General features: G+C 63.8%; 56 protein-coding genes, 1 tRNA gene and 2 pseudogenes. 27 read left to right on the top strand and 32 right to left on the bottom strand.

Annotation, left to right across the window (positions count from 1 at the left end):
• Nucleotides 1-810: 810 nt before the first annotated feature.
• The gene (locus GR328_RS22515; RefSeq protein WP_160887850.1) at nt 811-1,224 is read right to left on the bottom strand and encodes a DUF1236 domain-containing protein; all 414 of its coding nucleotides are present in this window, start codon (nt 1,222-1,224) and stop codon (nt 811-813) included.
• Nucleotides 1,225-1,293: 69 nt separating this feature from the next.
• On the opposite strand from GR328_RS22515, the gene GR328_RS22510 reads away from it, so the two are divergent.
• The 7 genes from GR328_RS22510 to GR328_RS22480 all read left to right on the top strand — a co-directional run bounded on the left by GR328_RS22510 (nt 1,294) and on the right by GR328_RS22480 (nt 7,829).
• On the top strand, nt 1,294-2,043 hold the full coding sequence (locus GR328_RS22510; RefSeq protein WP_160887848.1) for an SDR family oxidoreductase: 750 nt from the start codon (nt 1,294-1,296) through the stop codon (nt 2,041-2,043).
• A gap of 199 nt (nt 2,044-2,242) precedes the next feature.
• Nucleotides 2,243-5,134, top strand: a complete 2,892-nt coding sequence (locus GR328_RS22505) for a penicillin-binding protein 1A (protein ID WP_160887846.1) — start codon at nt 2,243-2,245, stop codon at nt 5,132-5,134.
• On the top strand, nt 5,134-6,174 hold the full coding sequence (locus tag GR328_RS22500; protein WP_160887844.1) for a hypothetical protein: 1,041 nt from the start codon (nt 5,134-5,136) through the stop codon (nt 6,172-6,174). Before GR328_RS22505 ends, GR328_RS22500 begins: the two co-directional genes overlap by 1 nt.
• Before the next feature lie 252 nt (nt 6,175-6,426).
• The gene (locus GR328_RS22495; RefSeq protein ID WP_160887842.1) at nt 6,427-6,822 is read left to right on the top strand and encodes a VOC family protein; all 396 of its coding nucleotides are present in this window, start codon (nt 6,427-6,429) and stop codon (nt 6,820-6,822) included.
• Between the two features lie 26 nt (nt 6,823-6,848).
• Nucleotides 6,849-7,352: a peptide deformylase gene (locus GR328_RS22490; RefSeq protein ID WP_160887840.1), complete on the top strand. Its 504-nt coding sequence runs from the start codon at nt 6,849-6,851 to the stop codon at nt 7,350-7,352.
• A 31-nt stretch (nt 7,353-7,383) separates the two neighbouring features.
• Entirely contained in the window at nt 7,384-7,608 is a 225-nt protein-coding gene (locus GR328_RS22485) for a hypothetical protein (RefSeq protein WP_160887838.1), read from the top strand.
• Nucleotides 7,609-7,752: 144 nt separating this feature from the next.
• Nucleotides 7,753-7,829 (top strand) — tRNA-Asp (locus tag GR328_RS22480).
• A gap of 136 nt (nt 7,830-7,965) precedes the next feature.
• Here GR328_RS22480 and GR328_RS22475 read toward each other — a convergent pair.
• Nucleotides 7,966-9,933, bottom strand: a complete 1,968-nt coding sequence (locus GR328_RS22475) for a PhoX family protein (protein ID WP_160887836.1) — start codon at nt 9,931-9,933, stop codon at nt 7,966-7,968.
• Nucleotides 9,934-10,056: 123 nt separating this feature from the next.
• Between GR328_RS22475 and GR328_RS22470 the strand changes: the two genes are divergently transcribed.
• Together GR328_RS22470 and GR328_RS22465 are read left to right on the top strand one after the other, a co-directional pair.
• Nucleotides 10,057-10,314 carry a hypothetical protein gene (locus GR328_RS22470; protein ID WP_160887834.1) on the top strand — a complete coding sequence of 86 codons (258 nt, stop codon included), beginning with the start codon at nt 10,057-10,059 and terminating at the stop codon, nt 10,312-10,314.
• Nucleotides 10,315-10,433: 119 nt separating this feature from the next.
• The gene (locus GR328_RS22465; protein WP_160887832.1) at nt 10,434-10,862 is read left to right on the top strand and encodes an RNA polymerase sigma factor region1.1 domain-containing protein; all 429 of its coding nucleotides are present in this window, start codon (nt 10,434-10,436) and stop codon (nt 10,860-10,862) included.
• Nucleotides 10,863-10,868: 6 nt separating this feature from the next.
• Here GR328_RS22465 and GR328_RS22460 read toward each other — a convergent pair whose 3' ends face one another.
• Both GR328_RS22460 and GR328_RS22455 read right to left on the bottom strand, forming a co-directional pair.
• A complete protein-coding gene (locus GR328_RS22460) occupies nt 10,869-12,071 on the bottom strand; it encodes a peptidoglycan L,D-endopeptidase MepK (protein ID WP_160887830.1) in 1,203 nt (400 codons plus the stop codon).
• A 92-nt stretch (nt 12,072-12,163) separates the two neighbouring features.
• The gene (locus tag GR328_RS22455) at nt 12,164-12,868 is read right to left on the bottom strand and encodes a L,D-transpeptidase (RefSeq protein ID WP_160887828.1); all 705 of its coding nucleotides are present in this window, start codon (nt 12,866-12,868) and stop codon (nt 12,164-12,166) included.
• A gap of 146 nt (nt 12,869-13,014) precedes the next feature.
• On the opposite strand from GR328_RS22455, the gene GR328_RS22450 reads away from it, so the two are divergent.
• Nucleotides 13,015-13,476: a DUF2726 domain-containing protein gene (locus tag GR328_RS22450; RefSeq protein ID WP_160887826.1), complete on the top strand. Its 462-nt coding sequence runs from the start codon at nt 13,015-13,017 to the stop codon at nt 13,474-13,476.
• Here GR328_RS22450 and GR328_RS22445 read toward each other — a convergent pair.
• The 5 genes from GR328_RS22445 to GR328_RS28655 form a co-directional block, all read right to left on the bottom strand.
• Nucleotides 13,449-14,492 (bottom strand): ribonuclease Z, encoded by a 1,044-nt coding sequence (locus tag GR328_RS22445; RefSeq protein WP_160887824.1) that lies wholly within the window; start codon nt 14,490-14,492, stop codon nt 13,449-13,451. The genes GR328_RS22450 and GR328_RS22445 overlap by 28 nt on opposite strands.
• A gap of 43 nt (nt 14,493-14,535) precedes the next feature.
• The gene (locus GR328_RS22440; protein ID WP_160887822.1) at nt 14,536-15,015 is read right to left on the bottom strand and encodes a DUF411 domain-containing protein; all 480 of its coding nucleotides are present in this window, start codon (nt 15,013-15,015) and stop codon (nt 14,536-14,538) included.
• A 211-nt stretch (nt 15,016-15,226) separates the two neighbouring features.
• Nucleotides 15,227-15,526 carry a hypothetical protein gene (locus GR328_RS22435; RefSeq protein WP_160887820.1) on the bottom strand — a complete coding sequence of 100 codons (300 nt, stop codon included), beginning with the start codon at nt 15,524-15,526 and terminating at the stop codon, nt 15,227-15,229.
• A 192-nt stretch (nt 15,527-15,718) separates the two neighbouring features.
• Complete coding sequence (copM, locus tag GR328_RS22430; protein ID WP_160887818.1) at nt 15,719-16,093, bottom strand: CopM family metallochaperone; 375 nt, start codon at nt 16,091-16,093, stop codon at nt 15,719-15,721.
• Between the two features lie 160 nt (nt 16,094-16,253).
• Nucleotides 16,254-16,370, bottom strand: coding sequence for a cation transporter (locus tag GR328_RS28655; RefSeq protein WP_160887816.1), 117 nt, complete (start codon nt 16,368-16,370; stop codon nt 16,254-16,256).
• A gap of 252 nt (nt 16,371-16,622) precedes the next feature.
• On the opposite strand from GR328_RS28655, the gene GR328_RS22420 reads away from it, so the two are divergent.
• Nucleotides 16,623-17,540, top strand: coding sequence for an MYG1 family protein (locus GR328_RS22420; RefSeq protein WP_160887814.1), 918 nt, complete (start codon nt 16,623-16,625; stop codon nt 17,538-17,540).
• A gap of 45 nt (nt 17,541-17,585) precedes the next feature.
• The gene (locus tag GR328_RS22415) at nt 17,586-18,734 is read left to right on the top strand and encodes an amidohydrolase (RefSeq protein ID WP_160887812.1); all 1,149 of its coding nucleotides are present in this window, start codon (nt 17,586-17,588) and stop codon (nt 18,732-18,734) included.
• Between the two features lie 26 nt (nt 18,735-18,760).
• Here GR328_RS22415 and GR328_RS22410 read toward each other — a convergent pair whose 3' ends face one another.
• Nucleotides 18,761-19,465 (bottom strand): glutathione S-transferase N-terminal domain-containing protein, encoded by a 705-nt coding sequence (locus tag GR328_RS22410; protein ID WP_160887810.1) that lies wholly within the window; start codon nt 19,463-19,465, stop codon nt 18,761-18,763.
• Between the two features lie 165 nt (nt 19,466-19,630).
• On the opposite strand from GR328_RS22410, the gene GR328_RS22405 reads away from it, so the two are divergent.
• Nucleotides 19,631-20,530: an SDR family oxidoreductase gene (locus GR328_RS22405; protein WP_246216038.1), complete on the top strand. Its 900-nt coding sequence runs from the start codon at nt 19,631-19,633 to the stop codon at nt 20,528-20,530.
• Between the two features lie 25 nt (nt 20,531-20,555).
• On the opposite strand, the gene GR328_RS22400 is transcribed toward GR328_RS22405, so the two are convergent.
• A complete protein-coding gene (locus GR328_RS22400; protein ID WP_160887808.1) occupies nt 20,556-21,692 on the bottom strand; it encodes an alginate lyase family protein in 1,137 nt (378 codons plus the stop codon).
• Between the two features lie 225 nt (nt 21,693-21,917).
• On the opposite strand from GR328_RS22400, the gene GR328_RS22395 reads away from it, so the two are divergent.
• Complete coding sequence (locus GR328_RS22395; RefSeq protein WP_160887806.1) at nt 21,918-23,087, top strand: alpha/beta hydrolase; 1,170 nt, start codon at nt 21,918-21,920, stop codon at nt 23,085-23,087.
• A gap of 123 nt (nt 23,088-23,210) precedes the next feature.
• Nucleotides 23,211-23,825, top strand: coding sequence for a DUF938 domain-containing protein (locus GR328_RS22390; protein WP_160887804.1), 615 nt, complete (start codon nt 23,211-23,213; stop codon nt 23,823-23,825).
• Nucleotides 23,826-23,863: 38 nt separating this feature from the next.
• Here GR328_RS22390 and GR328_RS22385 read toward each other — a convergent pair whose 3' ends face one another.
• Nucleotides 23,864-24,322: a hypothetical protein gene (locus GR328_RS22385; RefSeq protein WP_160887802.1), complete on the bottom strand. Its 459-nt coding sequence runs from the start codon at nt 24,320-24,322 to the stop codon at nt 23,864-23,866.
• Nucleotides 24,323-24,669: 347 nt separating this feature from the next.
• On the opposite strand from GR328_RS22385, the gene GR328_RS22380 reads away from it, so the two are divergent.
• Nucleotides 24,670-25,581, top strand: coding sequence for an MBL fold metallo-hydrolase (locus tag GR328_RS22380; RefSeq protein ID WP_160887800.1), 912 nt, complete (start codon nt 24,670-24,672; stop codon nt 25,579-25,581).
• A 128-nt stretch (nt 25,582-25,709) separates the two neighbouring features.
• Here GR328_RS22380 and GR328_RS22375 read toward each other — a convergent pair whose 3' ends face one another.
• Entirely contained in the window at nt 25,710-26,405 is a 696-nt protein-coding gene (locus GR328_RS22375; protein WP_160887798.1) for a gamma-glutamylcyclotransferase, read from the bottom strand.
• Nucleotides 26,406-26,587: 182 nt separating this feature from the next.
• Nucleotides 26,588-27,025, bottom strand: coding sequence for a redoxin domain-containing protein (locus tag GR328_RS28380; RefSeq protein ID WP_160887796.1), 438 nt, complete (start codon nt 27,023-27,025; stop codon nt 26,588-26,590).
• Nucleotides 27,026-27,616: 591 nt separating this feature from the next.
• Here GR328_RS28380 and GR328_RS22365 point away from each other — a divergent pair.
• Complete coding sequence (locus GR328_RS22365) at nt 27,617-28,066, top strand: PACE efflux transporter (protein ID WP_160887794.1); 450 nt, start codon at nt 27,617-27,619, stop codon at nt 28,064-28,066.
• Between the two features lie 67 nt (nt 28,067-28,133).
• Here the strand turns inward: GR328_RS22365 and tyrS are convergent, their stop codons facing one another.
• The 3 genes from tyrS to GR328_RS22350 all read right to left on the bottom strand — a co-directional run bounded on the left by tyrS (nt 28,134) and on the right by GR328_RS22350 (nt 31,084).
• A complete protein-coding gene (gene tyrS / locus GR328_RS22360) occupies nt 28,134-29,384 on the bottom strand; it encodes a tyrosine--tRNA ligase (RefSeq protein ID WP_160887792.1) in 1,251 nt (416 codons plus the stop codon).
• A 599-nt stretch (nt 29,385-29,983) separates the two neighbouring features.
• The gene (locus GR328_RS27690) at nt 29,984-30,391 is read right to left on the bottom strand and encodes a hypothetical protein (protein WP_246216037.1); all 408 of its coding nucleotides are present in this window, start codon (nt 30,389-30,391) and stop codon (nt 29,984-29,986) included.
• Between the two features lie 90 nt (nt 30,392-30,481).
• The gene (locus GR328_RS22350) at nt 30,482-31,084 is read right to left on the bottom strand and encodes a PAS domain-containing protein (RefSeq protein ID WP_160887790.1); all 603 of its coding nucleotides are present in this window, start codon (nt 31,082-31,084) and stop codon (nt 30,482-30,484) included.
• 649 nt (nt 31,085-31,733) lie between these two features.
• On the opposite strand from GR328_RS22350, the gene GR328_RS22345 reads away from it, so the two are divergent.
• Nucleotides 31,734-34,307, top strand: coding sequence for an EAL domain-containing protein (locus GR328_RS22345; RefSeq protein WP_160887788.1), 2,574 nt, complete (start codon nt 31,734-31,736; stop codon nt 34,305-34,307).
• 292 nt (nt 34,308-34,599) lie between these two features.
• Here GR328_RS22345 and GR328_RS22340 read toward each other — a convergent pair whose 3' ends face one another.
• Entirely contained in the window at nt 34,600-35,268 is a 669-nt protein-coding gene (locus GR328_RS22340; protein ID WP_160887786.1) for a DsbA family oxidoreductase, read from the bottom strand.
• Nucleotides 35,269-35,310: 42 nt separating this feature from the next.
• Between GR328_RS22340 and GR328_RS22335 the strand changes: the two genes are divergently transcribed.
• Nucleotides 35,311-35,601, top strand: coding sequence for a hypothetical protein (locus tag GR328_RS22335; protein WP_160887784.1), 291 nt, complete (start codon nt 35,311-35,313; stop codon nt 35,599-35,601).
• A 7-nt stretch (nt 35,602-35,608) separates the two neighbouring features.
• Here GR328_RS22335 and GR328_RS22330 read toward each other — a convergent pair whose 3' ends face one another.
• Together GR328_RS22330 and GR328_RS22325 are read right to left on the bottom strand one after the other, a co-directional pair.
• Complete coding sequence (locus tag GR328_RS22330; RefSeq protein WP_246216035.1) at nt 35,609-36,307, bottom strand: MFS transporter; 699 nt, start codon at nt 36,305-36,307, stop codon at nt 35,609-35,611.
• On the bottom strand, nt 36,274-36,678 hold the full coding sequence (locus GR328_RS22325) for a four-helix bundle copper-binding protein (protein WP_160887858.1): 405 nt from the start codon (nt 36,676-36,678) through the stop codon (nt 36,274-36,276). The genes GR328_RS22330 and GR328_RS22325 overlap by 34 nt, the downstream gene beginning before the upstream one ends.
• A gap of 383 nt (nt 36,679-37,061) precedes the next feature.
• On the opposite strand from GR328_RS22325, the gene GR328_RS22320 reads away from it, so the two are divergent.
• On the top strand, nt 37,062-37,373 hold the full coding sequence (locus GR328_RS22320; protein WP_160887782.1) for a metal-sensitive transcriptional regulator: 312 nt from the start codon (nt 37,062-37,064) through the stop codon (nt 37,371-37,373).
• On the opposite strand, the gene GR328_RS22315 is transcribed toward GR328_RS22320, so the two are convergent.
• The 4 genes from GR328_RS22315 to GR328_RS22300 form a co-directional block, all read right to left on the bottom strand.
• On the bottom strand, nt 37,323-38,606 hold the full coding sequence (locus tag GR328_RS22315) for a cation:proton antiporter domain-containing protein (RefSeq protein ID WP_160887781.1): 1,284 nt from the start codon (nt 38,604-38,606) through the stop codon (nt 37,323-37,325). The genes GR328_RS22320 and GR328_RS22315 overlap by 51 nt on opposite strands.
• A gap of 649 nt (nt 38,607-39,255) precedes the next feature.
• On the bottom strand, nt 39,256-39,951 hold the full coding sequence (locus GR328_RS22310) for a gamma-glutamylcyclotransferase (RefSeq protein ID WP_160887780.1): 696 nt from the start codon (nt 39,949-39,951) through the stop codon (nt 39,256-39,258).
• A 109-nt stretch (nt 39,952-40,060) separates the two neighbouring features.
• Nucleotides 40,061-41,170 carry an LLM class flavin-dependent oxidoreductase gene (locus GR328_RS22305; protein ID WP_343039456.1) on the bottom strand — a complete coding sequence of 370 codons (1,110 nt, stop codon included), beginning with the start codon at nt 41,168-41,170 and terminating at the stop codon, nt 40,061-40,063.
• Between the two features lie 120 nt (nt 41,171-41,290).
• Complete coding sequence (locus GR328_RS22300; RefSeq protein ID WP_160887778.1) at nt 41,291-42,184, bottom strand: MBL fold metallo-hydrolase; 894 nt, start codon at nt 42,182-42,184, stop codon at nt 41,291-41,293.
• A gap of 313 nt (nt 42,185-42,497) precedes the next feature.
• Here GR328_RS22300 and GR328_RS22295 point away from each other — a divergent pair, with 313 nt between their 5' ends.
• Nucleotides 42,498-43,469, top strand: coding sequence for a GlxA family transcriptional regulator (locus GR328_RS22295; RefSeq protein ID WP_160887777.1), 972 nt, complete (start codon nt 42,498-42,500; stop codon nt 43,467-43,469).
• A 9-nt stretch (nt 43,470-43,478) separates the two neighbouring features.
• Here the strand turns inward: GR328_RS22295 and GR328_RS22290 are convergent, their stop codons facing one another.
• The gene (locus tag GR328_RS22290) at nt 43,479-44,474 is read right to left on the bottom strand and encodes a GlxA family transcriptional regulator (protein ID WP_425487068.1); all 996 of its coding nucleotides are present in this window, start codon (nt 44,472-44,474) and stop codon (nt 43,479-43,481) included.
• 100 nt (nt 44,475-44,574) lie between these two features.
• On the opposite strand from GR328_RS22290, the gene GR328_RS22285 reads away from it, so the two are divergent.
• Entirely contained in the window at nt 44,575-45,123 is a 549-nt protein-coding gene (locus tag GR328_RS22285) for a cysteine hydrolase family protein (protein ID WP_160887776.1), read from the top strand.
• A gap of 402 nt (nt 45,124-45,525) precedes the next feature.
• A pseudogene (locus GR328_RS22280) lies at nt 45,526-45,831 on the top strand (isochorismatase family protein); the annotation flags it as partial.
• Between the two features lie 139 nt (nt 45,832-45,970).
• On the opposite strand, the pseudogene GR328_RS28375 reads toward GR328_RS22280, so the two are convergent.
• The 4 genes and pseudogenes from GR328_RS28375 to GR328_RS28095 all read right to left on the bottom strand — a co-directional run.
• Nucleotides 45,971-46,135 (bottom strand): annotated as a pseudogene (locus GR328_RS28375) (arginase family protein); the annotation flags it as partial.
• 93 nt (nt 46,136-46,228) lie between these two features.
• Nucleotides 46,229-46,852 carry a Crp/Fnr family transcriptional regulator gene (locus tag GR328_RS22270; RefSeq protein WP_425487067.1) on the bottom strand — a complete coding sequence of 208 codons (624 nt, stop codon included), beginning with the start codon at nt 46,850-46,852 and terminating at the stop codon, nt 46,229-46,231.
• Between the two features lie 256 nt (nt 46,853-47,108).
• Nucleotides 47,109-48,665 (bottom strand): sensor histidine kinase, encoded by a 1,557-nt coding sequence (locus GR328_RS22265; protein ID WP_160887775.1) that lies wholly within the window; start codon nt 48,663-48,665, stop codon nt 47,109-47,111.
• A gap of 127 nt (nt 48,666-48,792) precedes the next feature.
• On the bottom strand, nt 48,793-48,927 hold the full coding sequence (locus GR328_RS28095; RefSeq protein ID WP_281352065.1) for a hypothetical protein: 135 nt from the start codon (nt 48,925-48,927) through the stop codon (nt 48,793-48,795).
• An 83-nt stretch (nt 48,928-49,010) separates the two neighbouring features.
• On the opposite strand from GR328_RS28095, the gene GR328_RS22260 reads away from it, so the two are divergent.
• The 4 genes from GR328_RS22260 (at nt 49,011) to GR328_RS22245 (ending at nt 51,545) form a co-directional block, all read left to right on the top strand.
• Entirely contained in the window at nt 49,011-49,394 is a 384-nt protein-coding gene (locus GR328_RS22260; RefSeq protein WP_160887774.1) for a response regulator, read from the top strand.
• Between the two features lie 291 nt (nt 49,395-49,685).
• The gene (locus GR328_RS22255; protein ID WP_160887773.1) at nt 49,686-50,300 is read left to right on the top strand and encodes a DUF938 domain-containing protein; all 615 of its coding nucleotides are present in this window, start codon (nt 49,686-49,688) and stop codon (nt 50,298-50,300) included.
• 137 nt (nt 50,301-50,437) lie between these two features.
• A complete protein-coding gene (locus GR328_RS22250; RefSeq protein ID WP_160887772.1) occupies nt 50,438-50,773 on the top strand; it encodes an ArsR/SmtB family transcription factor in 336 nt (111 codons plus the stop codon).
• 151 nt (nt 50,774-50,924) lie between these two features.
• Complete coding sequence (locus GR328_RS22245) at nt 50,925-51,545, top strand: class I SAM-dependent methyltransferase (RefSeq protein ID WP_160887770.1); 621 nt, start codon at nt 50,925-50,927, stop codon at nt 51,543-51,545.
• A 55-nt stretch (nt 51,546-51,600) separates the two neighbouring features.
• On the opposite strand, the gene GR328_RS22240 is transcribed toward GR328_RS22245, so the two are convergent.
• From GR328_RS22240 to GR328_RS22230, 3 genes are all read right to left on the bottom strand, one after another.
• Nucleotides 51,601-52,131 (bottom strand): molybdopterin-dependent oxidoreductase, encoded by a 531-nt coding sequence (locus GR328_RS22240; protein WP_205790218.1) that lies wholly within the window; start codon nt 52,129-52,131, stop codon nt 51,601-51,603.
• Between the two features lie 175 nt (nt 52,132-52,306).
• Nucleotides 52,307-53,107 (bottom strand): TlpA disulfide reductase family protein, encoded by an 801-nt coding sequence (locus GR328_RS22235; protein ID WP_160887766.1) that lies wholly within the window; start codon nt 53,105-53,107, stop codon nt 52,307-52,309.
• Between the two features lie 69 nt (nt 53,108-53,176).
• Nucleotides 53,177-54,511, bottom strand: coding sequence for an ATP-binding protein (locus tag GR328_RS22230; protein WP_160887764.1), 1,335 nt, complete (start codon nt 54,509-54,511; stop codon nt 53,177-53,179).

Below are 54,511 nucleotides of genomic sequence, written 5' to 3'. Positions count from 1 at the left end.
GCCTACGCTTCTTCTTCCTTCTTCACTTGTCAAAGAGCAAAAAACACACCCCACCAGAGGCGCCCGGCCAGCATCCCGCAAAGGACCCCGCCAGAAGCAGCCACCCCGTGGCCGCCGTCGATGAAGGGATGTCTACTCGATCCGGCCCGCCAGGTCAACACTCAATTCGAAGAATTTTCGAACCATTCTCGAGTGCTCGGCAGGCAGCCGAAACAACAGACAAAGCAAATCCCATCCCGGAAAACAGATGTCTTCCAGACCATACCCGCCAATAGAGCCTAAGCCCCGCAGCCAATACTTGGATCTTGCCCCCAGAGGAGCCCAAACTCCGCAGCCAAAACTGCAGATCAAGGCTCTTGGACCACGCCAGAGATAATCATCTTGTCTCTGGTTCCGGCACGAGTGCGACCGTCCCTGCATTGCTGCCTGAACAAATCGCTGCGTTGTCCGGAAAAAGCGCGAGGCCGACAGGCGACGCGCCAGGTCGCGCCGATATAAGCGATTCGAATTATTCCGCAAGAGAAAAAGCAGGGGCTCAGCGCCTTTCCGGCCCTGAGTCCAAGCCTGTCTTCCATGAGACATATAGTGAGCGCATCGCGTGTTTCGAAGGTGGCGGGGAGGGGGCGCCACGCGGTCCCTTTCAGGGTAGAGCTTCTTCCAGCCATCATGTCACGATGAAGCGTGTGAGGCCGGCGACTTCGTCGTCCTGGAAGCTGTGCTGTGAAATGGGGCCGGTAACGGCACGACGATCCGTGCGGCAGAGAAAAAGGCGGCTCTGCGAGCCGCCTTTCCATTCGAAGATTATCCCGATCAGTCGATGACTTGAACGACGGTGCGGGTTTGCGGATCGACAAGCACCGTGCGGTCGTTCACGATGGTATAGCTGTAGGGATTGGTGAGACCGACATTCTCCGGAACGGGATAGAGACGCACGCGCGGGGGAAGCGGCTGGCCGACGACCACTTCGTCGGCGACGCGGATGGACGGGCGGCGCTGGGCGACCACATAACTGCGGACGCGGGTGGATTCTTCCGGAGACAGGGCTGCGCCTACGGCCGCACCGGCAACGCCGCCTACGGCAGCGCCAACAGGGCCGCCCACGATGGCGCCCGTGACGGCACCGCCGGCGGCGCCTGAGGCGGTTCCGCTCTGGCAAGCCGCGAGAGCGAGGGGGAGGGTGACCACGGCCAGCGTAGCGGCCGAGCGTAGGACACGATTGCGCATGACGGACTCCTTTCCGGTTGGCAGAATGCGAACGCGAAAAAGCTTGGCCGGTTCCACAGAGAGGAAAACATGAGCAGTAATTCCAAGATCGCCATCGTCACCGGTGCCGGAACTGGCATCGGAAAGGCGATTTCCGCCGCGCTCCTGAACGAGGGATACAATGTTGTCATGGTTGGGAGGCGACGGGAGGTGCTCGAGGGGGCAGCACGGGAGATCGGCGGAGCGCCGATTCTGGCAACGGCCGACGTGACGGATGCGCAATCCGTCAGGGACCTGTTTTCGATGGTGAAGGACAGGTTCGGGAGGCTCGATCTCCTCGTGAACAATGCCGGCATCGGCGCGCCGCCCGTTCCGTTCGAGGATCTCACCCTGGAGCAATGGCAGAGTGTCGTGGATACCAACCTGACAGGCGCTTTCCTCTGCACGCAGGAGGCGTTCAGGATGATGAAGGCGCAAGATCCGAGAGGCGGGCGGATCATCAATAACGGTTCCGTTTCGGCTTACGCTCCACGCCCCTTCTCGGCCCCCTATACGGCGACGAAGCACGCAGTGCTTGGACTGACGAAATCCACCTCCCTCGACGGTCGCGCCTATGACATCGCATGCGGGCAGATCGATGTCGGCAACGCGGCGACTGACATGACGGCAAGGATGTCGGAAGGAGTTTTGCAGCCGAACGGCACGGTGATGGCGGAGCCGACCATCGATCCCGTTCATGTGGGGCAGGCCGTTGTCTATATGGCGAGCCTGCCCTTGGACGCGAATGTGCTCAACATGACCGTGATGGCGACCAAGATGCCGTTCGTCGGGCGTGGCTAGGGCGCAAAAAATCCAAGTCGGGCTGGGAAGCCTGGCTGTGCTGCTCCATATGGACCCTGATGCCGGTCCTAAAACAGCCGTACTATCCAGCTTTCATTCAGCTTGCTTCCGACAAGGTGAAGCAAGCCGGTATGGGCCGGCTTGCTTCACCGCAGGTTCAGCTTCCGAGTGAGCCCGGTCGTTTCAGGATGACGGCGGAATGAGCGCAATCCTCGTCAAGATCTTCGCAACGGCTCTCACGCTGAGCCAGGTTCTGGTGGATCCGGATTCGGTGAGGACGTCGTTTGATCCGGGACAGGACCGAGAGGAGGTCGGGGAAATCCTCAAGCAGGGCTGCGCACATATGCGGCGCGCCTTCGACATCGAGGACATCAATCTCGACGAGCTGATCTCGACCGCCATGGACGATCCGCAGGCGGTTGCCGGCGACCTAAAGATTCTCCAGGGGCTGAGCTTCAACGATCTGCATGCCAGCTATCGCCTATTCTGCAAGAACGAGACGGTGGCGCCTTCGCCGGTCGATCTCGGCGAAGTCATCACCTACTACAACAATGCCATGGTCGATCTTCCCGATGCCGGAAAGCTGAAAGGACTCAAGTTGCCTGGCGTCAGCGTGGTGCTGGACGGAAGCGGCAGGCGGTTTGCAGAAGTTTACGAACCGGATCAGCGGCGCATGTGGGTGCCGCTGTCGGACATCCCCAAATCCGTGCAGCAGGCTTTCGTCTCGGCGGAGGACAAGCGCTTTCATCAGCACAAGGGGGTCGACGAACGGGGGGTCGTCCGCGCCTTCGTGAGCAATCTCGCCAATCCCGGCCGGCCCGCCGGTGGCTCCACCATTACGCAGCAGGTGACCAAAAACCTGCTCGTCGGCGACGATGTGACCTATGAGCGCAAGATGCGCGAGATGATCGTCGCCTCCCGCGTTGAGCGGCTTCTCAGCAAGCCGGAGATCCTCGAAATCTATCTCAACTCCATTTACCTGGGGCGCTCCTCCTGGGGAATCGAGATGGCGGCCCAGAGCTATTTCGGAAAAAGCGCCAAAGCGCTCTCGGTCTCGGAGGGCGCGCTTCTCGCGGGATTGGCCAAGGGCCCCAACTATTACAACCCCGACACGCACCCGGATCGCGCGCGTGAGCGCATGGCCTATGTGATCAGCCGCATGCAGGAGGATGGTTTCCTGAACGCCGAGCAGGCAGGGCAAGCCATCGCCGCATTGCCACCCCGTATTCTATTTCGGCGCCCCCGCCGCGAGAGTGGCTTCTACTTCGTGGATCATCTGCGACGCGACGCGCGCACCCTAGCGGGGATCGAGAATCTCACGTCGGGCTCCTATACTGTGCGTTCGACGATCAATGCGGACCTGCAGCAGGCAGCGGAGGCGGCGCTGCAGGAGGGGCTCGCCCGCTACGAGATGAGCATCGGCCGCCAACGGTTCGTGGCGCCGGAGCTGAACCTGGCGGATGCCGTCAAAGCACTCGACGGCAACAAGGACGACGTGGCGCGACCATCCTGGCGCCGAGCCTTGGAGAATGCGCGGCTCCCGCTCTACGATGTCCACTGGATGCCTGCCATCGTGATCGAAAACGGACGAGACAGGAAGAAGGGCACACATGTTCTGCGGGTTGGGCTGGCCGATGGCCGGATCCTGCCGCTCAATGCTTGGGAGGCGGCACGCCGCGATTTGAAGCTTTATGACGTCGTGCGCGTTCGCATCATCGAGCGGAAGGGCAAGGGTGCCCTTCGGGCGGATCTGAGGGCGCCGCCGTCGGTGCAGGGCGGGGCTGTCGTTCTGGAGAACAGAACCGGCCGCATCCTCGCGATGGCGGGCGGGTTCTCCTATCCGCTGAGCCAGCTCAATCGTGTGACGCAGGCGCATCGCCAGCCCGGCTCTGCCTTCAAGCCGCTTACCTATCTCGCCGCCCTCGCCAAGGGGCTGCAACCCAACACGCTGGTGTGGGACGCGCCCGTGACGCTTCCGCCCGTGAATGGCGGCGAGAACGCGCGGGCGCGGGATTACTGGACGCCGAAGAACTACGATGGCGGCGGAGGAGGCATCGTCACCCTGCGGCGCGCCCTCGAAAATTCCAAGAACCTCGTGACCGCCCGCCTCCTCGACGGCGGCATCGAGTCGGATCCCGCGAGAAGTCTTCAGGACGTGTGCGAACTCGCCCTGGAGGCGCAACTCTACGTGGAGTGCACGCCCCATTATCCTTTCGTGCTCGGCGCGCAGCCGGTACGGATCATCGATCTCGCCGCCTTCTACGCAGCAATCGCCAACGAGGGCATGATGCCGGTTCCTCATGCGTTCGACAGCATCGAGGAGCGGGGGCGCAACGTCTACCGCCGCAAGGCGCAATCCCTGGTGAGGCTCGGTTCCGCCGATGCCGCCGCCTTCTACCAGTTGAAGACCATGCTCCAGGGTGTGCTGGAACGGGGCACCGCCCGCAACCTGAAGGCACTTGCGCCCTATGCCGCGGGCAAGACCGGCACCTCGAACGATGAGAACGACGCATGGTTCGCAGGATTCACCAACGATGTGACAGTGGTGGTCTGGGTGGGACACGACAATGCGGACGGCAAACGCCGGACTCTCGGGCGCGGGCAGACGGGCGCAAAGGTGGCGGCTCCCATCTTCAAGGACATCGTGGAAGCGGCCTGGAAGCATCACAGGCCGAAATCACCCTTAAGTCCGCCCTCATCTCGGGCTGAAAAGCAGCTCATCGCCTTGCCGATTGATCTCAATACCGGCGACCGGCTGACGAACGGACAGCGCGGTGCGTTTACTGAGTATTTCCGGCTCAACTGGTTCGGTCAGCTGAGCGAGACGCAGTACCGACTCGTGCCTCAGGATGAGGTTTATGCGCTGCGACATCCCGATCCGTGGAGCGATGGCGACGAATACGGCGCGTACAGTCCCTATGAAGAGGCGCCCTACATGCAGGGGCAGGGTTGGCTTGACTCCTTCCGCCGGAACGAACCCGCACCACGCCGTTCGGACCCGGGAGCACCCTGGTGGTGGGAGGATGAGCCCCGCCAGAGACCGCGCCGGGTCGATCCTGATTATCCATGGGGCTACCAACGGGTTTATTGATGAGAACACTTCCTCTTCGGCGCCCGTGCCTGATCGCTCTGGCGGCTCTCCTTCTGTCCGTGATTCCATCGATGGCCGAGGTGTTCCGGATGGAGGAGGTGTCTTCGGTGACCGCCGTGGCGCCTGAACGCATCAAGGCGAAGACAATCCTCGTCAGCGATCACGCGGGCGACAAGATCGCCGATGGCGATACAGGGCTCATGCGGTTCGAGGACTGGGCGCGCGAGCGGCCGCAGCAGAAACGGTTCCTGAGCCTCTTTCCGAGCTATGCGGAGCCGCTGATCAAGGTGTCCGTCCATGGCATTGAGAAGCCCTACACCGAAAAGCTCCATGTGTATGTGGTGGAAGCGCGCTTCCTGATCGGGAAGCCTGCTGATGCCATCGACCTGGACCGCTTCGCGAGCCTGGAGGTGCTGGAGGCGATCGATCCTTCCATCAAGCACCGCCGCATCACCGCCGATCAGGTGCGTCCGCACCGGGACCCGCAAAGTGCTCACAACCGCAATCCTGACCGGCGATGGTGCGGAGCTCCGCAGAGCCTGTGCATCGAATCCCGCTATCCGCTCGAAGGGCGGATCCCGGTGGGGATCCGTCTCGCCAACAAGCTGGAGGAGGGCGGCAGGAAGATCTCGGAATTCATGGAGTTCCAGAGCGAGATCCGGGTGATTCCTCCGTCGGAGATCGACCAGGCGGGGCTGGCAGGTCTTACCAATATCGAGGCTCCTGTGGCCGGTGTTCTCGAGCAGACCCTGTTCGACGTGAACCAGGTGATGCAATTCGGGAAGCTGATGGCAGTTCTTCAGCCGCACCCCTCAGATGGGACGAAGTCGGTAGCAACCGTCTTCATGGTGCTCGGAATCGAAACCGACGTGCTGCAGCAGAAGAAGGAGTTCGCGAGCATTCCCGTGTTGCGCAATCTCATTCCCGTTCAGGTTCTCATGGGCAAGAGCTCGTTCAATACCGGCAATTCCATCAGTGCCGGGTTACCCCGCTATGTCCGCAACCGGATCCGTTCCATTGCGGAGATGTTGGACAAGTAATTCCTGGCATGAAAAGGCCCCGTTCTAAAGCGGGCCGAACGGGGCTGTGAGTTGGCGGAGGCGATAAGGGGTTGCGGGTGTGATGCCTCCGTGCCAAGTCAAGCGGCCAGGGCGAAACGAGGTTCCGGGCTCCTGGCCGGCCATGGAGCTTGGCAGGTTCACGTTTTCTCGACTATGTGCCGTGAACGGAAGCGCCCTCCCATTAGGGCAGCTGGCGCTCTCCACGAGCATCGAATTCAGTGAGGATTTCCTATGGCGAAGGCCATTCATTCCATGATCCGGGTTCTGAACGAGCAGCGCTCGCTCGACTTCTACAAGAAGGCTTTCGGACTCGACGTCGCCGAACGGTTCGGCTTCGATGGGTTCACCCTGGTCTATCTGAGCAACCCGGAAAGCGATTTCGAAGTTGAACTGACAATCAATCACGACCGGACCGAGCCTTACGCCCTGGGAGACGGCTACGGCCACCTTGCCGTCTCAGTCGATGATCTGGAGGCGGACCATGCCCGGATGACGGAGCTGGGCCTCAATCCCCAGCCGATCAAGGACTTCATCCATCAGGGAAGGCTGCTGGCGAGGTTCTTCTTCATTCAGGATCCAGACGGCTACAAGATTGAAGTGCTGCAGCGCGGCGGCCGGTACAAATAAACTTTTCCCGGTGAGGAGCCTCCCCTGTGGCGATCCGTCCCATCGTTCGCTTTCCCGATCCGCGCCTGCGCCGGAGGGCGGAGCCCGTCACCGCGTTTGACGGCAGGCTCCGCGCGCTGGCGCAGGATCTGACGGAAACCATGCGGGCCGCTCCTGGCATCGGCATCACGGCTTCCCATATCGGGGTGCCCGAGCGTCTCGTGGTCATCCAGCTCGAGAAGGATCCCGCTCCACATATCTACGTGAATCCGCAAATCGTCTGGGCCTCGCCCGTGATGATCCGGCATGTGGAGGGAAGCGTCTCGATGCCGGGCGTGACCGAGGAGATCGAACGGCATGCCCGTGTGCGGGTATGCTACAGCGATCTCGACGGGGCGGAGCATGAAGAGGAGGCGGAGGGCCTGATGGCTGTCTGCCATCAGCATGAAATCGATCAGCTCGAGGGGATCTTCTGGATCGACCGTCTGTCGAAGCTCAAGCGGGATCGCCTGATCAGGAAATTTGACAAGCTCCGGCGCCTTGGGGCGTAGCGGAGTCTGTCTCAAGTGGAGTTGCTCCTTCGTGGTTGAAATCTACCGCATCGAAACCGTCGCCTCGGAAGAGACCGGAGGCGGGGTGATCCGCCGGATCATGGTCCGCACCGATTCCCTCGACAAGGCAAAGGAGCGCGCCCTGAAGGTGTTCTCGCTCGCCCGCCGCCCGCAATCCCGCGACCCGGAGGTGGAGGCTGTGCGCGTGCTGAACGGGGCAGGGTACGAGGTGTTCTCCATCAGTGCACGGGATTGACGGGAGAGGATTTTCAGCCGGAGAAGCACGGTGGGCCTGTGGATGGCGAAAACAACATTTGACAGCCCGCTCAATCACCGGTACGAGCGCGCCTCCACCGCGGAAATTCGAGCCTTCGTGCCGGACGCGCTGGAGACGAAATGCGCGGGCGTAGCTCAGTCGGTTAGAGTGCCGGCCTGTCACGCCGGAGGTCGCGGGTTCGAGCCCCGTCGCCCGCGCCACTTTCGCCCTGAATGATCGGATCTCTCATCACGTGCTTGGCGCAGCCGCAGCGAGTGGGCGGCGACGCGACCCCGAGGACGACAAGGGAGGTCGCGGGAACTCCCTTGTCATGTTCCGGATGATCCTGTGGACCGATCAGGCGATCTTGCCGCCACCCTGTCGGGTGATGACGAGCACCGAAGGGCGGGGCGGCACGCCGTCCTTGAAATCCGGCCAGCGGGTGATCGGATTCTCGAAGTCCGCTGCAACGTCGTCCTCCGGCTCGCCGGGATGCTGCACGGCCACGAACAGCGATTCGTCGTTCGGCGTGAAGCAGGGACCGCACAATTCCGCGCCGACCGGAACACGGAAGAAGTGCTTGGACGTCCCCCGCAACTCGCCCTCCGTCTCCAGCGCCCAGAGGCCGTCGGCTCGACCCGTGGCCTTGGCGTTGTTGCCGTCGGTGGCGATCCAGAGGCGGCCCTGGCTGTCGATGGTGCAGTTGTCCGGCATGCCGAACCACCCGTTCCGGGTGGTTTCGGACGAGAAGGTGGCCCCCACGGAAGCCACGGAAGGGTCGCCGCACTTGACTAGAACCTCCCACTTGAAAGCGGCCGAGGCGTGGTCGCCGCCTTCCGGCATCATCTCGACAATGTGGCCGAAGGCGTTGTTCGCGCGGGGATTGGCGGAGTCCACCTGATCGTCCTTGCGGCGGGTATTATTGGTGAGCATGACGTAGACGCGGTTCGTCTGCGGGTTCGCCTCGATGTCCTCGGGCCGGTCCATCTTCGTCGCGCCCAGCAGGTCTGCCGCACGGCGGGTCTCGATCACCACGTCGGCCTGGCTCTTGAAGCCGTTGGCATCGGTGAGCGGTCCCTCGCCGTGAACCAGCGGCAGCCAGGTGCCCGTTCCGTCCGGGTTGTACTTGGCAACAAAGAGAGTGCCTTCGTCGAGCAGGCCGAAATTGGCGGCTCTGTTCTGAGGATCGACCCTTCCGGCGGTCACGAACTTGTAGACATAGTCGAAACGCTCATCGTCGCCGAGATAGATCACGTAGCGGCCGTCGCTGTTGGTGATTCCGGCGGCACCCTCGTGCTTGGTGCGGCCGAGAGCCGTGCGCTTCTTCGGCGTGAAGGTCGGGTCGAAAGGATCGATCTCGACGACCCAGCCGAAGCGGTTCGCCTCGTTGGGCTCCTTAGCCAGATCGAACCGCTCGTGGAACTTGCCCCAGGCATAGGCGGGCCTGCCGATGCCGTAGCGCTTGTAGTTCCTGGCCTCGGGGTGATCCTCGGCGACCTTGCCCCAGAAGTAGCCGTTGAAGTTCTCCTCGCAGCTCAACCAGGTCCCCCAGGGCGTCATACCTCCGGCGCAGTTGTTGATCATGCCCCGGACCTGCCGGCCCGCCGGGTCGGCGGCGGTCTTCATGCGGTCGTGGCCGGCTGCAGGGCCGGTGATCTCCATGGGAGTATCGGCGGTGATGCGGCGATTGTACTTGGAATCCTTGACCACCTGCCATTTTCCGCCGACGCGGCGGATCTCGACGACAGCACCGCCATGGGCAGCGATCTCGATATCCACCAGCTCCTTGGTCATCTTCGAGAAGCCGGCATCCTTTGCATCCTGAGCGCCGACGCCGGGGAACATGAGTTCATCGTTCGTGTACTCGTGGTTGGCGACGAGAAGGCCGTGATCGCTCGAACCGTCAATCGGAATGAAGCCGATGAAGTCGCTGTTGTATCCGAACTGACGGGCTTGGCGTTCCGCTGTCTGGTTCATGGGATCGAATTCAGGAGTGTCCGGGAAGATGGGATCACCCCAGCGCAGCAGCACCTGGGCATCATATCCTTCGGCGACGTGATGGGTCTGATCGACGCCGGCCTCGATTTCCTTGAAGTCGAAAGAGCCTGCCGTGACCTTGTTGGCGGGCTGCTCATTGGCCGCCAGCGCCCTCGTGCCGACGGTCGCGGAAATGGCGGCCACGGCGAGCGAGCCGCGCAGGAGATCGCGCCGGTTGAATCGCGTGGCGATGATCTCGCCCATCGTGAGGTTTTCCGTCGGGTTGATCCCGAGATCACCCGAATCCTCCAGCTCGCTCGCGCGAAGGCGAGCCTTGTGCTCTTCCATTTGGCTTCTCCGTCTTATGGGACGAAACCGCCTTAGAACGGTTCCATGTAAGCTGAGTGACAGATTCCGGTTCCAGGACGATTGCCGGGGACAGGGCGCGCCGTATCGTGTATGGATCGAGTCATGACCGACGATAACTCCGCGCTCCGTCTCCAGCTGGCCGACCAATGGCAGAAGCTCGCCATCGAGCTGATCAAGAAAGGCCTGCCCGCCGACATCATCTTCGAGTCCCTGCTCACGGTGGGGCTGGCAGGCCAAGTCGAGGTGCTCGGCAAGGAGGTGGCGGCCGCCCGCCTTGCCGCCATCGCCGAACAATTGTCCGAGCAGGTCCGCCAGCAGAAGGAGGCCCTGCAGGAGGCTTCCAACGCAACGAAGAACTGAGGCGGCTGGGGCGGGAGCCAACCTCAAAAAAACTGCCGCACCTTCCTTGAGCGTGCAACACCTCGCCAGATTGCGGCGTTAGGCTGATGAGCCTTGTCCAATCCTGAGGTGATGCCCTCATGCAGCCGGCACTCGACAGCAATATTCTGGACCGTTTGATCTCCCTCGGCCGCGAGCGGGGGCATCTCACCACAGAGGATCTGCGGGCCAGACTTCCCATCGAGAGCATGAGCGCGGAAGACATTGCGCTGGTCGTGGTCCACTTGGAGGAGACGGGGGTTCCGGTCGAACTCGAGCCGGGACTGATATCGCCTGAGCGGAAGCCTGCATCGACGCCCCGCCGGAGCGCTGAGATCATTCCTTTTCCAGGCCCTCGCAATAAAACCAAGCCTACCAAGTCGGAGCCTCTGCAACCGGCGAAGCTCCCTCTTTCAGAGCCCCGTCAGGATACGGCTCTGCTCATGCCTCCCGCTCATTGGGTTGTCGCAGGAGCCGGCGTTCTCGCCTTCGCCGTATTTTCGCTCATCATCTTCGCGACAGCCGCATAGGGCCTGTCAGCCGGCCTTTGCCCACAAGGTGCCGGGGCCCTGCTGCTGCTCAAGACGCGGTAGCGGTTTGATCGCGGGACCCGTGAAGCGAGCGGTATTCAGATCATCGGGCGATCCTGGGGAGAATCTCATATCGAGCAGTGCGGTCTTGGGCTCGAAGAGCGATCGGACGGCGGCTTTCACGTTGTAGCCCAGAATGGGCTCGAAAGTGGCCGTTGCCTTGCCCATTACCGGCGAGACGTCCGTGATCCGGGCTGGCGGCATGGGGGGCTGGGCCACGGCGACCTGACGCACGAGATCCTGCGGCCGCTGCGGCGGGAGCGGCGCGGGCGATGCGACATTCTCGGGTACCGCAGAAGCGACCACGATCGGCTGCTGAACGGGCGCTTGCGGCTGCGACTGCGTCTTTCGTCCGAAGACATTTGCCAAAAGGGATCCGATTGATCCGCCTCCGGCGGAGGCCTGCTGGGCGAGCGCCGCATTGCGGGCGGCGATCTGAACTCGGGCCTGTTCATAGCCGGGAAGCGGCCTGCCGTTGGCGGGTAGGTGCGCCGTTCTCCCATCGGGGAAAAGGCGGGCTAGCTGTTGCTGCGACATGCGCGGCCAAGCGCGCACGCTGCCCGTGTCCACATGCACGAAATCAGACGATCCGTAATAGCCGACGCCACCATATTGCAGGCGCATGGCGATTTCCCGGAGCCGTGCCGTGGGAACGTCCGGCAGGCGGATATCCATGGCCTTGCCCAGCATGTGCTGACTATTCTCCGCCACGCCGCTCGAGCGGCGGCGAAGGGCGGAATTGGTTTCGGGGGAGCGATAAGAGGAGATGATATGGATGGGCTGCCGGGACCCGGATTCTTGGTAGACCTCCCACAGCACGTCGAAGAGGCGCGGGTCCATGCGCGCCGGCTTGTCGTTGCGCCAGTCCCGGAGGAACCAGTTGAGCTGCCCGAGAGCCTGCTCGTCGTATCGTCCGTTCCGGCGGAAGGTCACGGTCAGGCTGTCCTGCCGGTGGGTATGGACGAAGCTCAAGGTGCGCGTCTCGCCACTGGCGTGAACGGTCAGATTCCATGGATAGAATGCGAGCAGGCCGACCGCCCCGGCCAGAATATATGCAATATTAAGGCTCTTTTTCCTGTTGCGCCTGCAGTTTTCCGCGAGCACATGCACCGCATGATGCTTGCCGAGCGACCGTTTCGGTCGGGCCATGATGTCCCGCATTTTGGTTTTGTCCCGCTACCCTTGTGGAAGGTTTGGCGGTCAACCATGGCAAAAATAGGCTTAATACTTCGTTCTCGCGTCTACGATGCCCTAGCGGAATGTTGGCCTCGCCGGCCTCCCGAAGAGCCGAGCACCACCACCTTCGTGCCGAGAGGCGTGTGATTGTAGAGGTCGATCGCGTCCTGGTTGATCATGCGGATGCATCCCGACGAGACATTGGTGCCGATGGTCCAGGGTTCGAAGGTACCATGAATTCGATAGAGCGTATCCTTGTTGCCCTGCCAGAGATACAGGGCGCGGGCTCCGAGCGGATTGCCCGGACCGCCGGGCATGCCGGGACCGCCGGGCAACTCGCCCATCTGCTCCATCAGCTCGGGTTGTCGTTCGAACATCTCCTTCGGAGGATACCAGTCGGGCCATTCCTGCTTGTCCTTGATCACGGCACTGCCGGACCAACTGAAGCCGGAGCGTCCCACGCCGACCCCATAGCGGACGGCCATGCCGTCCCTGAGAACGAGGTAGAGATAGCGGCTCCTGGGATCGACCACGATGGTCCCGGGCGCTTCGCTTGTCTCGTAGGAGACGACCCGGCGCAGATAGTTCCTGTTGATTTGCGAAATATCGATGCCGGGGATCGGATAGAGATCGTTCTCGATCGGCGCATACATAGCCTGATAGACAGAACGGGATACCGCCTGCTGTGCGAAGCTCGAGCCGCCCGGAAGGCTGGAGCAAACGGCCGCCGCCGGAAGGCCCAGAACAAAGGCGCGACGATTGAGATCCATCTTTACTCTCCCCAAGACTTCAACCTGGCAATATGAAGACGCGTGACCGGGCGCGCCGGTTTCATGAAGCCTGGCTTGTCCGGCGGACATGGCTAGGTGTCTGAAGATGCGGTTCGATGAACGCACGAGGACTGGGGGAAAGTCCGATGACCGAGAACATATCCTGGACCTGGGCCGCAGGCATTACGCTGCTCGTCCTGGCTTTCATCGTCGCCCTGATCTGGGTTCGCCGGGTGCGCTATCGCCGTACATCGGTGATGACTGCGAACGAGCAGGAGTTCTATCAGCGCCTGCTCCAGGCGCTCCCCGATTGCGAGATCTGGCCCCAGGTGCCGCTCCTGGCTCTCGTCCGGCCGCAGGCGAGGGAAGGGAGCCGCACCTTCTGGGTCGCGTTCAAGCAAATCTCGAATGCACGGGTCGATTGGGTGATCGCCCGGGATATGGAGGTGGTCGCCCTGATCGAACTGGACGACCGCTCTCACGATGCAAGGCGCGATGCCAAGCGCGACCAGATCCTCAAATCCTGCGGTTACCGGGTGTTGCGGTTCCCATCCAACAGGCGCCCGAGCCCGGACCAGATCTATGATGCCGTTTTCTCCGCTCCATGACAGATCACATGTCCTGAGGGATCGAGCTCGCCGGCGCTGAAGCTCTCGATGAGTTCCTGGCGCAGCACATCGGGCTCGGCGAGATAGCGCGCCGAGTGGTGGAACGGGGTTACGTGCCGGACGCCGGCCTCACGGGCGATCGCACCCGCCTCCCAGGCCGTGAGGTGACGCGAGGCCTCGGCGAGGTGCCGGTCGCGTTCGAGAAAGACCGCCTCGATGAACAGCTGGTCCGCCCTGTCGATCAGTCTAAGAATTCTGTCGCGGTTCTCCGCATGCGGCGCAGCGTCGGTGACATAAGCGACGACCTGGCCCGGAGCCAAGCGCAGGGCGCGGAGCTTCAGTTCCCCCAGACTGATGGATTCATTGTTCGAGACCGTGATCGGATGGTCATCTGGCCTGCCTCGGCGGACGGCACCTTTGGCCTCGTTCAGCCAAGGGCCGGGCGACAGCCCCATTTGCGCGAGCGCTCCACGCCAGACATTGACCTGCATCACCTCCTTCAGAGCGAAGGCGAGGGAGGGAATGCCATGGTCGAGCGCCACGGAATCGATGGTGAAATCCGCCTCAGCCCATGCGACGCCTTCGGGGAATTCAGGCGGTCGCGCGGCGCGTCGGGCAAAGGCCTCGCGGGCGTGGAATTCAGCGGCAGTCACGAGGCGATGGCCGTCGAAATCCATGGCACGAAGGCAGAAATCAATCGAGTTTTCGTCCAGCAGGTTCCAGGTGAAGCTGCGGATTCGGTGCTCAATCCGGTCGGCGAAGCCGGGTGGCCCGATCAGGACGAGCGGCGAGGGACGGTGAAGACACAGCCTGAACAGGCGGTCGAACCCGGCGATGTGGTCCACATGAGTATGCGAGACGAAAACATGGCTGACCCGCAGCAACTCGCGCGAGGAGAGTGGGCTTACATCTCCCAGATCGAAAAGGATCGCCCGGCGACCAAAGCGGAAATCCAGATACACGCATGGGTCGCCGAAGGGTTCGTTGACGAGGCGGGGTTGAACAAGCCAGGACATGACGGGCCAACGGCCCGTCTCGTTTCCATGTTCCCAGTCCGTGTCAGGCCGGATTGCGCCCCTTGTAGCGGGCGAAGGCCTGCTGACCGTCCGGGCCGAAGAGCACCACGTCATAGGTTTCCGGCTCCGTGCCTGCGACCTCCATTCCTGGCGATCCCACCGGCATTCCAGGCACGGCGAGTCCCCTGGCGTCGGGCTTCTCGGCGAGAAGGCGCTTGATGGCATCCGCAGGGACGTGACCCTCGATCACATAGCCGCCGATCTGGGCCGTATGGCAGGAGGCCAGGTTCTGCGGCACGCCGAGACGGGCCTTCACGCGGTTGAGATCGGGGGACTCGATGACTTCGACGAGAAACCCCGACGAGCGGGCATGCTCCACCCAAGCACCGCAGCAGCCGCAGCTGGGATCCTTGGTCACCACCATCCTAGGCAGGGTTTCCGCCAAAACGGTGCGCACGGCGACCGGTGAGGCCACGAGCGCGGTCAGAAGTGCCCTTCGGCTGATCGTCGGTTTGGGGCGCATGTTCGAATCTCCATGGAGCCACTTTGCTCGTGTTCTGGACCTTCCAAGGATAGCAAAGCCGATAGCAGAGGCTGGCGACGGCAAGATATTGGGTGCGGAGCGATCCGTCATGCCTCCAGCCGATCGTACCGACGGATTGATCCCGTAAAGAGGCCCGCCCGCGAGTCGGAGCGGGCCTCCAGTCCTGAAACGGTGCTTTTCAGGCGAGATCCTAGTCCTCGTCCGCCTCGTCTGGGTCGGTCACGTCGACCAGGAACATGATGTAGGGGCCGTCCTCCTCCTCATCACCGTCTTCCTCGTCGTCGAAATCCGCACCCTCGAACTCGGCCTTTTCCTCTTCGGTTGCAGGCCGCACGTTGAGCGTGGCGAAGCCGTCCCAGATCGGAGCGCCTTCGCTCTCCAGGTATTTGAGGTCTTCCTTGAAGTCCTCGCTCATGAGGAGCTCGCGGGCTTCCTCCTCATCGGCATTGGTAATGGCAATCGGCTTGTCGCTGATTGTAAGCGTGAACATGGTTTTTCCTTTCCTGTCGCCCGCAAGGGATACCCGTTAACGCACGAGCCCTCTCGTTCGAAGCAGGGAACTCCTCACGAGTGCGCAGCCTCGCCTCTGTACACGCTCCAGAGGTGGAATGACATCGCCAAGGTTGAGGCGCAGCCATGGCCGAAACAGCAACCTCCACCAGCATCCGAATGGGGTCCGGCCTTAATGGACGCCCTTCTTCTTCAGCCAGGCCTGCATTTCCGCGATCTCGCGCTCCTGCTCCCGGATGACGTCCGTAGCCCACTTGCGAATCTGCTCGTCCTTCGCGTGCCGCAGGGCGACCTTGGCCATGTCGATGGCCCCCTGATGGTGGGGGATCATGCCTCTGACGAAATCGATGTCCGAGTCGCCGGTATAGGCAATGTCCATGTCGCGATGCATTTTCGCGTTGGCATCGCGGTACGCCTTGGTGGCTGGACTGCCGGCGGTTTGCTGTGTCTGCATCGGCATCGAATGGCCGCTATGGGTGCCTTGCGCCGCTGCGAGGCCGGGCAGGGCCGCGAAGCCTGCCGCAATGATCAGAGAGCGTACAATCATCTTCAATGTCCTTGTTGGTGGCTGGAACGAATAGCGCGCGTCTGGTTCAGAACGGAGCCAGGGACAGCTCCAGCGGTTGCTGGAGACAGGCTTGGCCGGGTATCCGGCGTTTTCGAGCGCCCTAAGCAGCGATGCGTCGGACTTCTCCGAGTCGTTGAAATCATACTCTTTCGAGTTCACTCTCGATAAGTGCCTGCTGGTCGAGCTTTTGGATCGCTCTCGTGAGGGCCCCTGGGCAGCCGCCGCAGGTCATCCCGGGAACACGGACGTGATGCATGACATTATTCCTCACGAATCGGATCCTGACCTTCTAGGCCTTCCCATCGGGGCAAGGTCAAGCGAGGGGCGGCAAAGCCCCGGTGGGACCTTCGCGAGGATCAGCGTCGCGGCCACAACCGGAAAATGCCCGTTCTGCTCCATCGTCGCTATTCCACGCTTTGTTGATAAGTTTATATGGCTCAGGCAGCTTTGCTGCGGAGAATCGCAAACCGTGAGACTTGCAGGTCTTTGAACTGAGGTTGGAAAGGCAATGAGGATCGTAACCCATAGCGGGACATTCCATGCGGATGACGTGTTCGCATCTGTCATTCTGCGTGCCGCCCTTGGGGATTTCGATTTCATCCGCACCCGCGATGCGGCTCTGATCGCCACTGCCGATTTGGTATTCGACGTGGGCGGGGTGTATGCCCCTGCCAGGAAGCGGTACGATCACCACATGCGCGACCTGCCGCGCCGGGAGGACGGTACGCCTTATAGTTCCGTTGGCCTGATCTGGCGTGATTACGGCCGGGCTGCCCTGCCTCGTTTTGTACCCGGCATCGAGGAGAGCATGCTGGATTCCGTCTGGCACGATGTGGATGCGGGCATCGTACTCCCGATCGACCAGGCGGATAACGGCATCGCGACGGCAAGCCCCAGCCATCTCGCCTTGCTGATCGAGGCCTTCAACCCGACCTGGGACAGCATCCAAACCTATGATGAGGCTTTCTCGGAGGCGGCGGGTCTGGCCCACGGCGTTCTGCAGCGGGCCTGCCGCCAAGCCTACGCGGAGGCCAAGGCCGCCTCATTCGTGCTGACGGCGGCCGGGGCGGCGAAGACCCCCCAGAAGAACCCTCATGTGATTGTGCTCGATCGCAAGCTCCCGTGGGAGAAGGCGGTGTTCGAGAATGGCCTGACGGATCTGCTGTTCGTGATCTATCCGAACGAGGATTCGACGTCCTGGTATTGCCGCACGATCCCGCCGGAGCCGAATTCCTTCGGCCAGAGACTGTCGCTTCCCGAGTCCTGGCGCGGATTGCAGGAGGAGGCCTTCTCCAAGGCCGCCGGCATTTCGGACGGAGTATTCTGCCATCCAAGCGGCTTTATCTGCGGGGCCCGTTCACAGGCTTCCGCCATTCGCTTGGCAGAGCAGGCGATTGCGGCCGGCCAGGCGGCTGAGGCAATCTGACCGTCGTCCCCGAGGCCGCTTGGCGGCCGGGCGGAGCCACTTCCCATGTTCTTGACCCAGCAGGACATCATCGAACTCACCGAGTGGCGGCGCGGACTTCACCGCACCCCCGAAATCTCGGGAGAAGAGGCTGGAACCGCTCGAACGGTTCAGGCTCTGCTCGCCTCGGCTGGGGCCGACCGGACCGTCACGGGAATCGGCGGACACGGGGTCGCAGGCGTTTTCGAAGGCGGTCAGCCCGGTCCGACGCTGATGTTCCGCGCCGAGCTCGACGCCCTGCCCATCCAGGAAATCTCCGAAGCGCCGCATCGGTCGCAGATCCCCGGCAAGGCCCATCTTTGCGGGCATGACGGACATATGGCAATTCTTGCCGCTCTCGCCCGAGGTCTGGGCCGTCAGCGCCCCCGGCGCGGCCGTGTTGTCCTGCTTTTCCAGCCGGCGGAGGAAACCGGCGCCGGGGCCGCTGGGGTGGCGGCTGACCCGAAATTCCGCGAGATCGCACCGGATTTCGTGTTCGCTCTTCACAACCTTCCTGGCATGGCCTTCGGCAAGGTGGCGTTGGTCGAGGGGCCGGTCAGTTGCGCTTCGCGCGGCATGCGCATCGTCCTCAGAGGAAAAACGGCTCATGCCTCGATGCCCGAAACAGGGCTCTCACCGGTCAATGCCATAGCTCGTCTGATGCCGGCGCTCACCGCCCTCGGGAGCGGCGGCCCCATGGACGAGAAATTCGCGATGGTCACGATCACGCATGCCCGAATCGGAGAACCTGCTTTCGGGATCGCGCCCGCCCACGGGGAGGTCTGGGCGACGCTGCGCACCCTCACCGATGCAGGGATGGACGACCTCGTCGTGAAGGCCGAGCACCTGGCGACCGAAGCGGCCCGCGCGAGCGGCTTGTCCCTCGACGTTACATACAGTGACGTCTTCCGGCATTGCGAGAACGCGCCCGAGGCGGTGGCTCATCTGCGCCGCGCCCTCGATGCCGAAGGGGTGGCGCATGATCGGGGCGACCTGCCCATGCGGCCCTCGGAGGATTTCGGGCATCTCGGGAGCAACGCTCCGGCTGCGATGTTCTTCCTCGGGGCAGGCGAGCGCCACGCGGCCCTTCACAATCCCGATTACGACTTCCCGGACGAGTTGATCGGCATTGGCGCGCGTGTATTCATGCGCACGCTGCGGGATCTGCTGGGTTAGGCCTGGAGGGCCTAACCCGCTGTTTCTCAGGAGCGTTTCGGAATTTCCAGACCGCGCTGCACGGCCGGACGCGCAAGGCCGCGCTCCAACCAGGCGGGAACGTTCTCAAGCGTATCGTATTCGACAAGCTCCCGTGCGCCATAGAAACCGATGAGATTGCGCACCCAGCCGAGAAGGGAGATGTCGGCGATGCTGTATTCGCCGCCCATGATCCATTGGCGGCCATCGAGGCGCTTTTCCAGAACTCCGAGCAGACGCTTCGTCTCCGAGCGATAACGCTCGAGCGGCCGTTTGTCTTCGATTTCGCGTCCCGCGAATTTGTGGAAGAAGCCGAGCTGGCCGAACATCGGGCCGACGGCGGCCATCTGGAAGAACACCCATTGAACGGTTTCGTAGCGGAGCGCCGGATCCCGCGGAAGGAACTCGCCGCTCTTTTCAGCAAGGTAGAGGAGGATCGCGCCGGACTCGAAGAGGCCCAAGGGTTTCCCTCCCGGCCCTTCGGGATCGATGATGGCCGGGATCTTGCCGTTGGGATTGAGAGACAGGAACTCCTCGGTCCAGGTTTCGTCCGCGCCGATATCGATCCTGTGCGGCTCATAGGGGAGGCCGATCTCCTCCAGCATGATCGACACCTTCACGCCGTTGGGCGTGGGGGACGAATAGAGCTGCAGCCGGTCGGGATGGGCTGCGGGCCAGCGCCGGGTGATCGGGAAAGCCGAGAGATCTGTCATGAAGTGCTCCAATCGTCAGGGCCGTTGATTGAACCGGGCCTCCTTTGAGCTGTTAACCGGAGATCTGATTCAGCGGAAGGGACGCGGCACCGCTCGTAACGATGCCGGTCCGGTTTCGTGGGCGGCCTGCTCGGCATCGTTCCTGCGAAGCCCGCGAAGGTCCGAATGGCAAGCACGGGTGGCGTCATCATGGAAGATCCGACCACAAAATATCCGAAACCTCCGTTTCCCTCCCAGTCGCAGCCATGGCCTGGATTGGCGAGCAAGATGGACCCGCGTCCCGATCATGGCGAGACCACCTACAAGGGCTCCGGCCGCCTTCAAGGGCGCAAGGCGCTGATCACCGGAGGCGATTCCGGCATGGGACGAGCGGCGGCGATCGCCTATGCCCGTGAAGGCGCCGATGTCGCAATCAGCTATCATCCCGACGAGGAGCCCGATGCCCGCGAGGTGATCGATCTCATCGAGAGGGAGGGGCGGATCGCGGTCGCCCTGCCAGGCGATATCCGCGACGAAGCCTTGTGCTCGCGGATCGTGGCCGATGCTGTCCGTGAGCTCGGCGGTCTCGATATCCTCGTCAACAATGCCAGCCGGCAGCAACAGCGCCAGTCGCTCCTGGACATGACGACGGAGGATTTCGATGCGACGATGAAGACCAACATCTACGCCATGTTCTGGATCACCAAGGCGGCGCTGCCGCATCTGAAGCCGGGATCGGTGATCATCCAGACCACCTCGGAGCAGGCTTATGATCCGTCCGCCAATCTGGTCGACTATGCCATGACCAAGGCGGCAATGATGAACTTCTCGAAATCACTCGCCAAACAGCTCGGCCCCAAAGGCATCCGGGTGAACGGCGTCGCGCCCGGTCCGATCTGGACGCCGCTCCAGGTCAGCGGCGGTGCAACGCAGGAAAAGATCCAGCAATTCGGTGGCGACACACCGATGGGACGTCCGGGCCAGCCTGCTGAACTCGCCTCGATCTATGTCCAGCTGGCAGCAGCCGACGCAAGCTATGCGACAGGTCAGGTCTATGGGGCAGCCGGTGGCAGCGGGCAGCCGTAGATCCCTTGCAGCCGGGAAGGGAGCTTCAATCCTTTTCCTTGAACAGCAAGGTCGTGTTCCCGCCGATGCCGCTTGAGGCGACGGGGCGCTTGGATGCGAGCAGCGTCTCCGCCTGAGGCGACGGGAAGCGGCTCTGATAAATCTCGAGCCAGGCGATGCGTGAACTCGGCACGGTGCCGTCGCCCCGATATGGCTCCTGCTCGGAACCGGTCGCCTTCTCGAAGAAAGAGGGGTCGGAGAAGGATTCGACCACGCGCCCGACGAGTCGGGACAGGGCCTTATCATTCTCCGCATAGAGGTCGATGCCCTGCGTCCTTGCGAGCTCTGCGGTCGCGATCAGCGGCTCTGCGGCAAAGGTGTGGTAGTCGCGGGCACGCTTCGCACGCCTGAGCTCCAGCGGCAGAGTGCCGTCCTTGGTGATCTGTCCGATTCCGATCCGCGCGCTGTCCGCTCCCCATTTGATCAGCTTCTCGTCGCCGCTTGCGATGCCGGCGGCGATGGCGCTCAGACCGCTCCAGTAGCGGTGGTTGTTCCGGCCCGAAACGCCATCGTTCCTGTTCATGGCATCCGCCACCTGGTGCCCCAGCCTGTTGAGCCAGACTTCGACGCGTTTCTTCTGGTCGTCGGGCAGCCCCGGCGCGTTGCGGATCTGCAGATACGCCAATGCGATACCGCCCACCGCCTGGCCCTGGTTGTGGCTCGCTTGCCTCGACCGCATCTCGGTGAGCGCATTCGCCTTGGCCCACGTGTCGAGCCAAGTGAGCGCGCAGGCAGCGGCTGCGGTGTTCCTCGGTTCCGACTTCGCATAGGCGTTGGAGATCTTCACCAGAGCCCTCCCGTAGTTGCGCAGGGGCTCCACGGCTTCCGAATAGGCTTCTTCCGCTTCCTCGTCGATGGTCGAGCGGGAGGCATCGTCCTGCCTGTATTTGCTCTTCACGTCGAGCGTGATCAGGGGCTCGCCCGGCGTCTCGCAATCGTATCGCGGCGTCTTCTGCAGATTGTCCGGTGCAGGGGCGGGGATCAGGTAGCCCACGCCCTGGGCTTTTGCTCCGGGTACGGATAGCAAAAGGCCGAGGGCGGCAAAGCCAAGCAAGCCCCACAGCTTGACATCGTGGATGCGCTGCAGGGCTGCGTGTCCTTTGGCGCGTCGTGGATCGCTCATGGTCCCGGTCCCCTCTCGACCATGAACTAGTCCGGGAGGGGCGCGATGCAAGATCAGCCCGAGGATCGAGAAATGGGCAAGTGATCCGCCATGGCCATGAGCGGCAGTTGCTTTCTCTCATGCGGGCGCGACCGGACTCGCAAAGCAGGAATTTCATGTTAGCACACCCCTATGGTGCGAGGCCGTCCCTGTTTCCCGAGCAAGAGAATAATGATACATCTTTCCATGTCGACAGCAGGAAGCGGCTCACGGGTCGAGCTGGCCGCATATGGACGCTCATGGCTCGTGCACGCCATCGCCGGTTTCCTGGCGCTTGTTCTGAGCGCCTGCGCGAGCCGGCCGGGACCTGAGGTCCTGACGCCTGTCGCGGCGACGGTCCCCGGTGCCCGGACGGTCACCGTCTATGTGGCGACGACTCGCGAGAGAGCCTCGCCGGGGCGGAATGTCTTCACGACGGAGCGATCGGCCAGGCTCAACTATGCTGAATTCTCGATCTCGATCCCGCCTGGGCACAAGGCGGGCGAGATCGAGTGGCCCGGTTCCACCCCGGACCCGGCCACCAGCTTCGCCACTATCCGCCAGACGGTTCTGGACGAAGAAACGTTTCGCAGAAGAGTCGGGAGCCGGGCGGGACGGAGGCATGACGTGGGCGTCTTCGTCCACGGATACAACACCAGCTTCCAGGAGGCCCTGTTCCGCCTCGCCCAATTGAGCGCCGATTCGCAGCTGGATACGGTGCCGGTGCTGTTCGCCTGGCCGTCCGAGGCCGCTATCACCGGCTATGTGGCGGATAGGGAAGGCGTAACCTATTCGCGGGACTATCTCGCCCAGGTCCTTTCAATGCTGACGCGGGAGCGCTCCGTGCGGAACGTGGCCGTGATCGGGCATAGCATGGGGGGATGGCTGACGATGGAGACCTTGCGCCAACTGCGCCTTCAGGGGAGGGGCGATGTGCTTGCGCGCCTTCAGGTTGTTCTCGCTGCTCCCGATATCGACCTCGACGTGTTCCGAACCCAGGTGGCGGCGGTCGGCCGAATGTCGCCCCCGCTGACCATCCTGGTCTCGAAGGATGACTGGGCGCTGGCGGCCTCAAGCCGCCTGTCCGGCGGCCGCGAGAGGGTCGGCACGCTCGACGTGGAGGATGTCCGGGTCCAGGCCATCGCCCGGCAGGAGGGCCTGCGGGTCGTGGACATCTCAACGCTCACGGCTCCCGATGCTTTCAATCACGACCGCTTCGTGAGCTTCGCGGCGGTGTATTCCGCAGTGGCGCCCCGAGGCGGCTCCGGTGACCCACTGCGCCAGGCCGGGGCTTTCGTGTTCAATGCAGCCGGAACGGTTCTCTCGACGCCGTTCACCCTCGTCGGACAGGCTCTGGCCGGTGAGCCGATCCGTTAGAGCTTCGGCCCGGTGGTCCGCCCGGATCGGCCGCGAACGGCAGGCGGAGATGTCGTATGATGGTTTTCTTTCCCTAGGGCGGGCCAGTCCGCCCGATGCATGCTCAAGGATCTGATTTTCGCCATGACGAACCGGCAGAACCGCAGCGAAGCCCTTACGTCCCCGTCGGTAGCGCGGAACCGCGACCCGATCCTGAACGTCCTCGGGCGGATCCTCCCGCAGAGCGGGACAGTTCTGGAGATTGCGAGCGGAACCGGTGAACATGCCGCGTACTTTGCTGCGGCATTGCCGCACCTAACATGGCAGCCCACCGATCAGGACGACTCGGCCCTGAAAAGCATTGCCGCGCATCGGGCCGCTTCCGGGTTGCCCAATCTTCTTGCACCTCTGAGACTGAATGCCGCCTCCCCGGACTGGCCCGTGGAGCGGGCCGACGCTCTGGTGGCGATCAACATGGTCCACATCTCTCCCTGGCGGGCGACACAGGGGCTGATGGCTGGGGCGGGGCGCCTTCTGTCGTCGGGCGGCGTGCTCTATCTCTATGGCGCCTACAAGGAGAGTGGCGCGCATACCGCTCCCAGCAACGAAGTTTTCGATGCCGATCTCCGACGCCGCAATCCGGAATGGGGCGTGCGCGACCTGGAAGCGGTGGCGGAACTCGCGCGCGCTTACGGGCTGGAGTTGGTCGAGCGCATTCCGATGCCTGCCAACAACCTGAGCCTCGTTTTCCGACGGTAAGGGGCGGGGGCAGGGGGCTCCTTCCGATCGCGTCTGTCTTAGAGACGGGCAGCCTGGAGTGCGTGGCTGGCGCGGCTGTCCTGGTCGTGGGGGCCGGGTCCGATCGGGCCGAAATCACCGCGCAGCGCCTTCAGCGCATACCGCTCGGTATCGATCTCGCGCGCTGTGCGGAAGCCGAGCCGCCGCAGGATCGGAAGTGGCGGGCACCAGCCGTGCACCGCGTGCTGGAACAGGAACGCCGTTACCATTGCGGGGAGGGCCAGCCAGCGCTTGTCCACCGTGGCCCCGAGCACCACGCCCGTGAAGGCCAAGGTCGAGGCATTCGCCTCCAGCGTCCGTTCGACATCCCATTCCCGGTCGAGCTCTTGCAGCCTGCGGTCGATCCCCTCGGGGTGAGCCGCATGCCAGCGAACGCTCGCGGCGATCTCATGCATGACGGCCCGATTCGCGGCCGCACTGGTATGCCTCCGGACGCGCTCGACGGTGCTCGCAACCATGGCTCGGCTCCTGCAACAACGGATGCAACGGTGCGTTGGCGCCGAGGTTCCACGTCGGCCAGCCTGTCGTCCGACCCCTTGCGCGAACATAAGATTATGCTAAATTAGATATGGCTCATATATTACAGGTTTGCGCATGCCCGTATGAAAATCGAGCCTGAGGCAATTGGGAGCCCGACGATCCGGTGCGTCATCGCAGAGCTGCGCATCGCTCACCTCGTCGCAGTCCCCTTCAGCCTGCACCGCAAGCAGGCGAAAGTCGAGAAGCCCGTCGGCGGCCGTGGTCAGACCGCGCGCCGTTGCAAAGCCCTTCGGGACTCCGTCCGTTAGAAACAGGAGCAGCAGCAATGTCCACTCAGTCTTCGTCGCCCTTGCGTGGCCGCCCCATCGTGAAGGGCTTCTATGAGAAGCGCACCGGCAGTGTCCAGTACGTGGTCGCCGATCCCGAGACGAAGAGATGCGCGATCATCGACCCGGTCCTCGACTTCGATCCGAAGTCCGGCGCGACGGCAACGATTCAGGCTGACGAACTCCTCGCCCATATCGAGCGCGAAGGCTGCATCCTGGAGTGGATCCTCGATACGCATCCTCATGCCGACCATTTCTCGGCGGCAGGCTACCTGAAGGACAGGACGGGCGTACCCACCGCTATCGGCGAGAGGGTGGTCGAGGTCCAGAAGCTCTGGAAGGGCGTTTACAACTGGCCCGACAGCTTTCCGGCCGACGGATCGCAATGGGACAAGCTCTTGGCCGATGGGGAGCGCTTCCGGATCGGCAACATGGACGTGGAGGTGATGTTCACGCCGGGTCACACGCTCGCCTCGATAGCATACGTGGTCGGCAATGCGGCCTTCATCCACGACACGATCTTCATGCCCGACAGCGGCACGGCCCGCGCCGACTTCCCTGGCGGATCGGCCAAGGCGCTGTGGAACAGCATCCAGCGCATCATGGCCCTGCCGGACGAGACGCGCCTGTTCACCGGACACGATTACCAGCCGGGCGGGCGTGAACCGAAGTGGGAAAGCACGGTGGCGCAGCAGCGGCGGGAGAACAAGCACCTGGTGAAGGCGAAGACCGAAGAGGAGTTCGTGGCCCTGCGCGAGGCGCGGGATCGCGAGTTGCCGATGCCGAGGCTCATCCTGCATTCGCTCCAGGTGAACATCCGCGGCGGGCGCCTGCCGGAGCCGGAGGGCAACGGCAAACGCTACCTTAAGATCCCCCTCGATGCGTTCCCGGGAGCGCCGTGGGACGAATGACGGGGCCGACGGTAACGACGAAGGGAGCCGGGGTAGTCGTAGCGCGGCTCGCCAGCGGCTTCGGAGCCGTCAAACAGGTGAGCGTTCCGGGCGGAAGAGACTTCCTGAATCAGTTCCGGCGAGATCGCTCAACCTTGGTGTTCGGCCACCCGATGGGCGATGCGGTTCAGGTGATGATCCCTGATTCCGAACCCTTCTAGGCCGTGGATCGTATCGAAGAGATAGTCCCGGCAGGAACCGAGAGCGCCGCAGGCGGTGGCGATAACGCGGGCGGTCTCGGCCTCGGAGGTGGGACGCACATAATTCCGGGCGTTGCGGTTGATGGTGAAGGCGATTCCGGACGTGCCGAAGGGCACGTCCGGCCCGTGCAGCTTGACCCAGCGCGGCACATAGGAGCCCGTCACCATCTCGCGTCGCCACACCAGCTCGAGCTCGGCCTCCGCCTCGGCGCGCGCGACGCGAAACGCCACGCCCCGGCAGGAGCCGCCGCGGTCGAGGCCGAGGACCAGGCCGGGGTTCTCCGGTGTCCCGCGACCGATGGGAGTGGACAGACAGAATTCGCGATGCCAGCCCCGGATCAGGACGGGCTTGCGCTCGACATAGTGAAAGGCCGGGTTCCAGATCAGCGAACCATAGGCGAACAGCCAGACGTCGCCCGAGACAGGCTGCGCGGCGAGGGTCGCCTTGAGGGATGCGCGTCGTTCATCGTCGCTCATGACGGGCAGGTCGATCCCGGCTCGGGTGATCATCTCATGGACGAAGCCGTCCTGGAGCGCTTCTCGGGTCAGGCGATGAGGCCGCTTCGACGCGGTCGATCCTTCCATTCCAATCTCCACGCGTGTGACTATCTGCACGATCGCGAGGGGCCTGTCTCCTCGGATCGCAATCGGTACCGGACGATATGTAAGTCTTGAAGAGGCGGCATGTTCATGCCGGTGTCGCATGACAGCGTCACGCCCCGTGCGCTTGTTCTGGCCGCTCCATGGGATCGTCTGTTTCGCAGCGACTATTCCGCAACGAGACGGCTGATTGCAGCCGCCAAAGCCTCGCGGGAGATCTCGCCGACATGGGTGGAGCGGAGCTTTCCGTCAGCTCCGATGGAGAGCGTCCCCGGCAGGCCGGGCATCGCATAGTGGCGTGCCACGTCCTGGCGAGAGTCCAGGAGGAGGTTCGGCAGCATGAGATTCTGGCTGGCGAGATACGCCTCGATGGCCGCGCGCCGTTCCCCCTGATCCACGAACAGGTACGTGACGTCCTTCGGTGCCGCGGCCGCCTCCGCCATCATCGGCATCTCGCGCCGGCAGGACGGGCACCCGCTCGCCCACAGGCTCACCACCACGGGCTTGCCGGCGAACGCCGTCAGGGAGGCGCCTCGCTTCCCCCGATGATCTCCAGCCTGCTGTTCGGCATTGGCGTGGACGTCGTGGCGTTGGTCAGGTGCCACAGGACGTTCCAGGTAAACACCGCAATGGCGAGGCCGCTGGCCGCTCCGGTAGCGACACGGCGCGTGCGCACCAGGACCAGCAAAATCAGCGCAACCCCCGCGGCACCCCAAGGCCAGGAGAAGCCGCCCTGTCACACTGCGAAGATTCGCCAGGGCTCCACTGCGAAGCCTGCGGCATTCTCGAGCACATGGCCGGGACGGGCGGCGATCGGGCCCGTGACGAGGGCCCAGGTCGACCATGGCCCGCGGCGTCGATCCAGTTGGGGGGGACAGGATCGACGTCGCGACCATGAGGACGCCGGTGCCGACGATGGCCGCGAGGCGGTCACCGGCGAATATGAGGGGACCCATGGAAACGGGCGGCATGGAAATTCCGGCTCGCTATTCAGCGTAAGGCGGTCTTAAGGGCGGCCCGCGATCTTCTCCGTCCTCCTTCCGGCAGGACGCTCCAGCCGCCGGGCACGCGCGCGTGAGCGCCTGCCGGCTTGCCCGAAAAGCACCGCCTTCCTATATGGATGCCCTGCGAGGACGACCTCCCCCATCTGGGCATTCCCGCGGGACGACCCGCCCTTCCCGTTGGGGGACTGAACCATGCGCACGACCCGTGACCGGATCCGGCACGCCATCACGTTCGAGTTCGTCGGCCTTGCCCTCGTCACGCCGCTCGCGGCGTGGGCCTTTGGTGTGCCCGTGGCCGATATGGGCGTCGTCGGGGCCGGCGCCGCGACCCTCGCGACGATCTGGAACTACGTCTATAACCTGGGCTTCGATGCGGCCATGCAGCGCCTGACCGGCGGCACACGGAAGAGCGTTCCCGTCCGTGTCCTGCACGCCGTCCTGTTCGAGGCGGGGCTGCTGATCGTGCTGATGCCCCTCATCGCGTGGTATCTCGGAATCAGCCTCCAGCAGGCCTTCCTCATGGATGTGGCCTTCGCCGTTTTCTACATGGTCTACGCTTTCGTGTTCAATTGGGTCTACGACCGGGTGTTCCCGCTGCCCGCTTGGCAGGATGCCTCACGCGCCGGACCGGCCGCCTCCTGAGCGGCCGCCGCGAATTCTCCGCTTCCGCCGAACGGACCCCTGCGAGGGGTCCTCGCAGGGGCGCGCCTCACGCAACGCGAACGATGGTGTGTCTTTTTCGCCCTGCCGCCAGGGTCAGCGCATTGCTGCGCAGATCGTCCATGGTCGCGACGGCATTCTCGTCGCCGACGGCCTCGCCGTTCAGCTTGGCGCCTCCGCCCCTGATGAGGCGGCGCCCTTCGCTTTTCGACGAGGCGAGCCCCGCGCGATGAAGCAGGGCCGCGACGGGCACGCCCGCCTCCAGCTCCGCCCGGGGCAGGTCGATGCTTGGGAGCCCCTCGGGGGACGCGCCCTCCGCGAAGGTACGGCGAGCGGTCTCCTCTGCCGCCTGGGCCGCCTCGTCTCCATGGGCGAGCCGGGTCACCTCGGTGGCGAGGATCCGCTTCGCCTCGTTGATCTCCGAGCCCTGAAGTCTGCCGAGACGCAGCGCTTCTTCGAGCGGCAGCTCGGTGAAGAGGCGCAGGAAGCGCGCGACGTCGTCGTCCTCGGTATTGCGCCAGAACTGCCAGAACTCATAGGGACTCAGCCGGTCCGCGTTGAGCCAGACGGCGCCGCCGGCGGTCTTGCCCATCTTGGCACCGGACGAGGTGGTGAGAAGCGGCGTGGTGAGCCCGAAGAGCTGGCACTGGTCGATGCGCCGGGCGAGCTCGATGCCGTTGATGATGTTGCCCCACTGATCCGAGCCGCCCATCTGCAGCGCGCATCCGTGGCGGCGCGACAGCTCCAGGAAGTCGAAGGCCTGAAGCACCATGTAGTTGAACTCCAGCAGCGTCAGCGGCTGCTCGCGCTCGAGCCTCTGACGCACGCTGTCGAAGCTCAGCATCCGGTTGATCGTGAAATGGGTGCCGAAATCGCGCAGGAACGGCAGGTAGCGCAGCGGGTCGAGCCAGTCGGCATTATCCACCATCACGGCATCGGTCGGGCCATCACCGAACGTGAGGTAGCGCGAGAAGACCTGTTTCAGCCCAGCGATGTTCTTTGCGATCTGCTCATCGTCGAGCAGCGGACGGCTGGTGTCACGGAAGCTCGGATCGCCGATCCGCGTGGTTCCTCCCCCGATCAGGATGACGGGCTTGTGCCCCGTCCTCTGGAGCCAGCGCAGGGTCATGATCGGCAGCAGGTGGCCCGTATGCAGACTGTCCGCCGTGGCGTCGAAGCCGACATAGGCTGGGACGATGCCGGCCGAGAGCCTCCCATCGAGGCCTGCAAGATCGGTGCATTGATGGATGAAGCCGCGTTCCGTCAGCGTCTTCAGAAATTCGGATGTCGGGGTGCTCATATCTGTCTCCTAGAGCTTGGCGGGAGCCGCTGCCCGGAGACCTGATCACCATATGAAGATGCCGCCGGAGAGCGGCGGCATCGAACGTTTGGTCGCAACCGAACGGAGCCGCCCTATGGGGACGGCGTATAATAGTTCACGAAACTGGTGCGACCGGTGATCATGCCCCCAGATCTACCGGTTCGCACCGGCCGGGTCAATGCAAACCGAACGCGGCGGAACGGATGCCGCCACGCTCACCTTGCGTGATCCCCTTGCCGGAGCTGCGCGGAAGCGAGCCGGTCGAATGACGTGCAGGGGCGCGCAGGGGAATGTCATCGCCACACCCACCCACGTCCTCCCCGGCCTTGCACCGGTGATCCCGTTCCGGTCAAGCGCGTGCTCTTCGCAGGGGGATGCCCGGACGGGCCCGGCTCTGACTGTGGAAGGTGATGCGGAAGGAGGGTGCCTCCGTGGATGCCGAACGGGACGCCGCTCGCCCATTGACCCTTCACTCCCGTTGCGTGTTACCTCGTCCCCGGAGCCGGGCGCACTCGGCTCCGGGGCGTGAGAACCCATCCAGACCCTCTGGCTCGTCGCCATTCCCGTCTCCGTTTCGCTCAAGCACCGGCACGCGTCGACATCCGTTTTGGCCGCTTCGCGCCTGAGGACATGTTGATGGTCACGTCGGCGCGAAGGCGCCTCTTCAACGCCCCTTCATCGATCCCGACGCCTTCGCGAATGTCGGTGGCACGCCTCGTGTTGCCGTCAAGGCTGGCGTTGAAGAGGCGTGACGGATCTTCCAGCGATGCGCCCTTGGCGAAGGTAGGGGCGCCGTGATCCAGGCAGCGCACCGCCGACCGGGTCTCCTCCACATTCACCAGCACCGACAAGTAGCCACGTGTGTCCGACCTTCGACCGAAGAAGGACTGGCGACGTTTCAGGATCGCTGCCACGACCTCCTCTGCCAGGCAGTCTGCCTGCTTGGCCGCCTTCGGAGTGGTGGCAAGTCCCTCCAACGGTGCCATAACCGGTTCGTCATCAGCTCGGGTGAGGTGTGTGCTTGTCTTCGCATCGGGCTGTGCCAGAGCTGGCGATCGAGGCCGGCCGCCGGAGGGCTACGACCGCGCCCATTCTGTTCTGTCGTATCCCTCAACGAAGAGGCCGGTAACACGTCCCTCAGCATCCTCGATCGGCCGGTAGACGAAATCGATGATGTGCTCCTCGAGTGCGTCGCCCGGCTTGGGCCGGAACATGATCGGCATCATGCGGCCGACGAACGGCTTTCTGGTCTGGTACACATGCGACAGAAGTTCGTAGTAGCCTTGTCCCCTTAGCTCCGGGAGCGCTTGCCGGACCGGCAGTCCCACAAGCTCCCGGCTGCCGACGAGCCTGAAGTACGGGTCGTTGGCGGCGACAAAGGTAAATTCTGGGCCTTGCAGAACCGACCTGAACGCCCTGAAGGTAGGGATCGACATGACGCTGACCTCCTGTGAGTTCATGAGAAGGTCACGTGCGCGGCCAAGCTCCTCCGCCACCACAAGGGAGCTGATCTTGCGGGAGGCCGTGACCTCCCTGTGCTCATCAAGTGCCTCGATGGCAGCGTGGGCATCGCGCCGAAATCTTTCCTTCAGCGCCTCCGGCTCGCGGTCCCAGTCGCGCACGGCATCCTGCACGTCGTAGAATGCCTTGGCCACCGCTTCGACTTCATCCTTCGCCATGGGGGCCTCCGACCGTTCAAGCAGCGTCCAGCCTCTTGCGGAATGATTAAGCCCTACCCAAAATAGGTAGGTAGCCTGAGATGTGAATAGGATCTCGACAGAAGTTTGGGTTCGTCAATGGTCGTGCTTCCTGCCCTTAGTCTTCGCTGGGGCATTCTGTCGCGACCTCGTCGCACGATGCGTCCGCTGCGGTTGTTTCTCTGGAAAAGCAGCATTGTTCCAGCGTGACGATGGCTAACCGGGCGAGTATCCGGTGCTGCTCGGACACGTCTATGGAAGCCGGTTCCGATCGCCTGCCAAGGACGAGTTCCTGGCCCCCGCAATGGCTTGGGCGACTGCCTCCACCTCATCGTCAGTCATTGCTGGCCCTCTTGGTTCATGGCGCAAGTGGCACCCGTATTGCTTTGCCGAAAAGGCTCCCGCATAGAATGGTCCAGCTTGCGGCGGGAGCGGCGAAACGGTTTTTGCTCGGGATAACCGCAGTCGAACATCAGTGCCGTCTGGTAGACCATTCGCCCTAATCGACAGGTGAGGCAAAGTCGGCCAAGGAGATTCCTCCCTTGTATTGTCGGATGCCCAACCCGCAAAAATGAAATCGAGCAATTGCACAGTGTCTGTACAAGCAGGTGTTTGCCTTGACAAAGATCAAGTGGCAGCGCCCGGTTCTGCTTTGCAGGAAAGCGAAGCGCTCTACCGCTATGCGGTCGAGCTGAGTCAGCAGATCCCCTGGGTCTCGGACCCCGACGGCAACATTCTCCGCATCGGCCCCGGCTGGGCGCAACTGACAGACATATCCTATGAGCAGTTGCTCGGTACCGGCTGGATGAGGCTTGTCCACCCTGATGACGTGCCGCGCTACATCAAGACCCGGCGTGTAAGCTTGGCCACCGGGGAGCCCTTTCAGTGCGAGTACCGGCTCCAAGACACCGACGGCCACTATCGCTGGTATCGCACCCGTGCGGGCGCCCAGCGCGACGGGACCGGCGCCATTGTGCGCTGGTACGGCACGATCGAGGACATCCATGACCGAACGCTGGCCGAACTGGCCCACCGGGGGCACGCCCGAGTGCTGGAAATGGCCGCCGCCGGCCGGCCGCTCGGGCAGGTTCTGGAAGGGTTATGCCATCTTGCGGAGGATCAGTTGTCCGGCGCACGATGCTCCATTCTGCTCCTCGATCCGGATCAACGCACGCTCCGGCATGGAGCTGCTCCCAATCTCCCCGCCACCTATAATGCCGCCCTCGAGGGACTGATCATCGGACCGGCAGTCGGGTCATGCGGGACCGCGGCCCACGAGCGGCGGGCGATCATCGCGAGCGACATCGCCTCCGATCCCTTGTGGGAGAACTGGCGGGATCTTGCGCTGTCCCATGGCCTGCGCGCCTGCTGGTCCAGGCCCGTGCTGGCGCGCTCCGGTGACGTCCTGGGCACCTTCGCCTTCTACTACGGCGAGCCACGCACCCCCACTTCGAGCGAGATGGCGCGCATTGATACCGTGCTGCACTTCGCGGCGCTGGTCATCGAGCGCCAGCGGAAGGAAATGGAACTGCGCGAGAGCGAGGAACACTATCGCCATTCCGTCGAACTGAACCCGCAAATTCCCTGGGCGGCCGATCCCCAGGGCAACATCGTCGAGGCCTCCCCCCGGTGGTTTGGGGTGACGGGAATGCCCATCGAAGAGGCCCTTGGTAGCGGCTGGATCCGGGTCATCCATCCCGATGACGTGCCCCCAACGCAGCAGCGGTGGTCACATTCATTATCGACAGGCGAAGCTTTTGATACGGATTACCGGGTGCGTACGGCCGATGGAAGCTACCGTTGGTTTCGCGCCCGTGCGGCCGCCCGGCGCCACGCCAGCGGTGCGATCATCCGGTGGTACGGCACGCTGGAGGACATCCACGACAGGAGGGTAGCGGAGGCGCGCCTGCATTGGGCTGCCCACCATGACGACCTGACGGGGCTGCCCAACCGGAGGATGCTTCACGCGCGCCTCAAAGCGGCGGTCGACGCCGCCGCCCACACGCAGGCGATTGTTGGCTTGCTGTTCATCGATGTCGATTACCTCAAGCAGGTCAACGACAGATTCGGCCATGATGCCGGTGACGCGCTGTTGCAGGAGGTCGCCAGGCGGCTGTGCAGCACCACTCGGCCAGCCGACACGGTGGCCCGCGTAGGCGGCGATGAGTTCGCCGTAGTCCTGGCCGAGGTCGAGGGCGAGGCCGAGGTCGCCGCAATGGCCGAGGCCATCCTGGCCAAGATGCGAGAGCCGCTCCGGCGCGGCGGCAAGTCCCTCGACTGCCGCGTCAGCATCGGCGGGGCCATCTGTGCCGGGTCAGGCCCAGGCATGAGGGAAGTCCTGAAACAGGCGGATCTTGCACTGTATCATGCAAAGGCCGACCGACGCGGTGAGTTCAAGCTGTTCACCCCGGCCATGCGGGAGGAAACACGGAGGACCCAGTCGGCGTTCGGGATTGCCCGCAAGGCGGTCACGTTCGGGTGGATCGAGCCATTCTACCAGCCCAAGATGGCGCCCGCCTCCGGTCAAATCGGGGGCTTCGAGGCCCTCCTGCGATGGCATCACCCCCGCAGGGGAGTCCAATCTCCTGCAACGATTGCGCCCGCGTTCGATGATCCAGATCTCGGCATTGTCATCGGGGAGCGCATGCGCTTCTGCATCCTCCGGGATGTGCGTGGCTGGCTCGATGCCGGCCTCGAGTTCGGCCGGATCGCGATCAACACCTCCGCCGTCGAATTTCGCCGAGACGACTATGCCGAACGGGTGCTCGAGGAACTCGGCTGGGCAAGGATCCCGACGAGTTGTGTCGAGGTGGAGGTGACCGAAAGCGTGTTTCTTGGCTCCGGGGCCGAGGTCGTGGAGCGGGCGCTGCGGACCCTGAGTGCCGCCGGCGTGACCATTGCCCTCGATGATTTCGGCACCGGCTATGCCTCGCTGACGCATCTGAAACGGTTTCCCGTGGACGTGATCAAGATCGACCAATCGTTCGTGAGCAACCTGACAGAGGACGCGGGCGATTCAGCCATCGTCAGGGGCGTTCTAGGCCTGGCTGGCAGCCTCGGCATCGAAGTGGTTGCCGAAGGGGTCGAGACCGCCGCCCAAGCGTCGCTCCTCCAGGAATACGGCTGTCGCTTGGTGCAGGGGTATCACCTCGGACGCCCAATGCCCGCCGCCGATGTTCCACGGTTCATCATGTCGTCGAAATAGTTTCACTCTTAGGAGGGCGCTTTATGCCATTCAGCCGGGCGCATCCTGCGGAAAAGTGGACCCGGTTTTCCGCATTTCACGACCCGCTCTTCATAGAGTGGAGCATCGGACTCGATCCCAGAAGTGGGCCCGCATTGGGGGCGATACCTAGGTCTCCTCGTGGCACATCTCGGACCTTGGTCAGCTTATGGGCGTGAAGCAGACGCTCCAAAGGGCAGGGTCCCTTGCCTAGCTCTATTCTGACCTCCGGTATCGTCTGTGTCCCCCCAACACCGCTTGAGCTCCTGCGTGGTCAAGCGTTGGCTGAGGCTTGTCCGATTTCGGCGGCTATGCCGCGCAGCATCTGCTCGAAGGCACCAGCCGGCTGGCCACCGGAGATCAACCATGTTTCGTTGATGACGATGGCCGGAACCGAGCGGATGCCACGGGAGATCCATTCCCGCTCGGCATCGCGGACCGCCTCGGCATAGCGCCCCGATGCCAGCACCTCGCGCGCCTCATTCCCATCGAGCCCGGCCGCGACCGCCGCATCGACCAGCACCTCATGGTCCGACACGTTCGCGCCATCCGTGAAGTTCGCCTTGAACAGGGAGTGCTTCAACTCCCGCTGGCACCCTACGGTCCCCGCCCAGTGCAGCAGGCGGTGGGCGTCAAACGTGTTGTAGATCCGGCTCTCCTCCGTCATGTTGAAGGTGAAGCCAATCTCGGCCCCGCGCGATCGGATCATCGCGCGACTGGCGGCCGATTGCTCTGCCGTGGAGCCGTACTTCTCCGCGATATGCTCCACGAGGTTCTGCCCGGCTGCGGGCATTCCCGGATTGAGTTCGAACGGGTGGAAGGTGATGTCAGCCTCCACCGCGTCCGCAGCATCGGCAAGCGCCTGCTCAAGCCCGCGCAGGCCAATGACGCACCATGGGCAGGCAACGTCGGAAACGAAGTCGATCTTCAGGTGCTGGGTCATGTCGCTGCTCGTTGATGTTCGCGGAAATGGTGAGTCGCAGGAATGCTGAGCTACCACAGTGTCGAGACGTCCAGGCGAACAAAACCGGCATTCGGCAGCAAGGACCGCCAGCCATTTAGGTTTCCGCCGCGCAACTCAACCAGGCTGGATCAGCAACGTCACGGCTTGACCGCCGCCAAGGCAACTGGTTCGGCCTACGGATTCTGGATCACTCCTTCAGGGATCATCGGACACGAGGACGCTACATTCCAACTGCATAGGATCCGCATCACGATGCGCGGCTTGCAGCGCTGCGAGTTCGTTCCCCCGGGCGACGGTAAACCTCTCATCTGAGTATGTTTCATTTTCCCGGACTCCGGTCCAGGTCCAGAGTGCCAATGGGTCGTTCGCCCGTTCGCCGAGGGAGAATGAGTGACCTCACGGCCACGAGGACCGCCAGAAGCGGTGCGAGCCCGAGGAGCGGGCCCATGTCACGGAAGGCCGTGCCATAGCCGAACCAGCCGACCCAGGGCTGGCTGGCCAGCGGGGACAGGAACTGCCCCAGAAGGATGCTGGCCGTCAGCCCGCCTGCGACACCCCCGCGTACCGACGGTGGGGCAAGCGTCATGGCTCCCGCCATGAGATCCGGCATGATGCAGCCCATGCCCGCACCCGTGGCGACCAGTCCGGTCAGGACGAAGGCATGGGACGCCGCGGCCGCAATGATGCCATAGCCCACGGCCATGAGACCGAAGCCGAGAGCGAACCCTCCGAGGATCCCGATCCGGCCTCGGAGATAGCCATAGCCCAGCGAGGCAGCCGCGAACGCAAGATTGAACGCGCCGAGCGTTACCCCCACGACACTTGGCGAGCTTCCTGCTCGAGTCGGGAGTGTTCGGTCGTCGGGGACTGTACGTGTTTCTCTTGATCGCGGTACGGGGCAGGCGGCAACCCATCCCGACGTTCCAGCAGTGCTCTCATTCGCGGTCCACAGCTCTTGGGATCCGGTGGCGACCAGCGGCTTGATCAGTGGGCCATGCTGCTGAGGGCTTCCCGGCATGCCCGCTCGCAACGGCGGCAGGACTCCGCGCAGATGCGGCAATGCTCGTGCATGCCGGCATGGCGCTCACACTCCTCGCCGCAAAGGCGGCAGGCGACAGCGCAGGCCTCCAGCATGCGGCGGATGACCTCCTCGTTCGAGCCGGTCCGGCGAGTGGCTATAGATCCGGTGGCGGCGCAAACGTCAGCACAGTCGAGGTTCAGCCTGATGCACTGGGTGAGTTGGTTCACCATGTCTTCGCCAAGGCAGGCGTCGGCGCAGGATGTGCAGGCCTGAGCGCAGGAATAGCACTCCTCGATGCAACGGATGAGAGCATCGTTGGTGTTGCCCTTCACGTGCGGGTGCGTGCTGATCATCTGCTGTGCATGCATGGTCGCTCTCCTTGAGTTGCGAGTGTTCCGTTCGCGGCTTGGGCTCTGTCGGGAGCCGTTGGCTGCGTGTGAGCCGCTGCCCCAGATGGCGACTGCGGCGGCTCCGGCGAGGGCACCGGCGAGGGCGCCCAGGAGCACCTTGGTTGGAAAGCCGTCACGGCTCGGCATGAGGGATGACGGGCGGCGCCAGGGCCGGCTCATGGCTTTGCTCCCCCGGAGGATTGCTCCTCCTGGTTTGGTGAGAGTGCGTCACTGCTTCGGTTCGACCGCACCGAGCGCGAGGCGCGTGGTGCCGTCGCCAGGGCAACATACAGGGGGAGGGTATTGTTCCTGACCCTGGTCCCGGGTTGGCGCGTTAACGGACAAAGAGGTGCCACTGCATCATGTCCGGACCGGAGGAGAGCCACGGCGGTGTCGCCGTCGATCACAGGCGTCAGCTTCCACGCCTGCGTCGCATCGAGGGACAGGTGCGCGGTCTTCAGCAGATGATTGAGGGGAGCCGCTACTGCGGCGATGTGGTGAACCAGATCAACGCTGCGGTTGCCGCGCTGCGCCGCGTTCAGGTCGACATGCTGCGGGATCACCTGAAGGCGTGTGTCGAGGCGAGCCTGTCCGCTGATCTGCCCGAGGACGAGCGTCAGCGCCTAGCGCGCGAGGTCATGCGCCTCATGGACGTTCTTCGGCGGAATGCCTGAGGTCCGCTCCTGCCGGCTGAGCCTGCGCCCGAGAGCTTTGGTGAATGGCGCTCCCGTGACGCCGTGCGCCACGACCGATCCGCAGATCACGAGGCTCACTGCGTGCCAGATCACCGGCTCCCCTGTTCGATGCTCCATCAGCGAGGCATAGTAGATCGCAGCCACGGCGATGGGCCCAAACCAGCCCACGAACAGGGCTTCGGACGTGGTGCGAATGTCCCGAAGGAGCGGGCGCAGGAGAAAAACCACGGGAGGGCGGCGTAGGAGAAGAACGGCGGCAACAAGCAGCAGCCCGCTCCAGCCCAGTTCGAACCATCCTCGCCACGGAAGAACTGTTCCCAGCAGGATGAAGATCGGGATGGCAAAGAAGCGGTTCACCGCCTCCTGCCCATGCTCTTCGTTCTCCCGGTCTGATTGGCTGATGACCTGTGTGAACGTAGCGCCGGCGGCGAAGACGAGCAGCACCTCGTCGCTCTTGATCAGCCGCCCCGCGCCCACGGCAAGCAGAGCAAGCGCCACCGTGTAGACCAAGCGCCATTCGCTCGTGATCGCATCGCGCCGCTCGGCCAGCTGCAAGAGCTTGGCCGCGACGTAGCCGAGCGCGAGGCCAGCAAGTGTGGCCACACCGACATCCCACAGCAGCGACTTCGTTAACCAGTGGGAGAGGGCCTCTCTGGTCGGGAGAGTAAGCAGGAGGAAGGGCAGAAAGACAAAGACATAGCCCAACCCGTCATTGGCCCCCGACTCGAAGGAGATGGCGTGGCGGACGGGCTTGGGGATGTTCTCCTCCGCCAGCTCGCCGGCGACGATTGGGCTTGCGGCCACAGGATCGGTAGGAGTGATGATGGCGCCAATCAGGGCGGCCATCCAGAACGGCACCCCAAGGAAGAGGAAAACCAAGGTCGTGCTGATCGCCCACATCAGAACCATGCCGAGGCTGATCAGCACCAGCATCTCACGCCAGTTGCGGCGCGGATAGGAGCGAGGAATGCGCAGCGCCACGCCCAAAAGCCCGATGCCCAGCGTCAGGCGGGCGGCTCTCTCCATGAGGGAAGGACGGTCGCCCAGCACCTCGGGATCGATGAGATTGAAAACCGCGGGGCCGACGAGTACCCCGACGACGAGAGCCAGCAGGGTCGGGGGAAGAGGGCTGCGGGACAGCCACTTGGAGCCAAGCCCGAGGATCAGGATCGCTCCCCCGAGGAGAGCAACGACAGTGTTGAAGTTGTTCATCAGGAGAGCCGAGCGGCGGTGCTGGCCTGCATGTTGGGATAGGTCGTGATCGTCGGCTGGATGCGCATGGTGTTCTTCCTCGGGAGCGGAAGCAGGAGCCTACTGACGAGCTTAACCTGTGCAGCCTGGGCGATGTTCCGAAGGAAGCCCAAACCCGAGTGGCTGTCATCCCCAACACGGAACCGGTGGCAGGCTCAATGCAAGAGCCCGCCGCATGTGACTGCGGCGGGCTCTTGCGTCCATCGAGGCAGGCTGTTGGGGTGTAACCACTCCAATTATGGTTCCACGCTCAGGCTGTAACAAGAGGCGAAGCTCCCCTCATCTTCGCCTCTAAGTCATTGAAATTCTTAACCCGGCCATTTTGGCTTGCGGATTCAGACTGCCGCAAATCGGGCCAATGCTTTTCCTCAATTCAGGGGCAATCATCGTGTCGGACGCCCTCTCCAGGCATGAAAGAGCCCGGCTACAGCGAGGTAACCGGGCTCTGCTGCGCACTGATGGGAAGTCATGAAGTTTCAGTATTTTCTGAAAAATGTGCTTCGCATTGATCCGAGTCAAGCCACATGCCGATCTCAGTCACTGGCCGCGGTGGGACTTACGGGCCGTTTGGTGCTTCCTTGGGGACGGCTGGCCCTCCTCCCGGCATGGCTCAGCTCCGGTGCTCACGCACCAGGTCGGCGATGCGATTCAGATGGCGGTCGTGGATCCCGAACCCTTTCAGGCCATGGATCGTGTCGAAGAGGTAGTCCTGACAGGAGCCGAGCGCCCCACACGCGGTTGCGACCACCCGGGCCGTGTCAGCCTCCGAGGCCGGACGCACATAGTTCGGGGCCGCATGGTTGATGGTGAAGGCAATGCCGTACGTGCCCTCCGGCAGGTCAGGTCCATGCAGCTTGACCCAGCGCGGGATGTAGGAGCCCATCACCATCTCGCGCCGCCAGACCAGTTCGAGCTCGGCCTCTGCCTCGGAACGCGCGACGCGAAAGGCGACACCGCGGCAGGAGCCGCCGCAGTCGAGCCCGAGGACCAACCCAGGATTCTCCGGAGTCCCGCGTCCGATGGGAGTGGACAGGCAGAACTGCCGGTGCCAGCCCCGGATCAGCACGGGCCGGCGCTCCACGTAGTGAAACGCCGGGTTCCAGATCAGCGAGCCATAGCCGAACAGCCAGACATCGCCCGGAACAGGCTGCGCGGCGAGGGTTGCCTTGAGGGATGCGCGCCGCTCCTCGTCGCTCAGCACGGGCAGGTCGATTCCCGAGCGGGCGACCAGTTCATGCACGAACCCGTCCCGGAGGGCTTCACGGGTCAGGCCGTGGGCTCGCTTCGTCGCGCTCGATCCTTCCATTCCGATCTCCAGTAGGCTTGGCCTTGGGTCCGTCGGCCTGCTCAAGGCCGCCGGACGATATGTAAGTCCTGGAGGGGCGGCATGGTCATGCTGGCGGCACAGGGCAGCGTCACCCATAACGCGCTTCATCCTGGTCCGGGTGATGTTCAGGCATGCCGTAGGCGTCAGCGATGATCTCGGTCGAGCGAAGAATGGCGGCAGGCGAATGCCCGAGGTTCAGCAACATGAGCTCGTCTGCCCCCAGGCGCCGCTGCCAGGCGTTCAATTGCTCCACGACCTGCGCTCCGGTCCCGCTCATGATCTTGGCGTTCCACATCTCGATCATTTCGCGTTCGGACGGCGAGTAGGGATAGGTCTCGGCCTCTTCCGGGGTGGGGACGACAAAGGACCTGCGCTGGGACATACGCATCATGGCATGGGAGTAGGCCCATGCCTGGCGCCTCGCCTCGCGCTCGTCGTCCGCGGCAAGGACGCCAAAGCTGGTTATGGCATAGGGCCGGTCGAGCACGGCCGAGGGCCTGAACTTCTGGCGATAGAGGATAAGGGCGAGCTCGACGTTCTCGTCCGCGAGGTGTGCCGCGAAGGCAAACGGCAATCCAAGATGCGCGGCAAGCTGCGCCGAGTAGCCGGAGGATCCCAGGAGCCATACCGGGGGGCGCTCGAACGAGCGCGGGACGCCATTTTCCCTGTCCTGCCTCGGGCCGGGAACGGCGTACACGCCGTCGCCGTAAGGATGGCCGCCAGGGAAGTCGTCATCCAGGAAGCCGATCAGCTCCGTGACCTGGTTCGGAAAATCCTCCGCGCCGATCTGCCCGCGCCGCAGGGCGGCCGCGGTCGTCATGTCCGTGCCCGGCGCCCGGCCGAGGCCCAGATCGATGCGCCCCGGCGCAAGCGACGCCAAGAGCCCGAACTGCTCCGCAACGACCAGGGGCGGGAAGTTCGGCAGCATCATGCCTCCCGAACCCAGGCGGATCGACCTCGTCTCACCGACAAGGCGGGCGAGCAGAAGCGCCGGTGACGGGGTCGTGACGCTGGGCATGGCGTGATGCTCGGCGATCCAATAGCGCGTGAACCCCCGCCGATCAGCCAGACGCGCCAAATCGATGCTGGCGGACAGGGCCTCACGTGCCGTAACGCCCTTGCCGGCCATGGCAAAGTCGAGAATGGACACGGGCGCCGGCGCATTTCCATGTCGCGTTCCAAAGATCGATGCAGTCACTTCAACGCTCCCGAATGTCGGCTGTCTGGTGTCGTGTGCGCCGGGCAGGGACATCCGGCGGGTTGAACCCGTTTCAAAACGTCAAGGGGCGCCCACCCCAGTTGGAGTGGGCGCTGATGATCAGAACTTCAGCGTTTCACCGTCGGCGGGGATCCGGACACGGTCTTGGATGCCGTTCTGATGGACATAGTCCCGCAGTTGCTCGCGGCTCAACGTCATATGGTTGATCGCATCCATATGCACGGCGACGATGGTGGCGTTCGGCGCGGCCTTGTACGCGCGGAGCACGTCGTCCTTGCTCATGATGATCGATCCGGCGTAGCCAACCAGCCGGGCTTCGCCGGCGTTCAGGATGACCACGTCGGGCTTGAACTTGGCCAGGCTCTGATCGACCTCGCTGCGCCACACGGTATCGCCGACGAGGTAGACGGTTGGCGAACCCGACGCCTGAAAGACGATGCCCATGGCCGTGCCAAGGAACCCCGCCAAGGGGCCGTTGGCATACATCTCGTCCGTGCCGTGCTGTCCGCCCGTCCGTGTCAGGCGCACGCCTTCGAAAACGGTGTTCTCGCCCATGACGCGAACATCGGTGAAGCCCTGCCCACGAATGATCTTGGCGTCGGCTTCGTTCTGCGCGAACAAGGTGATGGCCTTGGGGACGAACTGATGCTCGCCACCGTCCCAGTGATCGAGGTGGGTATGGGTCACGATCACCGCATCCACGCCCTTCATGACGTCCTCGGCGGGCATCGGAAGCTCGACCAGCGGGTTGCGCCGATCACTGCGGAATGTTCCCTCGAAGCCCGGATAGGCGCCCTTCTTCGCCAGCAGAGGATCGACAAGGAAGGTCTTGCCTGCGTAGTCGATCTTCGTGGTGGCGTTGCGGATGTGCTGCATCTGCACCGACGCCGTGCCGGGCGTCGCGGTGGCCTGGGGGGATGCCAGTGCCGGTAGGCCCGCCGCTCCGAGGGCAAGGGAAATCGCGATGGCACGTATGGCCGTCATTGGCTGCATGTTGCTGCTCCAGATACGAAGTTGATGGCCGGCAGCATTACGGTTGCGCCATGTCTTCGAACAGTGGCCTGAGTGCCAACTGACGATACTTTTGGGCCACAACGCATAGCGGCTGAAAGGACTCGCTCCGGCGGAACGGCACGCCGATCCCCGCCATCTGTCTTGGGCCGACTGTGGAGGAGGCCGATGCAAGGCGGCACACAGGCAGGGGGTGGCCGGGGAGAGCCGCCCAGTTATTACGACAGAGGTGACGTTGACCCAAATGACGACAGTCGCTAGTTCTGGGCCAACAATCATATGCCCTGTGAGCGTCATGTCCCCGATGCGTGTTGCCGTTCTGGTCTTCGACGGCGCGAGTCTTTTCCATCTGACGGTGCCCGGACTGGTTCTGGGCACGAGCCCGGCCTCTCCTGGTGAGCCGTTTTACGATGTCCGCTACTGCGCCGTGACGCCGGGCATGGTCCGCACCGATACGGGGCTTGAGGTCCGGGTGCCGGACGGCCTCGATGCCCTGGCGAAGGCCGATATGATCATCGTGCCGGCATGGGAAGATCCCGAGGCGCGGGCGCCGGAGGCTTTGACAGAAGCCCTGCGCGAGGCCCATTCCCGCGGGAAACTCATCGTCGGCCTATGCCTCGGGGCGTTCGTGCTGGGGGATGCCGGTCTGCTGGATGGCCGGCAGGCGACAACCCATTGGGTGGCGCGCGAGGCCTTCGCGCGCCGCTTCCCCACGGCGAACTTCCGCCCGGACGTGCTCTATGTCGAGGACGGCAACATCGTCACTTCGGCCGGAACCGTCGCTGCCATCGATTGCTGCCTGAACCTGGTCAGGGAGCGCCATGGTGCCGATGTGGCCAATCGCACGGCCAGAATGCTGGTCACGCCACCGCACAGGCAGGGCGGGCAGGCGCAGTACATCGAGAAGCCGGTCCCGCAGTTCCCGTGCGAGAGCCGGTTGCCCGGCGTCCTGGAGTGGGCGCTGGAGCACCTGTCGGAGCCCCTGACCGTGGATACCCTGGCGGACGTCGCCCACATGAGCCGCCGCACGTTCACAAGGCGCTTTCGGGAGACCACAGGTACGACCTTGACCAAGTGGCTGAACGCCCAACGGGTCAGCAGGGCCCAGCAGTTGCTTGAGACCACCGACCTGCCTGTCGAACACATCGTCCATGAAGTCGGCTTCGGCACGCCTTTGTCGATGCGCCAGCAATTCGCCGAGCAACTGGGCACGTCTCCGTCCGACTACAGACGCACGTTCTGCAACACCCGGCGCGCGAGCTTGTGACCGGGTGCGCTACCCGTCCCGTGCCTCGAAGGTGTTGAAGCGCTGGCGGTACTCGCTGGGCGTCAGCCCGACGACCCTGGCAAACACCTTCCGAAAGGCGCCCGGATCGGTGTACCCGGCCTGCCAAGCGATCTGCTCCACGGACAGTCCGCTGAACTGCAACAGTTCGCAGGCTTTGCTGACACGAAGCCTCTGGCCGTATTCCGACGTCGTCATGCCCGTCGCCTTGCGGAACCGGCGCAGGAAAGTCCGTCTTTCGAGCCCGGCCTCGGCGGCAAGCGCCTCAAGGGAGATGTCCTTGGCTTCCGTCGCCTGAAGCCAGCGCTGTACCTTGAGCACCGCGGCATCGCCATGCGCCAGGCGTGGGGAAAAGAAGCTGTAGTAGCGCTGTTCCCGCCCTGGCGGGTCGACCAGCAGGAACTTTGCCGTTTGCGCCATGACCTCCGCCCCGCGGAACCGGTCGAGCAGCTTGAGGCACAGGTCCGTCCAAGCCATCAGCCCCCCGGCGCAAAGGATCTCGCCGCCATCGATGAGGAGCCGGTCCACGTCGACCCAGACCTTGGGGAAACGAGCCCGGAACAGGTCCTCGTGCATCCAGTGCGTCGTGGCCGAGCGGCCGTCGAGAAGGCCCGTTTCGCCGAGCAGGAAGGCGCCCGCGCACACCGAGGCCAGGACGGTGCCGGATGCATGGTGCTCACGCAGCCATTCGACAAAAGGGGCGGCGATCTCTGGGGAGGCCGGGCCCTCAAGGGTGGGAGGCAGGATCAACACGTCCGGTCTTCCTCTGGTGGAGGGCATCGTGTCGAAGGTCCGGACCGGAATTTTGCTGCCTTCGTCCAGCTTCCAGTGACTGACCCTGATCAGGATCGAGGGCTGCCTTTCGTCGGGAGCCATGAAGCGGTTCGATGCGGTGAACAGGTCCGTCATGCCCAGCACGGCCGAGAGCTGGGCCCCCGGATAGGTCACGATGCCGACTTCCACCGTCCGTTCGTTGTCGATTGTCACTATCGCCCCGCATTATGTCGATATCGCCAATGGGCATAGCTCCAAGCCCCACCTAATGTCCAGCCATTCAGATGCCATGAGGCAAACGAAAGGTAGAAACATGAGCAAGCGTGCAGTGATCGTCGTCGACCTCCAGAACGACTACTTTCCCGGGGGCAAGTATTCCCTCGCCAATATCGAACAGGCGGCGGCGAACGCGGCCAAGGTGATCGCGGCGGCACGGGACGAGGGGGATGAGGTGATCCATGTCCAGCATGTGTTCCTCGATCCGCAGGCGCCCTTCTTCCTTCCCGAAACCGAGGGCGTGAAGATCAATCCGGCCGTTGCACCCCGCGATGGCGAGACGCTGGTCGTCAAGAACTATCCGAACTCCTTCCTCAAGACTGACCTGAAGGACAAGCTGGACGCCAAGGGGATTGAGGAGGTCACGGTTGTCGGCGCCATGAGCCACATGTGCATCGACGCCACCGTGCGGGCTGCCAGCGACTTCGGCTACAAGACGACAGTGGTGCAGGATGCCTGCGCGACGCGCGATCTTGAGTTCGGCGGCGTGACGGTGCCGGCGGCCCAGGTGCATGCCACCCTGATGTCGTCGCTGGGCTTCGCCTACGCGACGATCACCGACACCGAGACGTACACCCAACGGTAAAACGCGGGGATCCACGACTGGACCCGGGCGGGGGCATCGCTCCCGCCCGGGTATTCGCTCCGTCGTATGGGGACACTCCCTATAGGCTAAAGACGCCAGTCCTGCCGGGCTGTCTTGACTGAGGCGTTCAACGTTTTTGTCAGCATCCTCTCGGCTGTCCGCCTTCCTTGGGTCCACCCCGATCCGGTCGGGCCGCGCATGCTGCCCATCTGCATCACCTGACCGCGATCATCGAATGGAAAGCTGCCGTCAGCGCTTCCGCTTAAGATCGCCAGACGGCCTATCGGCCATTCTCTGATCTCGACTCTTTCGTGACACGATCTGTAAAGGAATGGCACATGCTCACCATTGACCCGAAACAATCCCTTCTTCTCGTCGTCGACGTCCAGGCGCGGCTCATGCCAGTACTTCGACGCCTGCCGCGAGGATGGGTTCCTCGACCGCGTCCCTGCCGACGGGCATATCGTTGTTGTCGGGTGCGAGGCCCATATCTGCGTCCAGCAGACCGTGCTCGGGCTCCTTGAGGCCTCCCGCAAAACCTATGTGGTGCGCGATGCCGTAGGTTCTCGCCATCCGGAGAGCAAAGAGGCGGCTGTCCGGCGCATGGAACGCCACGGCGCCGAGATTGTCACGACCGAGATGGTGATCTTCGAGTGGCTGCAAATCGCGGAGCATTCGCGCTTCAGGCAGGCACTCGCCTTGATCAAATGGCATCCTGCCGACTTTCGATCGCAGCCTGGTGGCGTCGATTGGATGGTTGCCAGCCGGCGGGATCACGCCCAATGGAAAGCCCTTGGGCGCCTACGGGCATTCACCAGCGAGAGAGCCGCACCTCGCTCGGCCCGCGTCATTTCTGGAAGTAGCCTGCGCGGACGACAGCGCCGATGGGGATGTTGATGATCCCACTCGCCGCGATCACGGTCAGATCGTTGAAGTCGCGTGATGGAGTGATCTCGACGATGTCCATGCCGACAATGCGGCCCTTGGTGGCAAGTCCTTGGATCAGCGTGCGGTTGAGGCGGTCGAAGATCTCGAAGCAGCCAGCAATGGCCCTGCAAAGCGCAAGCGGTCTCCTCGGTCATCTAAAGGCTGAGCATCGCTCCTGTCAGCGTGGCTCGACTTCGAAACTCAGGAAGGTTGGATCGAACTCGGCGAGCTCTTGCAGACGTTCCCAGTCGTCGATGACCAGCGTTTCACCACGCCAGGTAATCAATCTTTCCTTGCGCAGGTCCTGGACGACCCGGTTCACGTGAACGGTCGAGAGTCCAAGGGCGTCCCCCAGTTCCGCCTGGGTCAGGGGAAGCTTGAAGCTGTCATCCTCTGTCAGTCCGACAGCCCGCAGGCGCAGGAACATCTCGCAGAGAAGGTGAGCGGCGTGCTCAAGGGCCGAGCGCCTCCCCATGGCCACGATCCACTGACGGTGAATCGCGGCATCAACAGCAATGTTCACCCCAAGCAGCCGGGTCAGATGGGGGTGGTTTTCGGAGATCTCGCGGAGGGTCTCGTGGGGGACAAAGCCGACCGAGCAGGGCGTGATCGCCAGGACGGCATGGTCCATCTTCTTGACCAGGAAGCTGTGCAAATCGACGAAGTCGCCGGGCACATGAAGGCCTGTGATCTGGCGCTTGCCGTTTCTGAGAAGGCTGTAGCGCGCGGCAAAGCCCTCCAGCAGAACAGTGCTCTCGGTGGGGCGGTCCCCCTCCCGGATGATGTCCTCACCTTTGCTCACCACTCGTGCCCTGACGACGGCACCCTCCAGGAACTGTTTTTCCTCATCTGAGAGGCGATCAAAGTTCTCAAGTTTGCGGATCAGGCGGGTGTTCAGGATGGGCCTCCCTCGGTGCAGCCTCCCCGCTCTCTTGGCGGTGTTTTCGCCCGTGCGCGGAAGCATAGTCTAGCTGGTGCGGAAAGGCCAGCAGGGCTCAATGCGAACCCCTGCACAAACTGAAACCTTGAGTATCAACGACAATCATGCTGCGCAGGGATCATGATCGCCGCGCGGGCTGCGCATTCTCCAGGACAAGGTCACCGGTTGCAGGAAGGCTGATGGTGCAGTGGAGCCCATCTGGCGTGAACTCCAGGTTCGCTTCACCGCCAAGGTCATAGGCGAGGATCCGCTCGATCAGCTCCGTCCCGAAGCCGCGCCGCGTCGGCTTCTCGCCGGAAAGCCTCACTCCCGTCTCGGTCCAGCGGAGCACAAGACGGGGCTGCTCCGGCGACTCCTCGATGGTCCATTCTACCTCTATGCGGCCCTGCTCAGCGGAGAGAGCGCCATACTTCACCGCATTGGTCGCCAGCTCGTGGATCGCAAGCGCCACCGTCTCAGCCGCTTTCGCCTGGAGGCGGACATTTGGACCCTTGATGTGCCTGACCCGCTCGCCTTCCTGAGCCGCGACCGACAGGAGTGTATCCGCGACCAGCGTGGTCAGTTCGAGCCCCGCATCAGGGGTTCTTGTGACCGCCGCCTGCACCCGGGCAAAGGCATCGATGCGCCCCTCCAGGTGCATGGCGTAATCTTCCACGCTCTCGCTGGTCTGTACCGTCCGGCGGGCGATGGAGCGCACCACCGCCAGCGTGTTCCTCACCCGATGCTGGAGTTCGGCCAGGAGTAGCTTGGCGTGGCGCTCGCTCTCGCGCAGCCGCTCCTCGGCCTGTATGCGCTCGGTGACATCCTGTCCGATCTTGAGAAAGCCCCGAAGCTCACCATTGCTCTCGCGAAGAGCCCTGACGACGCCTTCGATGAAGACCCGCGAGCCATCCTTGTGCAGATGCCAGCGCACGTTGGGAGCAAAACCCTCCCTTCGCGCCGTCTCGATCTCTTTCCTGTCCTCGCCTGCTTCCCGATCTTCGGGCGTAAACAGGATGGCGGAATACTGGCCCTTGATCTCGTCCGCCGTCCACCCGAACACGGCTTGAGCACCGGGCGTCCATTCGGTGATCCGATCCTCCGCGTCGGTCAGGACGATTGCGTAGTCGAGGGTATTCTCGACGATGAGCCGGAAGCTCTCCTCCTGGCGGTGCAGCGTCCGCACCTTGTGCAGACGGTCGATTACCGGCCCGAGAAGGGTGGCGTAGGTGCGCAGGAACTCGGTGTCCTCCTCACTGAAGGCGCGTGGCTTGGTGTCATCCACCTGCAACAGCCCAAAGGCTTGCCCGCCGGGCACGAAGATCGGCACATTCGCCAACGCGACCACGCCCGCCTCCTTCATGAACTCGGGAACTTCGAAGCGCTCCTCCTTGGCGATGTCCTGCGTGATGACGGGCTTGCCCTCGTTGATCGAATACGTCTCGGAGGAGCGCTCGCTCATCGGCAGCCGCAGGTGCCCGACGATATCGAGCTTCCAGCCGACGCCGGCCCGCACGAACAGGCACTGGCCGTCCTCCTGAATCTCCAGGATCTTGGCCCGGCCAGTCCCAAGCGCCTCGGCCACAAGGCGGCAGGCTTCGGTGAGGACCGCGTCAAGGTCACCGCTGCGCAGCGCGAACTCGCCGAAATCGGCCAGCACCTTCTGGCGCCGCATCATCTGCTCGCTATCGACCATCACGTCTCCCTACGGTGGTATCTGCCGAGGGGCAAGGGGTTCCCCTGACATGTGCCTGTGCCCCCGTTGCTTGTCCTGGATGCCCACACAAACGCCCAAGCAGCCGGAAAGTCACAGGCGCCGGCGATCAGGCCTCATCGCCGTCGAGGTGGCGGCCCTCAGGGTTGAGATGTAGGTGGTTGGGGTTGACCATGGTGACTCGTCGGAGCGCCTCCAGGTTCAGGCTGGTGACGGGCTCGCGCATGAGGGCCTGGAACAGCACTGTTTAACCTGTGTTGGTGTGGAGCCGCAGGAGGGAGCCTACTCCTCAGAAACCGTCCCGACGAAGGCATGGAAGGAGAGAGCATGACCAGCACGGCAGAGACAGGGGCCTTGACTTATCGCCGGGTGCTCATCGTCGAGGATGAGTACTTCCTGGCGGATGACATGGCACAGGCTCTCCGGAAGTTCGGGGCGGACGTGGTAGGACCAGTCCGGTCGACGGACGAAGCCCTGGCGCTTCTGGCGGAGGAGCCTGTGGATGCGGCGGTGCTGGACATCAACCTGAAAGGCCAGATGGTCTACCCTGTTGCCGATGCGCTGCGGGAGCAGGGCGTGCCCTTCATCTTCGCCACTGGCTATGACGAAGCTGCGGTGCCTGAGGCCTACAGGGGTGTTCCACGCTGGGAGAAGCCCTTCCGCCCGGAGGACCTCGCCAAGGCGTTGCCAGGTCTCGTGCAGAAATCATGAGGTTCATACACGAGGCGAGTGCAGGACTCCTGCTCGTTGACCTTGGGAATGTCGGTTCTTGGCATACCTGAGACGTTAGGCCGAGGGCGGCTATCCTCACGTAGTCAGACGTACCGAAGGGGCCAGGAATTTCGAAGCTCAGCCCCGTTCCGGACCTAACAAGCATGCTACAGTGCTGAACCCGGGGACTCCACCAAAGAGCCCTGACGGATTTTGCCGAATCATGGCGCTATGCATCTGACGCGACAACCCGGCCTGACCGACGCGTATCCGAGGAAACCGACCATCGTCATGACGAACTCACAGAACATGGATGCGGCCCTGACCTCGCCATCGGTCGCGCGGAACCGAGACCCAATTCTGGCCGTCCTGCAGCGGGTTCTCCCAGCCAGCGGACTGGTTCTGGAGATTGCCAGCGGGACCGGCGAGCACGCCCTTCATTTCGCCGCCACGCTGCCGCACCTGACGTGGCAGCCCACCGACCAGGACGAGCAGGCCTTGAACAGCATCGCCGCTCATCGCGCAGCGTCAGCGCTGCCCAATCTCCTTGCGCCGTTGAGGCTCGATGCCTCTGCCCCGGACTGGCCCGTCGAGCGGGCTGACGCTCTCGTCGCCATCAACATGGTTCATATCTCTCCTTGGCGGGCGACGCAGGGGCTCATGGCCGGGGCGGGACGGGTGCTTCCGTCAGGCGGCGTGCTCTTTCTCTACGGGGCCTACAAGGAGAAGGGCGCCCACACGGCTCCCAGCAACGAGGCCTTTGACCAGGGCCTCAGACGCCGGAATCCGGAGTGGGGTATCCGTAACCTGGAAGAGGTGGCTGACCTCGCACGAGCGCATGGGCTGGAGCTCGTCGAGCGCATCGCCATGCCCGCGAACAATCTCAGCCTCGTGTTCCGAAGGTAGGCGGCCTCGGACCGAAATTGCCCCGCAGCGCCCTCTCGGTCGTTCAGCGCACCGAGTCCGATGCGGGGCGGCAATCCCCTTGCGGAAAAATAAGCATATACTAAATTAGTTCCGACTTATAGATTGCAGGTATGCGTATGCCCCGTTTGGAACTCGACCTGGAGACCTTCGAGAAGCAGGCGACGGAGGTCGCGGACATCCTGCGGGCGCTGGCTAACGAGCGCCGCCTGATGATCCTGTGCAAGCTGGTGGAGTGGGGCGAGGCCAATGTCACCGCACTGGCCGAAGCCGTGGGCCTGTCGCAATCGGCCCTGTCGCAGCATCTGGCCAAGATGCGGGATGAAGGCATCGTCGCCACCCGGCGCGAGAGCCAGACGATCTGGTACCGCATCGCCGACCCACGCATCGAGCAGCTGTTCGCGACTCTGTACAGCCTGTTCTGCAAGCAGGCGAAGGACGGCGGCTCTGCCTGATAGGGAGGTGGGTGCCACCTCAGCCGGCCCGTCGCGCCCCATTGAAGCGCTCAATTCCAACGGAGGATCTGCATTGCGGCCAGGAGCGGGGCACGACCTTTGACCTTCATGTGCAAGGGCAGGAACCCCTAAGAAAGGAGCAGGAGGCTTCATGAGCGAACAATCAGACCAGGAGCGCTGGAACACGCGCTACAGCGGCGAGGATTACCTGTTTGGCACCAGCCCGAATGCCTTCCTAGCCAGTCAACGGCACCTCCTCGGGCCTGGACAAAGGGCTCTGGCTGTGGCTGACGGAGAAGGCCGCAACGGCGTGTGGCTGGCGGAGCACGGGCTGCGTGTCACCGCGCTCGACTTCTCCTCGGCCGCCCTCGCGAAGGCCCGGAGGCTGGCGGACAGCAGGGGCGTCGAGGTGTCCTTCGTTCAGGCGGATCTGGCAGCCTGGGAGTGGCAGGAAAGCAGCTTCGACGTGGTGGCCGCCATCTTCATCCAGTTCGCCGATCCGACATTGCGCGAGGCGATCTTTCGGGGGATCCGGCGCACGCTCGCTCCCGGAGGCCTTCTCCTTCTGCAGGGCTACCGGCCGGAACAGATCCAGTATGGGACCGGCGGCCCGCCGCATGCGGAAAACATGTACACGGCAGCCATGCTGCGCGAGGTCTTCCACGATTTCGAGATTGTCAGCCTGGTGGAACACGACAGCGTCATCCAAGAGGGGACCGGACACTACGGCATGTCGGCCCTCGTGGATCTGGTCGCGCGCAAGCCGTCCTGAACTCCGGCCAGAACCCTTTGCTCCGACCCCGGACGCCCCAGCGAGTTCAGGGGCATCACGGATCTCCCGTTGCGGCGCGAATGGGTTCCTGAACCTGCCCGCCCGCCCGCGCCGGCGCCTTGGGTGGATGGTGCGTCGCGAGGTAGTCGAGGATCAGGTCGCGGTCGGCGCCGTCATGGGCGGTGTAATTCGCCGTGTCCTTCAGCCCCGCGGCCTGGAGCACTTCACTCAGCGGTACGCCGGTCCATTCCGCGCAGCCCGCGCCGCCGTTGGTCCATTGGTTGCCTCTCGCCTGCGGCCGTTCACCAAGGACGACGAGCCTCTTCTCCTTGCCGGGATAGTCGAGCGGCTGTGACCTGAGGGCTGGGCTGCACCGCCCGATGCGGGAGCCCCCTGCGCTAGGGCCGACGGGATCAAAGTGCCGGTTGGATACGAGGATAGGGGGGAGAGTGGCGCCCACAGCGGCCCCAAGGCCCGCCAAGCTGACGCTGGTCAGGAGCCCGCGGCGGCTGATCCCTCCGGGCTCAGGGAGCTCTTGATCGTCAATGGGTGGTTCTTGGGGCGACCGCTCGGTTTGGCGTGTCATGGCGTTCCTCCGCAGGCCCCGCCGCGCCGGGCCCATGGCCGCAGCGTCGTTTGTCGCATGGGAGGACAACGAGCTTGGCCTGTGAAGGCAAGCGGAAGAGCAAGGAAGGCTGCGGCGCGTCGCGGGGCGCCTCCTAAGCGATGAGGGCCGCCGCCAGCCGCTCATCGCAACTCAACTACTCCGCCAGCAACCGGTTGAGCGCGCCCGTCAATGCCTCACGGGAAATCTCGCCAACGTGGACGGATCGGAGCTTTCCGTCCGCGCCGATGAAGAGAGTGACCGGCAGACCCGGCGTGGAGTAGTGGCGAGGCACGTCCATGCGCGCGTCGAGCAGCACGTTCGACAGCGTGATGTTCTCGTTGTTCAGATAGCCCTCAATCGTCGTGCGCTCCTCGCCCTGGTTCACGAACAGGAACGTGACGTCGTCTCTCGCCGCTGCCGTCTCGGCCATCATCGGCATCTCGCGCCGGCAGGGCGGGCACCAACTGGCCCATAGGTTTACGATAACGGGCCGTCCCACAAAGCTCGTCAGGACGACGGATCCTCCCTCCGCCCGCTCCAGGGCCACCTCCGGCATCGGCGTGGACGGCGTGGCGCTGGTCAGCTGCCACATCACGTTCCAGGCAAACAGGCCGATAACAAGGCTGACCACCGCGCCGATGGCGGCCCGACGTGTCCGTACCAGGGCCGCGGAGACAAGCGCGATTCCGGCGGCGCCCCATGGCCAGGAAAACCCGCCCTGCCAGACCGCGAAGACCCGCCAGGGCTCCACCGCAAAGCTGGCAGCGTGCTCGATGACATGCCCCAACCGGGCCATGATCAAACCGCCGAGCAGAGCCCAGGTCGACCAGCGGCCAACGCGGGGATCCAGGCGGGAGGACAGGATTGAGGTCGCGGCCATGAAGGCACCGATGCCGACGATGGCCGCGAGGCGATCACCGGCGAAGACGAGGGGACCGATTGAGATAACTTGCATGGCCCTGCTGATTCAGGGTCCAGCTTAAGGCAGCCTTAAGACGGCGTCTCATGCTGGGCACTGCCGCCGTCAGCTTGCGGCCGTGTTGATGCTGAAGCCCGCCCGCAGACCAGGCCGGTCCTGGCGGCTCCGGAGTTCGAAGGTGGCCTTGGCCCGCCTGAGCGCCGCGTCGACGATGGCGAGGCCGAGGCCGCTGCCCACGGCGCTGTGGTGGCGTCCACGGAAGAACCGGTCGGTCACCAGGCCGATTTCGTCCTCTGGGATGCCCGGACCCTCGTCCTCCACCGCAATCATCGGCCGGCTTGTGCTGCCAGCGAGGAACCAGCGCACGAGGCCGCCCTCCGGCGAGTGCTGCACCGCGTTCTCGTGCAGGTTGCGCACGGCGAGGTGGAACAGCTCGCGGTTCATCCGGATCGTCGTGTGGTGGAGTGCGGGGTCGAGCTGCACGCGCGTGGAGGTCCTGCCCGTGGCAAGGCTCGCGATGACCTCCTCCAAGGCCGGGCCGACGAGGATGTCGTGAGGCTCGCCCTCGTCCACGGTCGCATCGAGCTCGGACATGGCGAGCAGCTGGCGCACGAGCCGGCTGGTGCGGTCGACGGCCACCAGCGTTTGCCTCAGGGCCCCTTCACGGGTCTCCGGATCCTTCGCCGCCAGGGCCACCTGGACCTGGGTGCGCAACCCCGCCAACGGGGTGCGCAGCTCGTGCGCTGCGAAGGCCGTGAAGCTGCGCTCGTGCTCGCGCGCCGCAGCGACCTTGCCGAAGAGGCCGTTCAGAGCCTCGACGACGGGCCGGATCTCCGACGGCGGGTTGCCGACGCTGATCGGGCACAAGTCCTCGGCACCGCGCGCCTTGAGGCCTTGTGTCAGGTGACGAAGGGGACGGAGCCCGCGGCCGACGCTGGCCCAGATCAGGAAGGCCAGCAGGGGGACCATCAGGGCGGCCGGCAGGAGCAGGCCGCGGACGAGGTCCGTCACGAGGCGGTCACGCAGGCCGAGCCGATCACCGACGAGCACCCGAATGCCCTTGTCGCGGTCGGCCACGGCATAGACCCGCCACGGCTCGCCGCCGACCTCCCTTTCAGAGAACCCGCTGGTCTCGTCCGACAGCTCGGCTTCCGGCGCGCCGCTGGAGCGTCCGATCAGGCGGCCGTCGAACGACCAGATTTGGCATGAGAGCTGGCGTTCGTAACTAACGTGGCCGGGCTCGGGGAGGGGGATCGAGAGCGGGGCGCCGTCCACACGGGCCGACAGCGCGATTTCGCCGCTTGTGACGAGCGAGCCGACCATGCGCGCCGCCTCCATGAGGCGCGTGTCGAGCACGTGCTGCAGCTGGCGCTTGGTGTCGAGATAGATCCAGGCCGTCGCGAACAGCCAGATCCCTATCGTGGCGGCGATCAGGATGAT

It is taken from the genome of Microvirga makkahensis (assembly GCF_009830105.1).
GTDB lineage: Bacteria > Pseudomonadota > Alphaproteobacteria > Rhizobiales > Beijerinckiaceae > Microvirga > Microvirga makkahensis.
The sequence above is the reverse complement of the archived record's forward strand: the minus strand, read 5'-3'. Positions and strand labels throughout refer to the sequence as shown.

Coding starts and splice junctions, on each gene's coding strand:
- GR328_RS22515 (WP_160887850.1), bottom strand. CDS start 1,224: ATGCGCAATCGTGTCCTACGCTCGGCCGCTACGCTGGCCGTGGTCACC.
- GR328_RS22510 (WP_160887848.1), top strand. CDS start 1,294: ATGAGCAGTAATTCCAAGATCGCCATCGTCACCGGTGCCGGAACTGGC.
- GR328_RS22505 (WP_160887846.1), top strand. CDS start 2,243: ATGAGCGCAATCCTCGTCAAGATCTTCGCAACGGCTCTCACGCTGAGC.
- GR328_RS22500 (WP_160887844.1), top strand. CDS start 5,134: ATGAGAACACTTCCTCTTCGGCGCCCGTGCCTGATCGCTCTGGCGGCT.
- GR328_RS22495 (WP_160887842.1), top strand. CDS start 6,427: ATGGCGAAGGCCATTCATTCCATGATCCGGGTTCTGAACGAGCAGCGC.
- GR328_RS22475 (WP_160887836.1), bottom strand. CDS start 9,933: ATGGAAGAGCACAAGGCTCGCCTTCGCGCGAGCGAGCTGGAGGATTCG.
- GR328_RS22470 (WP_160887834.1), top strand. CDS start 10,057: ATGACCGACGATAACTCCGCGCTCCGTCTCCAGCTGGCCGACCAATGG.
- GR328_RS22465 (WP_160887832.1), top strand. CDS start 10,434: ATGCAGCCGGCACTCGACAGCAATATTCTGGACCGTTTGATCTCCCTC.
- GR328_RS22460 (WP_160887830.1), bottom strand. CDS start 12,071: ATGGCCCGACCGAAACGGTCGCTCGGCAAGCATCATGCGGTGCATGTG.
- GR328_RS22455 (WP_160887828.1), bottom strand. CDS start 12,868: ATGGATCTCAATCGTCGCGCCTTTGTTCTGGGCCTTCCGGCGGCGGCC.
- GR328_RS22450 (WP_160887826.1), top strand. CDS start 13,015: ATGACCGAGAACATATCCTGGACCTGGGCCGCAGGCATTACGCTGCTC.
- GR328_RS22445 (WP_160887824.1), bottom strand. CDS start 14,492: ATGTCCTGGCTTGTTCAACCCCGCCTCGTCAACGAACCCTTCGGCGAC.
- GR328_RS22440 (WP_160887822.1), bottom strand. CDS start 15,015: ATGCGCCCCAAACCGACGATCAGCCGAAGGGCACTTCTGACCGCGCTC.
- GR328_RS22435 (WP_160887820.1), bottom strand. CDS start 15,526: ATGTTCACGCTTACAATCAGCGACAAGCCGATTGCCATTACCAATGCC.
- copM (WP_160887818.1), bottom strand. CDS start 16,093: ATGATTGTACGCTCTCTGATCATTGCGGCAGGCTTCGCGGCCCTGCCC.
- GR328_RS28655 (WP_160887816.1), bottom strand. CDS start 16,370: ATGCATCACGTCCGTGTTCCCGGGATGACCTGCGGCGGCTGCCCAGGG.
- GR328_RS22420 (WP_160887814.1), top strand. CDS start 16,623: ATGAGGATCGTAACCCATAGCGGGACATTCCATGCGGATGACGTGTTC.
- GR328_RS22415 (WP_160887812.1), top strand. CDS start 17,586: ATGTTCTTGACCCAGCAGGACATCATCGAACTCACCGAGTGGCGGCGC.
- GR328_RS22410 (WP_160887810.1), bottom strand. CDS start 19,465: ATGACAGATCTCTCGGCTTTCCCGATCACCCGGCGCTGGCCCGCAGCC.
- GR328_RS22405 (WP_246216038.1), top strand. CDS start 19,631: ATGGCAAGCACGGGTGGCGTCATCATGGAAGATCCGACCACAAAATAT.
- GR328_RS22400 (WP_160887808.1), bottom strand. CDS start 21,692: ATGAGCGATCCACGACGCGCCAAAGGACACGCAGCCCTGCAGCGCATC.
- GR328_RS22395 (WP_160887806.1), top strand. CDS start 21,918: ATGTCGACAGCAGGAAGCGGCTCACGGGTCGAGCTGGCCGCATATGGA.
- GR328_RS22390 (WP_160887804.1), top strand. CDS start 23,211: ATGACGAACCGGCAGAACCGCAGCGAAGCCCTTACGTCCCCGTCGGTA.
- GR328_RS22385 (WP_160887802.1), bottom strand. CDS start 24,322: ATGGTTGCGAGCACCGTCGAGCGCGTCCGGAGGCATACCAGTGCGGCC.
- GR328_RS22380 (WP_160887800.1), top strand. CDS start 24,670: ATGTCCACTCAGTCTTCGTCGCCCTTGCGTGGCCGCCCCATCGTGAAG.
- GR328_RS22375 (WP_160887798.1), bottom strand. CDS start 26,405: ATGGAAGGATCGACCGCGTCGAAGCGGCCTCATCGCCTGACCCGAGAA.
- GR328_RS22365 (WP_160887794.1), top strand. CDS start 27,617: ATGCGCACGACCCGTGACCGGATCCGGCACGCCATCACGTTCGAGTTC.
- tyrS (WP_160887792.1), bottom strand. CDS start 29,384: ATGAGCACCCCGACATCCGAATTTCTGAAGACGCTGACGGAACGCGGC.
- GR328_RS27690 (WP_246216037.1), bottom strand. CDS start 30,391: ATGGCACCGTTGGAGGGACTTGCCACCACTCCGAAGGCGGCCAAGCAG.
- GR328_RS22350 (WP_160887790.1), bottom strand. CDS start 31,084: ATGGCGAAGGATGAAGTCGAAGCGGTGGCCAAGGCATTCTACGACGTG.
- GR328_RS22340 (WP_160887786.1), bottom strand. CDS start 35,268: ATGACCCAGCACCTGAAGATCGACTTCGTTTCCGACGTTGCCTGCCCA.
- GR328_RS22335 (WP_160887784.1), top strand. CDS start 35,311: ATGCTGAGCTACCACAGTGTCGAGACGTCCAGGCGAACAAAACCGGCA.
- GR328_RS22330 (WP_246216035.1), bottom strand. CDS start 36,307: ATGCCGGGAAGCCCTCAGCAGCATGGCCCACTGATCAAGCCGCTGGTC.
- GR328_RS22325 (WP_160887858.1), bottom strand. CDS start 36,678: ATGCATGCACAGCAGATGATCAGCACGCACCCGCACGTGAAGGGCAAC.
- GR328_RS22320 (WP_160887782.1), top strand. CDS start 37,062: ATGTCCGGACCGGAGGAGAGCCACGGCGGTGTCGCCGTCGATCACAGG.
- GR328_RS22315 (WP_160887781.1), bottom strand. CDS start 38,606: ATGAACAACTTCAACACTGTCGTTGCTCTCCTCGGGGGAGCGATCCTG.
- GR328_RS22310 (WP_160887780.1), bottom strand. CDS start 39,951: ATGGAAGGATCGAGCGCGACGAAGCGAGCCCACGGCCTGACCCGTGAA.
- GR328_RS22300 (WP_160887778.1), bottom strand. CDS start 42,184: ATGCAGCCAATGACGGCCATACGTGCCATCGCGATTTCCCTTGCCCTC.
- GR328_RS22295 (WP_160887777.1), top strand. CDS start 42,498: ATGTCCCCGATGCGTGTTGCCGTTCTGGTCTTCGACGGCGCGAGTCTT.
- GR328_RS22285 (WP_160887776.1), top strand. CDS start 44,575: ATGAGCAAGCGTGCAGTGATCGTCGTCGACCTCCAGAACGACTACTTT.
- GR328_RS22265 (WP_160887775.1), bottom strand. CDS start 48,665: ATGGTCGATAGCGAGCAGATGATGCGGCGCCAGAAGGTGCTGGCCGAT.
- GR328_RS22260 (WP_160887774.1), top strand. CDS start 49,011: ATGACCAGCACGGCAGAGACAGGGGCCTTGACTTATCGCCGGGTGCTC.
- GR328_RS22255 (WP_160887773.1), top strand. CDS start 49,686: ATGACGAACTCACAGAACATGGATGCGGCCCTGACCTCGCCATCGGTC.
- GR328_RS22250 (WP_160887772.1), top strand. CDS start 50,438: ATGCCCCGTTTGGAACTCGACCTGGAGACCTTCGAGAAGCAGGCGACG.
- GR328_RS22245 (WP_160887770.1), top strand. CDS start 50,925: ATGAGCGAACAATCAGACCAGGAGCGCTGGAACACGCGCTACAGCGGC.
- GR328_RS22240 (WP_205790218.1), bottom strand. CDS start 52,131: ATGACACGCCAAACCGAGCGGTCGCCCCAAGAACCACCCATTGACGAT.
- GR328_RS22235 (WP_160887766.1), bottom strand. CDS start 53,107: ATGCAAGTTATCTCAATCGGTCCCCTCGTCTTCGCCGGTGATCGCCTC.